Annotated in this window: 50 protein-coding genes (1 of these 50 cut by a window edge); 19 read left to right on the top strand and 31 right to left on the bottom strand. The window is 57.0% G+C overall.

Features of this window, described 5'->3' with window-relative positions; translation table 11 throughout:
- On the top strand, positions 1-129 hold a 129-nt coding region (locus B5F39_RS10420), incomplete at its 5' end, for a citrate lyase subunit alpha (protein ID WP_087367049.1).
- Between the two features lie 74 nt (positions 130-203).
- Here B5F39_RS10420 and B5F39_RS10415 read toward each other — a convergent pair.
- Together B5F39_RS10415 and B5F39_RS10410 are read right to left on the bottom strand one after the other, a co-directional pair.
- On the bottom strand, positions 204-530 hold the full coding sequence (locus B5F39_RS10415) for a branched-chain amino acid transporter permease (protein ID WP_087367046.1): 327 nt from the start codon (positions 528-530) through the stop codon (positions 204-206).
- Positions 527-1,243: an AzlC family ABC transporter permease gene (locus B5F39_RS10410; RefSeq protein ID WP_087367043.1), complete on the bottom strand. Its 717-nt coding sequence runs from the start codon at positions 1,241-1,243 to the stop codon at positions 527-529. Before B5F39_RS10410 ends, B5F39_RS10415 begins: the two co-directional genes overlap by 4 nt.
- A 162-nt stretch (positions 1,244-1,405) precedes the next feature.
- Between B5F39_RS10410 and B5F39_RS10405 the strand changes: the two genes are divergently transcribed.
- The 3 genes from B5F39_RS10405 to pruA all read left to right on the top strand — a co-directional run bounded on the left by B5F39_RS10405 (position 1,406) and on the right by pruA (position 6,372).
- Positions 1,406-3,025, top strand: a complete 1,620-nt coding sequence (locus B5F39_RS10405) for a gamma-glutamyltransferase family protein (protein ID WP_343217580.1) — start codon at positions 1,406-1,408, stop codon at positions 3,023-3,025.
- 361 nt (positions 3,026-3,386) lie between these two features.
- The gene (locus B5F39_RS10400) at positions 3,387-4,307 is read left to right on the top strand and encodes a hypothetical protein (protein WP_087367040.1); all 921 of its coding nucleotides are present in this window, start codon (positions 3,387-3,389) and stop codon (positions 4,305-4,307) included.
- A 433-nt stretch (positions 4,308-4,740) separates the two neighbouring features.
- Positions 4,741-6,372 carry an L-glutamate gamma-semialdehyde dehydrogenase gene (gene pruA, locus B5F39_RS10395; RefSeq protein WP_087367037.1) on the top strand — a complete coding sequence of 544 codons (1,632 nt, stop codon included), beginning with the start codon at positions 4,741-4,743 and terminating at the stop codon, positions 6,370-6,372.
- Between the two features lie 326 nt (positions 6,373-6,698).
- Here pruA and B5F39_RS10390 read toward each other — a convergent pair whose 3' ends face one another.
- From B5F39_RS10390 to B5F39_RS10375, 4 genes are all read right to left on the bottom strand, one after another.
- Positions 6,699-7,292 carry a M23 family metallopeptidase gene (locus tag B5F39_RS10390; RefSeq protein WP_087367034.1) on the bottom strand — a complete coding sequence of 198 codons (594 nt, stop codon included), beginning with the start codon at positions 7,290-7,292 and terminating at the stop codon, positions 6,699-6,701.
- Positions 7,289-8,056 (bottom strand): alpha/beta fold hydrolase, encoded by a 768-nt coding sequence (locus B5F39_RS10385; protein WP_087367031.1) that lies wholly within the window; start codon positions 8,054-8,056, stop codon positions 7,289-7,291. The genes B5F39_RS10390 and B5F39_RS10385 overlap by 4 nt, the downstream gene beginning before the upstream one ends.
- Positions 8,057-8,105: 49 nt before the next feature.
- Positions 8,106-9,026: a phosphate butyryltransferase gene (ptb, locus tag B5F39_RS10380; protein WP_087367028.1), complete on the bottom strand. Its 921-nt coding sequence runs from the start codon at positions 9,024-9,026 to the stop codon at positions 8,106-8,108.
- A 112-nt stretch (positions 9,027-9,138) separates the two neighbouring features.
- Positions 9,139-9,744 (bottom strand): DUF502 domain-containing protein, encoded by a 606-nt coding sequence (locus B5F39_RS10375; RefSeq protein WP_087367025.1) that lies wholly within the window; start codon positions 9,742-9,744, stop codon positions 9,139-9,141.
- Positions 9,745-9,821: 77 nt separating this feature from the next.
- Between B5F39_RS10375 and B5F39_RS10370 the strand changes: the two genes are divergently transcribed.
- The 8 genes from B5F39_RS10370 (at position 9,822) to B5F39_RS10335 (ending at position 18,180) form a co-directional block, all read left to right on the top strand.
- On the top strand, positions 9,822-10,496 hold the full coding sequence (locus B5F39_RS10370) for a lysophospholipid acyltransferase family protein (RefSeq protein ID WP_087367022.1): 675 nt from the start codon (positions 9,822-9,824) through the stop codon (positions 10,494-10,496).
- Between the two features lie 144 nt (positions 10,497-10,640).
- Entirely contained in the window at positions 10,641-10,889 is a 249-nt protein-coding gene (locus B5F39_RS10365) for a TM1266 family iron-only hydrogenase system putative regulator (protein WP_087367020.1), read from the top strand.
- Positions 10,890-10,904: 15 nt separating this feature from the next.
- Positions 10,905-12,122 carry a [FeFe] hydrogenase H-cluster maturation GTPase HydF gene (gene hydF, locus B5F39_RS10360; protein WP_087367017.1) on the top strand — a complete coding sequence of 406 codons (1,218 nt, stop codon included), beginning with the start codon at positions 10,905-10,907 and terminating at the stop codon, positions 12,120-12,122.
- A 57-nt stretch (positions 12,123-12,179) separates the two neighbouring features.
- A complete protein-coding gene (locus tag B5F39_RS10355; RefSeq protein WP_087367014.1) occupies positions 12,180-13,409 on the top strand; it encodes a PLP-dependent aminotransferase family protein in 1,230 nt (409 codons plus the stop codon).
- A gap of 154 nt (positions 13,410-13,563) precedes the next feature.
- Entirely contained in the window at positions 13,564-14,280 is a 717-nt protein-coding gene (locus B5F39_RS10350) for a GntR family transcriptional regulator (RefSeq protein WP_087367011.1), read from the top strand.
- Positions 14,281-14,564: 284 nt separating this feature from the next.
- Positions 14,565-15,662, top strand: a complete 1,098-nt coding sequence (locus B5F39_RS10345; RefSeq protein ID WP_087367008.1) for an NAD/NADP-dependent octopine/nopaline dehydrogenase family protein — start codon at positions 14,565-14,567, stop codon at positions 15,660-15,662.
- Positions 15,663-15,684: 22 nt separating this feature from the next.
- On the top strand, positions 15,685-17,076 hold the full coding sequence (locus tag B5F39_RS10340) for an AbgT family transporter (protein WP_143330718.1): 1,392 nt from the start codon (positions 15,685-15,687) through the stop codon (positions 17,074-17,076).
- An 84-nt stretch (positions 17,077-17,160) separates the two neighbouring features.
- Complete coding sequence (locus tag B5F39_RS10335; protein WP_087367003.1) at positions 17,161-18,180, top strand: ornithine cyclodeaminase family protein; 1,020 nt, start codon at positions 17,161-17,163, stop codon at positions 18,178-18,180.
- 565 nt (positions 18,181-18,745) lie between these two features.
- Here B5F39_RS10335 and B5F39_RS10330 read toward each other — a convergent pair.
- The 11 genes from B5F39_RS10330 to B5F39_RS10280 all read right to left on the bottom strand — a co-directional run bounded on the left by B5F39_RS10330 (position 18,746) and on the right by B5F39_RS10280 (position 30,543).
- Positions 18,746-19,321 (bottom strand): hypothetical protein, encoded by a 576-nt coding sequence (locus tag B5F39_RS10330; RefSeq protein WP_087367001.1) that lies wholly within the window; start codon positions 19,319-19,321, stop codon positions 18,746-18,748.
- A gap of 188 nt (positions 19,322-19,509) precedes the next feature.
- On the bottom strand, positions 19,510-20,697 hold the full coding sequence (locus B5F39_RS10325) for a dicarboxylate/amino acid:cation symporter (RefSeq protein ID WP_087366998.1): 1,188 nt from the start codon (positions 20,695-20,697) through the stop codon (positions 19,510-19,512).
- Positions 20,697-22,040: an MmgE/PrpD family protein gene (locus tag B5F39_RS10320; protein WP_087366995.1), complete on the bottom strand. Its 1,344-nt coding sequence runs from the start codon at positions 22,038-22,040 to the stop codon at positions 20,697-20,699. The genes B5F39_RS10325 and B5F39_RS10320 overlap by 1 nt, the downstream gene beginning before the upstream one ends.
- A 70-nt stretch (positions 22,041-22,110) precedes the next feature.
- On the bottom strand, positions 22,111-23,100 hold the full coding sequence (locus B5F39_RS10315; protein ID WP_087366991.1) for a histidinol-phosphatase: 990 nt from the start codon (positions 23,098-23,100) through the stop codon (positions 22,111-22,113).
- A 4-nt stretch (positions 23,101-23,104) separates the two neighbouring features.
- Positions 23,105-24,115 carry an ABC transporter ATP-binding protein gene (locus tag B5F39_RS10310; protein WP_087366988.1) on the bottom strand — a complete coding sequence of 337 codons (1,011 nt, stop codon included), beginning with the start codon at positions 24,113-24,115 and terminating at the stop codon, positions 23,105-23,107.
- The gene (locus tag B5F39_RS10305) at positions 24,115-24,915 is read right to left on the bottom strand and encodes an ABC transporter permease subunit (protein WP_087366985.1); all 801 of its coding nucleotides are present in this window, start codon (positions 24,913-24,915) and stop codon (positions 24,115-24,117) included. Before B5F39_RS10305 ends, B5F39_RS10310 begins: the two co-directional genes overlap by 1 nt.
- Before the next feature lie 10 nt (positions 24,916-24,925).
- Positions 24,926-25,768 carry an ABC transporter permease subunit gene (locus B5F39_RS10300; protein WP_087366982.1) on the bottom strand — a complete coding sequence of 281 codons (843 nt, stop codon included), beginning with the start codon at positions 25,766-25,768 and terminating at the stop codon, positions 24,926-24,928.
- A 70-nt stretch (positions 25,769-25,838) separates the two neighbouring features.
- Positions 25,839-26,960: an extracellular solute-binding protein gene (locus tag B5F39_RS10295; protein WP_239391217.1), complete on the bottom strand. Its 1,122-nt coding sequence runs from the start codon at positions 26,958-26,960 to the stop codon at positions 25,839-25,841.
- 204 nt (positions 26,961-27,164) lie between these two features.
- Positions 27,165-27,827: a CatB-related O-acetyltransferase gene (locus tag B5F39_RS10290; protein WP_087366979.1), complete on the bottom strand. Its 663-nt coding sequence runs from the start codon at positions 27,825-27,827 to the stop codon at positions 27,165-27,167.
- 237 nt (positions 27,828-28,064) lie between these two features.
- Entirely contained in the window at positions 28,065-29,630 is a 1,566-nt protein-coding gene (locus B5F39_RS10285) for an L-serine ammonia-lyase, iron-sulfur-dependent, subunit alpha (RefSeq protein WP_087366976.1), read from the bottom strand.
- A complete protein-coding gene (locus B5F39_RS10280; protein WP_087366973.1) occupies positions 29,617-30,543 on the bottom strand; it encodes a LysR family transcriptional regulator in 927 nt (308 codons plus the stop codon). The genes B5F39_RS10285 and B5F39_RS10280 overlap by 14 nt, the downstream gene beginning before the upstream one ends.
- 235 nt (positions 30,544-30,778) lie before the next feature.
- On the opposite strand from B5F39_RS10280, the gene B5F39_RS10275 reads away from it, so the two are divergent.
- The 3 genes from B5F39_RS10275 to B5F39_RS10265 all read left to right on the top strand — a co-directional run bounded on the left by B5F39_RS10275 (position 30,779) and on the right by B5F39_RS10265 (position 33,413).
- Positions 30,779-31,840, top strand: a complete 1,062-nt coding sequence (locus tag B5F39_RS10275; protein ID WP_087366970.1) for an alpha/beta hydrolase — start codon at positions 30,779-30,781, stop codon at positions 31,838-31,840.
- 182 nt (positions 31,841-32,022) lie between these two features.
- Positions 32,023-32,259 (top strand): hypothetical protein, encoded by a 237-nt coding sequence (locus tag B5F39_RS10270; protein ID WP_087366967.1) that lies wholly within the window; start codon positions 32,023-32,025, stop codon positions 32,257-32,259.
- 92 nt (positions 32,260-32,351) lie between these two features.
- Positions 32,352-33,413 carry an alpha/beta hydrolase gene (locus B5F39_RS10265; protein WP_087366964.1) on the top strand — a complete coding sequence of 354 codons (1,062 nt, stop codon included), beginning with the start codon at positions 32,352-32,354 and terminating at the stop codon, positions 33,411-33,413.
- Between the two features lie 126 nt (positions 33,414-33,539).
- Here the strand turns inward: B5F39_RS10265 and B5F39_RS10260 are convergent, their stop codons facing one another.
- The 6 genes from B5F39_RS10260 to B5F39_RS10235 form a co-directional block, all read right to left on the bottom strand.
- Positions 33,540-33,917: an XRE family transcriptional regulator gene (locus tag B5F39_RS10260; RefSeq protein ID WP_087366961.1), complete on the bottom strand. Its 378-nt coding sequence runs from the start codon at positions 33,915-33,917 to the stop codon at positions 33,540-33,542.
- A 209-nt stretch (positions 33,918-34,126) separates the two neighbouring features.
- Positions 34,127-35,194 carry an alanine/ornithine racemase family PLP-dependent enzyme gene (locus B5F39_RS10255; RefSeq protein WP_087366959.1) on the bottom strand — a complete coding sequence of 356 codons (1,068 nt, stop codon included), beginning with the start codon at positions 35,192-35,194 and terminating at the stop codon, positions 34,127-34,129.
- A 31-nt stretch (positions 35,195-35,225) separates the two neighbouring features.
- Positions 35,226-36,365: an iron-containing alcohol dehydrogenase gene (locus B5F39_RS10250; protein ID WP_087366956.1), complete on the bottom strand. Its 1,140-nt coding sequence runs from the start codon at positions 36,363-36,365 to the stop codon at positions 35,226-35,228.
- Positions 36,366-36,408: 43 nt separating this feature from the next.
- Entirely contained in the window at positions 36,409-37,899 is a 1,491-nt protein-coding gene (locus B5F39_RS10245) for a M81 family metallopeptidase (RefSeq protein ID WP_158096024.1), read from the bottom strand.
- 28 nt (positions 37,900-37,927) lie between these two features.
- Positions 37,928-38,611: a hypothetical protein gene (locus B5F39_RS10240; protein WP_087366950.1), complete on the bottom strand. Its 684-nt coding sequence runs from the start codon at positions 38,609-38,611 to the stop codon at positions 37,928-37,930.
- Between the two features lie 19 nt (positions 38,612-38,630).
- Entirely contained in the window at positions 38,631-39,344 is a 714-nt protein-coding gene (locus tag B5F39_RS10235; protein ID WP_087366947.1) for a DUF5058 family protein, read from the bottom strand.
- 274 nt (positions 39,345-39,618) lie between these two features.
- Here B5F39_RS10235 and B5F39_RS10230 point away from each other — a divergent pair, with 274 nt between their 5' ends.
- Positions 39,619-40,005: a helix-turn-helix transcriptional regulator gene (locus B5F39_RS10230; protein ID WP_087366944.1), complete on the top strand. Its 387-nt coding sequence runs from the start codon at positions 39,619-39,621 to the stop codon at positions 40,003-40,005.
- Positions 40,006-40,085: 80 nt separating this feature from the next.
- Here the strand turns inward: B5F39_RS10230 and ftsH are convergent, their stop codons facing one another.
- The 4 genes from ftsH to B5F39_RS10210 form a co-directional block, all read right to left on the bottom strand.
- Positions 40,086-41,894, bottom strand: coding sequence for an ATP-dependent zinc metalloprotease FtsH (ftsH, locus tag B5F39_RS10225; RefSeq protein ID WP_087366941.1), 1,809 nt, complete (start codon positions 41,892-41,894; stop codon positions 40,086-40,088).
- Between the two features lie 157 nt (positions 41,895-42,051).
- Positions 42,052-42,672: a flavodoxin family protein gene (locus B5F39_RS10220; RefSeq protein ID WP_087366938.1), complete on the bottom strand. Its 621-nt coding sequence runs from the start codon at positions 42,670-42,672 to the stop codon at positions 42,052-42,054.
- Between the two features lie 85 nt (positions 42,673-42,757).
- Complete coding sequence (locus B5F39_RS10215) at positions 42,758-43,306, bottom strand: flavodoxin family protein (protein ID WP_087366935.1); 549 nt, start codon at positions 43,304-43,306, stop codon at positions 42,758-42,760.
- Between the two features lie 32 nt (positions 43,307-43,338).
- Entirely contained in the window at positions 43,339-43,884 is a 546-nt protein-coding gene (locus tag B5F39_RS10210) for a flavodoxin family protein (RefSeq protein WP_087366932.1), read from the bottom strand.
- A gap of 149 nt (positions 43,885-44,033) precedes the next feature.
- Between B5F39_RS10210 and B5F39_RS10205 the strand changes: the two genes are divergently transcribed.
- Positions 44,034-44,369 carry a helix-turn-helix domain-containing protein gene (locus tag B5F39_RS10205; RefSeq protein WP_087366930.1) on the top strand — a complete coding sequence of 112 codons (336 nt, stop codon included), beginning with the start codon at positions 44,034-44,036 and terminating at the stop codon, positions 44,367-44,369.
- Positions 44,370-44,895: 526 nt separating this feature from the next.
- Here the strand turns inward: B5F39_RS10205 and B5F39_RS10200 are convergent.
- A complete protein-coding gene (locus B5F39_RS10200) occupies positions 44,896-45,324 on the bottom strand; it encodes a flavodoxin (protein WP_087366927.1) in 429 nt (142 codons plus the stop codon).
- Positions 45,325-45,382: 58 nt separating this feature from the next.
- On the bottom strand, positions 45,383-45,973 hold the full coding sequence (locus B5F39_RS10195; RefSeq protein ID WP_087366924.1) for a DUF3793 family protein: 591 nt from the start codon (positions 45,971-45,973) through the stop codon (positions 45,383-45,385).
- Positions 45,974-46,235: 262 nt separating this feature from the next.
- Here B5F39_RS10195 and B5F39_RS10190 point away from each other — a divergent pair, with 262 nt between their 5' ends.
- Entirely contained in the window at positions 46,236-46,832 is a 597-nt protein-coding gene (locus B5F39_RS10190; RefSeq protein ID WP_087367085.1) for an NYN domain-containing protein, read from the top strand.
- 71 nt (positions 46,833-46,903) lie between these two features.
- Here B5F39_RS10190 and B5F39_RS10185 read toward each other — a convergent pair whose 3' ends face one another.
- Entirely contained in the window at positions 46,904-48,976 is a 2,073-nt protein-coding gene (locus B5F39_RS10185) for a heavy metal translocating P-type ATPase (protein WP_087366920.1), read from the bottom strand.
- Positions 48,977-49,040: 64 nt separating this feature from the next.
- Complete coding sequence (locus B5F39_RS10180) at positions 49,041-49,271, bottom strand: DUF1490 family protein (RefSeq protein WP_087366917.1); 231 nt, start codon at positions 49,269-49,271, stop codon at positions 49,041-49,043.
- A gap of 414 nt (positions 49,272-49,685) precedes the next feature.
- On the opposite strand from B5F39_RS10180, the gene hydG reads away from it, so the two are divergent.
- Positions 49,686-50,343 carry the start of a [FeFe] hydrogenase H-cluster radical SAM maturase HydG gene (gene hydG, locus B5F39_RS10175; protein ID WP_087366914.1) on the top strand. It continues 770 nt past the right edge of the window, so the window shows 658 of its 1,428 coding nt (coding positions 1-658); the start codon lies at positions 49,686-49,688; its stop codon lies beyond the right edge, outside the window.

Below are 50,343 nucleotides of genomic sequence, written 5' to 3'. Positions count from 1 at the left end.
GAGCTTGCCGCGCGCGCGAGGAAAATGTCCGGCCCGACAGACCCCGTAGCGACGACCGACAGAATAATCGGCGTCGTCGAATGGCGCGACGGCACCGTCATCGATGTCGTGAGACAGCTTAAAAAATAAGAAAACCCGAAAAATCGAAACAAACGCAGCGCGCCCGCGTCCTCTTATGGACGCGGGCGCGTTTTATACCGCGGCTAAAAGACGAACTGCACGAGCGCCATGTAGCAGGCCGTGCCGCAGAATATGGATAGCATCATGCTGCGCCTCCACAGGTGCAGCAGCACGGTGACGGCGATGGCGATAAACTCGGGCAGGCCGTGCGGGGGCGCGGCGAAGCGCACGTCTTTGAGGCAGTAGACGACGAGCATAGCGAATATCGCGGAGGGCAGAGCCTTGCCGAGATAACGCACGTATGCCGGCACGGGACGGCCCTCGCGGAAAATTATGAACGGCAGGAAGCGCGTCGCCATAGTCCCCGCGACGCATATCGCTATCGTCATTATCTCCTGCGCCTGCGTCATTCCGGCCAGCCTCCCGCTTTTTCTATCGGCCCCCGGAACGCCGTTAAACAGAAGAGTATGCAGAGCATGGAAGGGACGAGGAAGGAGTCCGCGCCGAACAGGGCGAGGCAGAGCGCCGAGGCGGCGAGGCCGATGAGCCCCGTCCAGTGCTTTTTCTCCTTGAGCCACTGTTCCAAGAATATGACGACGAACATTCCCGTCATTACGAAGCCTATGCCGTCGGTGTCGAAGGTCAGCACGGAACCGAGAAGCCCGCCTACCGTCGCGCCGGAGACCCAGTAGAGCTGATTGAGCAGAGTGACGAAGAGCATAAACCAGCCGCGGTCCACTCCCTCCGGGATGTTCGCCGTGTAGTTTATCGAAAAAGTTTCGTCGCACATGCCGAAGATGAGATAGGGGCGCATCCAGCCGAGCCCTTTGAATTTTTCGAGCATCGAAACGCCGTAGAAAAGGTGGCGAGCCTGTATCATCAGCGCCGCCATCAGCGTCTGGAGCGGGGCGAACGGCGAGAGCAGCATGGAGACCGCTACGAACTCAAGCGACCCGCCGAAGATCACGGCGCTCATGACCATCGGGTAGACGAAGCTGAAGCCCGAGACGTTCATGTAAATGCCGTAGGCGAGGCCGATGAACCAGAAGCCGGCGAATATTGGCAGAGTATATGGAAAAGCCGCCTTGAACGCCCTGAGCCTTACGTGTCTTCCTCCGTCCAAATTTCACTCCTCCGCCTCCGTACGCAGTTTCCGGCGCTTAACGCGCCGCCGCCATTATACTATACGGCGGCGCGCCGCGGGCGTGGGAGACGCTGGGCGTTGATTCGCGCGGATATTTTTATTACACTATCCGCGTGCTTTCTTAAAATTTTATGAAGCGTGGTGTTTTCTTTGAATTTCGATCCTTTCAGCTACAGATACCCGTCGCGCCGCACTCTCGTCTGCGGAGCGCGCGGCATGGTCGCGACTACGCAGCCCCTCGCGGCGCAGGCCGGGCTCGACATTATAAAGAAGGGCGGAAACGCCGTGGACGCGGCGGTCGCGACGGCGGCCTGTCTGACGGTCGTCGAGCCGACGAGCAACGGCATAGGCGGCGACTCATTCGCCCTCGTATGGAACGGAGGAAAGCTGCACGGACTGAACTCGAGCGGCTGCGCCCCGGCGCTCGCCGACGCAGAAGCGCTGCGCGCGCGCGGCTGCTCAAGCGTGCCGCTCTACGGCTGGGAGGCCGTGACTGTGCCCGGCGCGCCGGCGGCGTGGGCGGAGCTCAACCGCCGCTTCGGCCGTCTGCCGCTCGAAGATGTCCTCGCACCCGCAGCGTGGTACGCGGAGAACGGTTTTCCCGTGTCGCCGACCGTGAGTTCGCTGTGGAAGCGCGCTTTCGCGGCTTTCGAGAAAAATCTCAGCGGAGACCGGTTCTCTCACATTTTTGCGGCTTTCACGCTATCGGGCCGCGCGCCCGAGCCCGGCGAAATATGGCGCAATCCCGCGCAGGCCGCGACGCTGCGCAAGATAGCCGCAACCGGCGCGCGCGCCTTCTATGAGGGCGAGACAGCCGAGGCGATAGACGCTTTTTCGAAATCATGCGGCGGCTGGCTCCGCCTGGAAGACCTGGCGGCCTTCCGCCCCGAATGGGTAGAGCCGATATCCGTGAACTACAAGGGATACGACGTCTGGGAGATACCGCCGAACGGACAGGGCATAACCGCGCTGATGGCGCTCAACATCCTGAATAATTTCGAAATGGCGGAGCGCGAGTGCGCGCGCAGCTACCATATCCAGATAGAGGCGATGAAGCTCGCATTCGCGGAGTCGCTCGCCGAGGTCGCCGACCCGCGCTATATGCGGCGCACTGTCGAGGAGCTGCTGTCGGACGAATTTGCGAAACGCCGCGCCGCGCTGATAGACCCGGAGCGCGCCGGACTGCCTACCTCCGAGCGGCAGAGCTCGGGCGGCACCGTCTATCTCGCGGCGGCGGACGGCGAGGGCGGCATGATCTCTATGATACAGAGCAACTATCACGGCTTCGGCTCCGGCCTATGCGTGCCGGGAACGGGCGTGACTCTCCACAACCGCGGCAACAATTTCTCGCTCGACCCCGAGTCGCCGAACTGCCTCGCACCGGGCAAAAAGCCGTACCATACGATAATCCCGGGCTTCATCACGCGCGGCGGCGAGCCTGTCGGCCCGTTCGGCGTGATGGGGGCCTTCATGCAGCCGCAGGGCCACGTGCAGACGGCGGTCAACATGATAGACTTCGCGCTCAACCCGCAGGAAGCCCTCGACGCGCCGCGCTGGCAGTGGTTCCGCGACCGCTCCGTCGGTCTTGAGCAGGGCGTGCCGAACCATATAGCGGCGAAGCTCGCCGAGATGGGCCACGAGATACGCATGGACTTCGACCGTATCGATTACGGACGCGGGCAGATAATACAGCGTCTTGAAAGCGGCGCTCTGATTGGCGCGACGGAGCCGCGCGCCGACGGTTACGTCGCGGCGTGGTGACGCTCAGACGATGACGTTGAGAACGCCCCCGCGCACAAGCGGAGACGTTCCCATGCCGCGCATTTCTTGCGGACTTGCGCGGACGGCGCGCATTTGACCGGCGGGGCGAAAACGAGGGACTCAGCCCCCCGCGCGCCCCGGCGCGGCGTAATATTCCCGTCTGAGCGGGCGGGGGACGACGATACGCGTTGGCGCGCCCGGCGCGGCGCGCGGAAAATTTTCGTGACGCTCCGGCGCATGCGGCGCGGCCGTTAAGCGCCGGCGTTCGCGCCGAAGGCCGCGATGGTATATAATATTTCACCGGCGCGGAGAATGCGCGCCGCGCGGGTAAATATTTGCTGCTGCGGAAGGAGATGGCGGAATGGGAACTCCGCTTGAACGGGCCGCCGCGTCCGTTTTTATAATACTTATGGGCTACGCGATGAAGCGTGCGGGATTTTTCTCGAAGAGCGACGCGGACGCCGTGGCGAAGATATGTCTGAACATCACTCTGCCCGCCGCCATCATCACGGGCTTCGGCAGCTACACGCGGGATTTTTCGCTTTTCGCCGTTATCGCGCTCGGAGCCGTCTGCAACGCCGTCGTGCTCGCCGTCTCGTGGTTCCTCTCCGTACGCTCGCCGCGCAACGAGAAGATCTTCCACATGCTCGCTATGCCGGGCTATCAGATAGGGACCTTCACCCTGCCGTACATCGGCAGCGCGCTCGGGCCGTACGGCATTCTCGTCACCTGTATGTTCGATATGGGAAACTCGCTCTTCGCCTGCGGCGGGACCTACGCGATAGTCTCGTCGCTGCCCTCGATCGGCAGCGCGGGGCGTCCGTCGGCGCGAGAGCTTCTGCGGCGCGTGTTTTCAACGGTGCCGTTCGTCGTCTACCTCGTCTCGATAATCTGGGTGACGGTCATAGGCGCGGTGCCGGGCTGGATAGTGACGCTCGCGACGCCGATCGGAGCCGCGAACTCCTTCGCCGCGATGTTCATGATTGGCCTGATGATCGAGATAAAAACTGACGGCGGCGAGCTGCGCACGGTTTTTTCGACGCTCGCGCTGCGCTACGCGGTATCCGCCGCGCTCGCGCTGCTGTTCTACTTCTACACGCCGTTCCCGCTCGTAACACGCCAGGTGCTAGCGGTCGTCGCCTTCTCCCCCGTTTCGGCGCTGTGCCCGATTTTCACCGAAAAGTGCGGCGGCGACACGGGAATGTCCGGCTTCGCCGGCTCCGTCTCCATCGTGCTGAGCATCATAGCGATGACCGCCTGCATGGCGGCGCTGGGGATTTAGCGCGCCGCGGCGGAAGCCACGGCTCTCTGGCCACGCGATAAAAACATCAAATTCCGACGCCCGTCAGCCGCAAGTCGGCTGAGTCTCACGTCCGAGCGCCGGCATTATAAAACACGTCTTAAAACGCGCGGCAGGGAAAATTTTTCCATATAAACGCCATCCTCTCTTTCCCGTTGAGATAAAACAAACATATTCAACCGGCACATTGATGATACGGTACGGAGTTCGCCCACGCAGCGGTCAAATCGACGCCGCGCAAGAAAACGGCGGCTGCGCACCCGTTGAACGAAACGCGGCTGTTTTGTTTATTTTTCCCCAGATAACTTCACTATGAACTTTTTATGCTTATTTTCATTCTCTTGCCCGGCCTCGCCGTATAATGATAATATCGCTTTTGCAATATTGTTGCATATATTTACAGGGAGGCGCAATAATGAACAACGCGATTTTCAGATTCAAAAGACCGGAGAACGAACCCTCTATGACCTACGCGCCGGGAAGCCCGGAGCGCGCGCTTCTGCGCGAGGCGATAAAGCAGGTAGAGTCCGAGACGGCGGAAATTCCGCTCATCATAGGCGGCGAACCGGTTTATACAGGCGATACGGGGAAGGCGGTCATGCCGCACGACCACGCGCACACGCTCGCCGTCTACCACAAGGCGGGCGCCAAGGATATGGAGCGCGCGATAGAGGCCGCGACGGCGGCGCACGGCGCGTGGGGAAACACGCCTTGGACGGAGCGCGCGGCGCTTTCGCTGAAGATAGCCGAGCTCATCGACAAGAAGTACCGCTATCTGCTGAACGCCGCGACGATGCTCGGTCAGAGCAAGACCGTCTGGCAGGCGGAGATCGAGGCGGCGAGCGAGACGATAGACTATTTCCGTTTCACTCCGTACGCGATGGACGAGCTTTACGGCGAGCAGCCAGGCATCGAGGAAGGCGTGCTGAATTCCGTCGAGTATAGGCCGCTCGAGGGCTTCGTCTACGCGATAACGCCGTTCAACTTCACGGCGATCGCCGCGAATCTCCCGATGGCTCCCGTCATCATGGGCAACACCGTCGTCTGGAAGCCCGCGACCGCGTCGCTGCTTTCAAGCTGGTATCTGATGAAGATATTCATGGAGGCGGGAGTGCCCGCCGGAGTGCTGAATTTCATGCCGGGGCCGGGCTCCGCCGGCAGCCGCGTAGTGCTCGCCCACAAGGATCTCGCGGGGATACATTTCACCGGCTCGACGAACGTTTTCAACAGCCTCTGGCGCGGCGTGGCGGAGAACCTCGACAGGTACAGGTCGTATCCGCGCCTCGTCGGCGAGACGGGCGGCAAGGACTTCCTCTTCATGCATAAGTCCGCCGGCGCGAAGGAGGTCGCCGCGGCTCTGATGCGCGGGGCATTCGAATATCAGGGGCAGAAGTGCTCCGCGACCTCGCGCGCCTATATCCCCGCGAGCCGCTGGGAGGAGCTGAACATCGAACTCGGCGCGATGCTCGCCGAGGCGCGCACCGGAGACCCGCGCGATTTCCGCAATTTCGTCTGCGCGGTCATCGACGAAGCTTCGTTCGACAACTGCATGGATTATATAAATTACGCAAAGGCTTCGCCTGACGCTGAGATTCTTTACGGAGGCGAGGGCGACAAGAGCGCCGGCTATTTCATCCAGCCGACGGTGATAAAGACGGCCGATCCGCGCTTCCGCTCGATGGAAGAGGAGATTTTCGGCCCGATACTCACCGTATACGTCTACGACGACGACAAGTATATCGAGACGCTGCGCCTCTGCGACGAGACGTCGCCCTACGCGCTGACCGGCTCGATATTCGCCGCTGACCTCGCCGCCGCGGCCGCGGCGCGCGACATTCTGCGCTACGCGGCCGGCAATTTCTACATCAACGACAAGACGACCGCCGCGACGGTCGGGCTACAGCCGTTCGGCGGCTCGCGCGCGTCCGGGACTAACGACAAGGCGGGCACGAAGCTCAATCTTTCGCGCTGGGTCACGCCGCGCACGATCAAGGAAAATCTGCTGCCGCCGCGCGACTTCAAATATCCGTACATGATGGAGGATTAAGGGAGCAAATCAGATCGGCATGACGGAAGATCCGTATAGTGAATTAACCAAGACGGCAAACATTTATGTCATTCCGGCAATCTTACGGCCGGAATCTTCGTCCATGACACTGAGGCTGAATGAAGCGGTACTGCCGCGACGGACGCCGGCGGGTATGGGCCGGGAGCCGTCGGGGCCGGCTGTATCTGTGTGAAAAGTTAATCTGGCACACCCCGTATCAACTCTTCCAACGCTGCGCGCCGCGAGCGGGTGCCGCGGCGCGCGAGAAAAGCCGGCGCTGTACGCGCCGGCTTTTCTTTGTACTTTTCGTATCTTTTACGCCTGCGTCAGCGTTTCGGCAGGCGGCCTTCTTTCGGAAGATATTTCATCGGGTCGAGCGGCGTTCCATTTTCATTGCGCAGCTCGAAGTGCAGGTGATTGCCCGTCGCGCGTCCGGTGCGTCCCACCGCGGCTATTTTGTCGCCCTGTTTGACGCGCTGTCCTACTTTGACGTAGTTCGCGGAGTTGTGCGAGTAGAGCGACCAGAGTTTGCCGCCGTGGTTGATGACGATGACGCGCCCGTAGCCGCGGAAGCCGGGGCCGTTGTTGGAAACGACCTCGACGACGCCGTCGAGCACCGCGTATATCGGAGTGCCTTTCGGCGCGCTCATATCCACGCCCGTGTGCCTGCGGCCCGTTCGCTTGAGGCCTCGGCCGAGGTAGCCGGTGCGCAGCGGCCATATCACCTGCTGCACGATGTCGGGCGCGCCGCCGGAGAGCATTTCCTCCATATCCCACGCGGCGCCGTCCGGCGAGGCGAGCTTGCGTATCGCCGTTTCGAGCGGGTCTTCCTGGAATTCCTGATAGTCTATGTCCGCCGCGCAGGCGGAGGTCGCGAGCGCCGCGGCCGACAGCAGCGCGGCGATGATTTTCAGCTTCATATCCCGTCCATCAGAGAGAGCATCTCGTCCATTATGCCGGGGTCGGCTTTCCCGCCTCGGGTTTTCAGCGAATGGTCGGCTCCCTCTATCGGGAAGAATTTTTTACGCTCCTCCGGCATCCTCAGCGAGCCGAGCAGATCCCGGCAGGCCTCCTCCGAAAAGACGGCGTCCTCGGTGCCGCGGAAGGCGAACGCCTCGCCGGCGCGCACGTCGTCAACCATGCCGGCCTCGACCGTGGAGCGCAGCGTCGAGAGCACGGGCATAGGCATCATTATCTTTTCCACCTCCGGCATGGAGACGAGCCCCGTTCCCGCAAGTATCAGACGGTTCACGCGGACTTCGTCGAGCCGGGCGAGCAGCAGGGCTATGATGCCGCCGAGCGAGAAGCCCCATATCCAGAGCTTTTCGGGCTTTTCGCCGAGTACTAGGCGCAGCGCCGCAAGGCAGTCGTCGTGCTCCTCGGCGAATGTTTTGCCTCCGAAGGACTCTTCTATCCACGCGAGCGGCTCGTCGCCGCATTCCTCGCGGCTGACGGAGACGCGGCTCGTCTCGCAGAGCCACGGAGTCACGCCGCGCGCGGCGAGGATTTCCGCAAGGTGACGGAACTTGTTTCGATGGCCGAGGTTGGCGCTGCTGTGAACGCCGTGCAGCAGCAGCGCGTGCGTGCCGTCCGGTTCTACCGGAAAGAGCCGGCTGACGCGCACGCCGGTGTCCCCGAAGGGCGACGGCAGTACTGTTACTTCACTTCTGAATCCGCAGTCCATAATAAAAAGAAAGAAGGGGGAATCCCCCCTTCTTCATAAGGCTGACTTACTATTTGCCCTGGTGAGCGGCGAGGGCGCAGGCGGTCGCTATCGAGAGAAGCTTCGTCTCGGGCGAGTCGGCGCGGCTCGTGAGGATGACGGGAGCCTTGGCTCCGAGCACGATGGCGGCCGTCTTGTTCTCCGCGAAGTAGACTATCGACTTCGCGAGGATGTTGCCGGCCTCGATGTTCGGCACGTGGAGGATGTCGGCGTAGCCGGCGACCTCGGACTTGATGCCCTTGTGCTCGGCCGAGTGCGGCGAGACGGCGTTGTCGAGAGCGAGAGGCCCGTCGATTATGCAGCCTTTGATCTGTCCGCGGCGGTTCATCTGAGTGAGCAGCGCGGCGTCGATGGTCGGCGGCATGTCGGGGTTGACGACCTCGACGGCGGCGAGGGCGGCGACCTTCGGGCAGGCGACGCCGAAAGCGTGCGCGAGCTCGACGACGTTCTTGACGATGTCTACCTTGACCTTGATGTCGGGATACATGTTGAAGGCCGGGTCGGATACGAAGAAGATGCGGTCGTAGCCCTTGACTTCGTGGATGTAGACGTGCGAAAGCGTCTTTCCGCTGCGGAGGCCCTTTTCCTTGTTGAGCACGCCGCGCAGGAAGTTCGCGGTCGCGACCATTCCCTTCATGACTATCTGCGCCTGCCCGGTCGATACGAGCTCGACGGCCTTGAGAGCCGCGGCGGCCTCTCCGCCCTTCTCGTCGACTATCTCGTAATTGGCGAGGTCGATTCCGAGCGAAGCTGCGACTTCCTTTATCTTGTCTTCGTCGCCTACGAGGACGGCGTTGGCGATCCCGGCCTTGCGGGCGCTTTCGACCGCCTCCATTACTTCGGCGTCTTCGGCACGCGCTACGCTGATCTTCTTGGGGCCTACCGCCTTCGCGTGCTCAAGAAGCTGATCAAGATTGCGAATCTGTTCCATATAAAAGTAACCTCCCTGTTGTTTATGGCCCGGTCCGAGCCTTAGTTGATCCGAAGTCCCGTCTCATTATACACGGAATTTTCAAGTTGTCGTTTCTTTTTACGCAATTTCCTCACGATTTTACGCCGAGCGAAATTATCATCGTAAACGCCTTCTCGGGCGGTATGTCGAGATATTCGATGTCGCGCTCGTCAAAGAAGAGCACGAAGCCCGTCGTAGGGTTAGGCGAAGTCGGGACGAAGACAGTGACGCCCACGGAGCCGTCGGGGCGCTCCTCGCGCTTCGACACGAAGGCGATTATGTAGCCCGGGCCGACGGGAATCTTCACCGTGCCGAGATAGCTCGAGCCTCCGCTCGCCGTGAAGGTCTGCAATATATCGCGGAAGGTCGCGTACCAGCCGCCGACTACCGGGATCTTCGTAATGACAAGCTGCTCGAGCAGGCTCAGCAGCGAGCGTTCGCGGCGGCGAAGCTTGCGCCCGATGTATATCAGCAGACAGACGAGGAAGACTATTATCAGGGCCGTGGAGCGGCGCGACTGCGTGAAGCCGAAGATGAGCGAACCGAACATCTCGCAGAGATAGACGAGATAATAGAATACGAATACGAGCAGCGCCAGCGGCAGCAGCGCGACGCAGCCGAGAAAGAAATCTCGCCCGAGCGTGCGCCAGAAGCCAGCGCTCCCCTTCTTTTCGGAATTTTTCGCGTCGTCCCTCATGCGTCGCCTCCGGCGCTTGTCAACCGCCCCCGCTCGCGTTATCCTATCCTGGAGTAACGCTTTAGGAGGAAGCAGAAATGAAATCACAGCGAAACTGGGTCTACTTCGTGACCCGCGTCGTCGTCACGATATATTTTACACTCTATCACCGCCTCTCGGTATACGGCAAAGAAAAGATACCGAAGGACCGCCCCGTGATAATCGCCTCGAACCACGCGAGCTATCTCGACCCGCCGGTCGTCGGCTACGCCTTTTTTCCGGGCTATCTGAAATTCATCGCGTGGGACAAATTGTTCTCGTTCCGCCCGTTCGGCGCGTACCTGCGCGCGATGGGCGCGGTTCCTGTTTCACAGGAAGACAAGAACAGCTCCGCGGGACTTCTGCGTCTCGTAATGGGCTTCATAAAAGAAGGCTACAACGTATTCATCTGCCCGGAGGGGCACCGCACGGAAGACGGGACGCTTCAGCCGCTCGAAGGCGGCGTCGCGATAATGTCGCTCAAGACCGGCGCGCCCGTCATCCCGACCTACGCGGCCGGCACATGGCGCGCGCTCGCGCCGCACATGCGCTTTCCGCGCCCGCGCAAGCTCACCGTGACCTTCGGCGACCCGATAGACCCCGCGAAGCTCCCGCCTGAGCTGAGCGAGAAAGAAAAGCGCCGCTACATCCTCGCGAAAATCGAGGAATTCTACAAAGAACAGGACGCGGTCGACAAAGCGAAATACCCGCTGCCGGCGAAGAAAGCCGCGTAAAACTTCCGCCGCCGGGGTATAATTAAACAAACGGCGTTCCGTTCCCGGGGAGCTTTCCGCGGGCGGGGAAAAGCCCGGCGAATGACATCGAAGGGGACTTTTCTCACGAAAAGGCCCCTTTTTCCATATTTTGGGGGGACGAGCATGGAGGCAAACAGAATAGGCGTGGCGGCGATAATCGTCGAAAATCCGGACAGCGTACAGGAAGTCAACGAAACTCTGCACAAATTCAGCGGCCTTATAGTCGGCCGCCTCGGCATACCGTACCGCGAGCGCGGCGTCGCGGTCATCTCCGTAGTGCTCGACGGCACGACGGACGACATCAGCGCGCTCACGGGGCGGCTCGGCAAAATAGGCGGCGTCACGGTAAAAGCCGCCGTCTCTAAAAAATAAAGGAGGCGTACGAAAATGGCGCTCACAGACACACCGCGCTCGAACCGGCTGCACATAGCCTTCTACGGGCGGCGCAACGCCGGAAAGTCGAGCCTCATAAACCTCGTCACTGGACAGCAGACGGCGCTCGTCTCCGAGCACGCCGGCACCACCACCGACCCTGTCATAAAAAGCATGGAGCTGCTGCCGCTCGGCCCGATAGCCGTCATCGACACGGCTGGGCTCGACGACGAGGGCGACCTCGGAGCTCTGCGCATCGGGCGCTCCAAGGATATGATGGACAGAACGGACCTCGCCGTCCTCGTCGTCGCGGCGGAGAACGCGGACGACCCGTCGCTCGAGCGCGGCTGGCTCGCCGAGCTGCGCGCGAGAAACACCGCCGCGATAGGCGCGCTCAACAAGACCGACACGCTCACGCCGGACGAAGCGGAGCGCCTGCGCGCGAAGCTCGAGGCGGAACTCGGCGTCCCCTTCGCCGCGGTCTCGGCGAACGATAAAAGCTGCCGCGCCGCTCTGCTCTCCGCGATAGTGAAGCACGCGCCGTCGGACTTCGAGGCCCCGGCTCTGACCGGCGACCTATACGAGCCGGGCGCGAAAATCGTCCTCGTCGCGCCACAGGACATACAGGCCCCGAAGGGCCGTCTGATACTGCCGCAGGTGCAGGTCGTCCGCGACATACTCGACAACGGCGGCAGCGCCTTCGTCTGCACCGCGGACAGGTTCGAGGAGACGCTCGCGTCGCTCAAAGAGCCGCCGGCGCTCGTAATAACCGACTCCCAGGTCTTCGCGCGCGTAAACGCGTCGCTCCCGCGCGAAGTGCCGCTCACCTCGTTCTCCATAATAATGGCGCGCGCCAAAGGCGAATTGTCCGTTTTCATCGAAGGCGCGAAAGCGATAGAAAAACTCGGCCCGCACGACAAAGTGCTCATAGCCGAGGCATGCACCCACGCGCCGCTGAACGAAGACATAGGCCGCGAAAAGCTGCCGCGCTGGCTGCGCCAAAAGGCCGGAGAGGCACTCGCCGTAGACATCAGCGCCGGGCAGGATTTCCCGAAAAACCTTAAAGAATACGCGCTCATACTCCACTGCGGCGGCTGCATGTTCACGCGCAAGCAGCTCATGTCCCGCATAATAGAGGCGCGCGAAGCCGGAATCCCGATAACGAACTACGGCATCGCTATCGCACAGCTCAACGGCATACTCGACAGAGTAACGGAGATATTCAGAAAATAGCGTGCGGCGGCGCGGTATAATAGCGCCTGGAACATAACAAAAAGCGGAGGCGTGACGATGGACGGAAAATTCGACTTCAGATACCAGCTCAGCACGATGGCGAAGGAACGGCTCGACCCGACCGAAATAGGGATAATGATAAAGCTCGCGATAAAGCACAACGCGATATCGCTGACCGCCGGCGAGCCGTCGGCGGACCTTTACCCGACGGAAGAGCTGAAAGAGGCGTTCAAAACAATATTCGACGACCTGTCGCTGCTCGGCTACGCCAAAGAGGACTTCGGCCTGCGCGAGCTGCGCGACTGGATAACCGACAGAATGCGCGCCGACGGCATGATCCCCGACTGGGTGACGAGCGACAACATACTGCTCACCAACGGCGCCGGCGAAGCGATAGAACTAGTCGCCGAGACTCTCATCGACCCGGGCTGCACCGTCCTCGTCGAAGCGCCAACCTTCACCGAGACGCTGCTCACCTTCCGCAAACAGGGCGCGAACTGCGTCGGCGTACCTTCCGACGACGACGGCATAATACCGGAGGAATTTGAAAAAATCCTCAAAAAACGCAGCGTGCGCTTCCTCTACACCATACCGAACTTCCAGAACCCGAGCGGACGCACATCGCCGCTCGAGCGCCGCGCCGCGATACTCGAAATAGCGCGCCGCTACGACGTGCCGGTATTCGAAGACGACCCGTACCATTACCTCAGCTACGACGGCGAGCCGACGGCGACCTACCTGAAGCTGGCGGGAGACGACAGGCGCGTGCTCCACTCCAACAGCTTCTCCAAACTCGTAGCGCCCGGAATGCGCTGCGGCTGGCTCGTAGTGCCCGACGCGATAATCCCGCACCTCAACGCATTCCGCGTCAGCGCCGGCCTCACGCGCCCCGCTATTCTTCAGAAAGGGCTCCACGCCTACCTCTCCGGCATAGATTTCGGCAAACGCGTGGAATTCCTGCGCGCGGCCTACCGCGAGCGCCGCGACGGAATGCTGCGCGCTATAGACGAGCACCTCGCGCCGCTCGGCGTCCGCACCAACCGCCCGAAAGGCGGCTTCTTCATCTGGGGAGAAGCCGACGGAGTGGACGACATGACCGCGCTCGCACGATTCGCCGTAGAAAAAAAGAAAGTGGGCATAATCCCCGGCAGCGCCTTCTACACGATGGACGAAGCAAAAAACGGCCGCCGTTCATTCCGCCTCTCCTTCGCCAAAGTAGCCCCCGAAACCGCCGGCGAGGGGCTGAGAAGACTAGCCGAGGCGTTCGCGGAATACGGCGCGAGATAAGCGGCGCTATAATACGGCAGCTGACTAAAACTATAGCTCATGGGACGGTGCCGTCTCCTGAGCTATTTATTTAAAGAGAATTGTCTGTTTCGCATTAAAAGCGTATAATATCACAAAGTATGATATTTAACCGAATAGGAGCAGGCGTTCAACTATGGCGATAAAAACCTCGGCGCAGGATGCGGCGATAGAGCATATACTGACGGCGATTCAGCATAAAGAGATTTTTCCTGGCGCGAAGCTTTTTGAAACCGATCTTGAAAAATCCTTAGGCGTAAGCAGAACCCCTATCCGCGCTGCGCTGGATCAGCTGGTGCTTGACGGCATCCTTGAGAAACGGCGGAACCAGAGGGGATACGTGTTTCCCAAGCTTTCTAGGACCGACCTATTCGAGGTCTATATATTCAGAGAAAGGCTCGAAACGACGTCGGTCGTGCTCGCTTGCGCCAAGTGGGACAGCCATGCCAAGAAAAAAGTAGAAGCCGCGATAGAGGCGGAGATCCAGATAAGCGAGACACAGATTTCAGATACATACAAGGATCTCAGCGACGGATTTCATATTACCCTAGCTTCTATATCCGGCAACGATTATTTAGTAAGCTCGCTAAAGCGCGTATATCTGCGCATATGTATGTACGAGCTGTTCTACGAGGCAGGGTTGTACAGAGTGAGCAGAGACCTCAATCAGTACAAGGACCTGAACAACAAAATGATAGGCCAGCACAAGGAAATAGTAGCCAGCATAGAGCGAAGAGATCACATAGACGCAGTGAGAAAAGTGCTGGACCATCTCAGAGAAACCGTCATAGCCACTAGATATATCAAGACGCACCCTAAATGGGAAGAATATAAAGATTTATTCCTTATATAAACGCTTCTACAAAAATCAACCCCACACTATGCCGTGCGAGGACAACCGCACCGGTATAAACGGTCTACAAAGTTATTTATATAGGCTTAATCGCCTCATTTAATAAACTCTTTTTCTATTTTCATTTCATAAAATAGCAAAATATATTTTATGCGCGCAATGTCCGCGTAATTCCTTGACACGTCCCCAAAAAGCAATATAATGAGTACATATAACGTATACGTTAAATGTATCCTTAATTTTTGAAATACGAGGCAACGACAACACTTGAGGAGTGACGGTCTATGGATATCGCTATCTTCGGCGCAGGCAACGGTGCAAGCGCATTGGCTTGTGATTTAACGTTACGCGGTCATAATATAAGATTATGGGAAAATCCGGCATTTAAGGCCAATATAGAACACCTGAGGGCAAACGGCGGCGAACTGGAGGCGACAGGCGCGGTCACCGGCAAGGTGCGTCTTTCGTGCGTCACCACCGACGCGGAAGAGGCCATGAAGGGCGCGGAGATCATATTCGTCGTCATGCCCTCCTTCGGACAGGAATCGGCGTTCGACTATATGGTCCCGCACATCAAAGAAGGACAGTCCGTCTTCATTATGCCGGGCAACTTCGGCTCAATTTCGCTGTATTCCAGGCTTAAAGCCAACGGCAACGAACACGACGTGCTGATAGGCGAAGCAGATACCATCCCATACGCTGCTAGGCTGAACTCAGACAGAAGCTGCAACGTTTTCGGCGTCAAGGGAAGCATGTCGATGTCGGCGATCCCGGCGGGAGATATTGAAAAGCTCAGGGAGAAGCTGCAGGCCGTCCTCCCGCTGCGTCTAACTGCGCACCCTAGCGTCATGGCCGTCGCGCTGGCGAATACCAACATGATAATACACTGTCCAACTATGATCATGAACGCTGGCCGTATAGAGTGCGGCGAACGCTTCCGATTTTATAACGACGGCATGACGGCCTCCGTGTGCAAGGTCATGGAAAAGATGGACGAAGAACGGCTCGCCGTCGCGGGGGTCTTCGGCTATAAGCTCGTAACGGAATTCGAGGACGCTCTTTCGAACTACGACCTCGACGGCTCGAACTATTCATGCCTGCACGACATCTTCAGCACTCACCCTGTATACAGCAAGATGGGAAAGGATTCGCCGCAGACGCTTACGCACAGATATCTCACAGAGGACGTGCCGTATCTGCTGGTCCCCCTCGCCGAGCTAGGCGACATCGCAGGCATGGAGACCCCGACGGTAGACGCGATAATCAACCTGGCCGGCATCGTGAACGATACGGATTTCAGGCGCACGGGACGAGGGCTCAAAGCTATGGGCTTCGCGGCGCCGTCCATCGACGGCATAAAGAAAACTCTTAACGGAGAATAACCATATATTGGGGGCGATACAGATGTCATGGCTTAAAGTCCAAAAAATACCGCATACATATGTTTTGATCGCAGCTTTGATCCTGCTGGCTGCGATTGGAACTTACGTCATACCGGCAGGCGAATACAACCGCGTCACGGACGAGCAGACCGGACGCACGCTGGTTATTCCCGGCACCTTCCACAAGGTCGGCCAGACACCGGTAAACCTGTTTGACACTTTTATGGCCCTTCCTAAGGGGCTGAACGCCGCCAGCGAAATTATCTTCTTTGTGTTGCTGATAGGCTCGGTTTTTCATATCATCAACGCTACCGGGACGATAAACAGGGTGATAAACCGCGCCATAATCAAGCTGAAAGGACGTGAACATCTGCTCGTACCAGCGACGATGCTGGTAATATCCTTATGCAGCGCGACATTCGGCGCGGCGGAAGAGACGCTTATCTTTATACCAATAGCCGTCGCCATCGCGAAGGGCGTTGGCTATGACGCCGTAGTCGGCGCCGCGATGGTTTATCTCGGCGCTTATACCGGATACACAGCCGGTCCGATGAACCCGTTTAATACCGGAATAGCGCAGGGGATCGCCGAGCTTCCGCTTTTCTCCGGCATGGAATTCAGATTCCTTTCCATGTTCTTGTTTTATATTTTGGTATGGTGGTGGATTATGCGCTACGCCAAAAAAGTGAAACAGGACCCGACAAAAAGCGTGATATACGGGATCAAGGCGGATAATCTGGATATCGCCTTCGACAACTCCCCTCTCACTCAGAGGGACAAAGCTATACTGGGCGTGATAATAGCCGGATTCGCGTATCTCGTGTGGGGAGTTCTCGCAAAGGGTTATTACCTCCAGGAAATCATAACGATCTTTCTCATTATGGGCGTCATATGCGGAATTATAGGAAAGCTGAACGCGGAGGAAATAGCGGAGAATTTCTTAATCGGCGCGAAGGAGATGTGCTTCACCGCCATCTGCATAGGCCTTGCTAGAGCCATCGTCGTCGTCTTGGACGAAGGACATATTATGGATTCCGTAATAAACGCCCTCGCCGCTATAGTGGGATGGCTTCCTGCAAGTATATCCGCTGTAGGCATGCTTATCGTCCAGACGGCGCTCAACTTCATATTCGCCTCAGGCTCCGGACAGGCAGCGACGACGATGCCGATACTCGCCCCGCTCGGAGATATATTGGGCGTCACGAGACAGGTCTCCGTCCTCGCCTTCCAGTTTGGCGACGGCATCACGAACTCGATATCGCCGATACAGCCGACGCTCATGGCTGCGATAGGGCTCGCCGGAGTGCCTTACGAAAAATGGGTGAAGTTTGTGTGGCCTATAATGGTCATGTGGACTCTGCTCGCGGCCGGGCTGCTGATAGTGGCGACAATAATCAAACTGGGCCCGTTTTAAACGCGGCAATAGCTCTGCTGCGGCAAAGCGCAGCTAAGTTATTGATATAAATCGAAATCAAAAATCTGAACGGAGGAAAATTCAATGCCTTGCAAACTTATCAACGCCGATGTCGTACATGAAATGCTTACGATGAAGGATACTGTTGAAGCCTGTGAAATAGCTTTTCGCGACTGGGGGAACGGCGAGGTCGTGTGTCCTACGAAGGTGACGCTCGAGCTCGGAGAAGACGCTGAATGGCCGCCTTATAAAAACGGTCTCAACGGGATGCCGGCATACATCCACAGCATGAAAAGCGCCGGTATCAAGTGCGTCACCGGCTCTTTGAACAATCCGTCTTGGGGGCTCCCGTACATCATCGCCCTTATTTCACTTTTCGACCCGGAGACCGGCGTCTTCCGCTGCGTAATGGACGGCGAGCAGATAACGAATTACCGCACCGGCGCACAGGCCGCAGTCGCCGCGAAATATATGCTCGACAAGAAAAAGATCAAGCTCGGAATAAGCGGGGCCGGAGCGCAGGGACGCACTCAGCTTTTGGCCTTCGCGGAAGTATTCGAAATAGAAGAGGTCAAGGTATACGACATAAGCGACGAAGCGCTTAAGAAATACGTTGCCGAGATGGCGCCGCTGACGAAGCTGAACATCACGCCCGTGACCTCTCCTGAGGCGATATTCGACGGCACCGACGTAATAGTCTCCGTCACTCACGCGAAGAACAAATTTATCAGGAACGAATGGTTTAAGCCAGGGCAGATAATTTTCCCGATGGGCTCGTTCACCGAATGTGAAGACGAGCTTCTCCTGTCTGCCGACAGAGTGTTCGTCGATTCGATAGGGCAGACGATGCACAGAGGAGCGCTGAAGAGCGTCGTCGATCAGGGTAAATTTAAGGAAGAGATGCTCGCCGGGACGATAGGCGAGCTGGTCGCAGGGAAAAAGGACGGGCACATCAAGGCCGACGAGCGCATCGTCTGCATACCGATAGGAACGGGGGCCATGGACGTGGCGGTCGCTACGAAGGTTTATGAGAAAGCCAACGCCATGGGCCTCGGAGATTCATACGTTTTCAATAAAAAAACCGAAGTCGAGCCCAAGAGGTAATTGATCCAACCCACGTTACGTGACGTATGTTCGCTACCAATCATACGCGTAAGCAACAACGCGGCGCATTTAATGCGCCGCGTTGTTGTATTGTGGAAACGATATTGCCGAGGGACGCTTCCGTCCGCGCTCTCGGAGGCGGCGTAGGCAGTATGAGGAGCGCATTACCGCCGTCAGGCTTCTTCTATTCCTGAGCGCGCGCCCGTTCGTCGTTTCGTTTGGAGACTTTGCCGGCGCGGCGCGGCTTTCTTCGACGCGGCCCGTTTCGCGCTGAGTCCTTATCTTCAGGAACGCTACGCAGTCTCAGGCCGGCATCATGGATATAGTCAATTAACTTTTCATCAAAAAAATCATGCCGCCCCGCAAATCTCCTGTGCCCGGTGAAACGTGGCAGGCTCTGCTGGGCCTCCGTACCATATCACGCAGCAGCTTTTGCAGCTATAGCGCTTCGTTCAGCCCCGGTGTTTAGGACGGAGGTTCCGCACAAAACATTTGCGGAACGACGGTGTTGTTGTTATGTAAAAGTTAAGGCACCTATATTGTGTTTTCGCGGCGCGCGGCGTTTTCACGCGCTCGGCCAGCTCAGCGCCGCCGCGTCCCCGAGGCAGTGCGCGCGCACCAGCGCGTCGAAGCGCTCGGCGTTTTCCATGTCGCTCGTGCGGATCGTTATCAGCTTCGTGCCGCCGCGGTAGTATGTGTATTGGCGGACGCCGCCGTCGGGAGCTTCCAGCGCGGAAAACAGCGCTTTACCGAAAGCGTATCCCGCGATCCCTCCAGCCGCCCCTGCGGCAGAGGCCTGCGCCTCCGCGCCGAAACGCAGCTCGCGCACTTCGCGGCGCGTTATCTCCGCGAGCGCCGCGCGCCTGGAACGGCGGAACATCGGGTAAAAGACCGCGGCGTTTCCGCCCTTCACTACGATGCGCGGACGGGCCGCGATGTACAGGCCGCAGAGGAAAAGCAGCGCGAACAGCGCGATGAGCCCGACGAATAGCGGATAGGCGGCCTTTTCCCGTTCAAAGTACCCCGCCATAAAATCCAGATTGACGAACCACGTCAGCGCGCCCGCCATGAACGCGGAGGCGGCTTCGACAAAAAGAGCCTTTTTCCTTCTGTGCGCGTTCGCCCTCACTTCAAATTCCATACTCGCTTCCTCCGAACTGCCCGTTTTTTGCGCGGCTTCTAATTTATCATCGGAGGCGGAGTATGTGAAGATTCAGCCGCGCGCGGGCGGCATGGAGAGCGCCGGTCCGGCCGCCGTGCGTATAAGCATAAACGCGGCGCACGTACCGCGCCGCGTTTATGTATCGAGGAGATGATATGGGGTGAAGGCTATCTGCGTCTGTCCACGAGGAGCGCCGCGGCCATGTCTCCGCCTACGTTGTTCGCCGTGCTGCCCATGCCTATTATCGCAATGAGGCCGGCGACCAGCGAGACGCCCTCCATCGGCACGCCGGCCGCGGCGAGCACCATGCCGAGCGTGACCATGCCGCCCTGCGGTATGCCCGCGGTGCCCATCGCGGAGACCGTCGCGGCGATCATGACTGAGATGAAGAGCGAGGGGCTTATCTCTATGCCGTAGTAGTTAGCGAGGAATACGGTGAATACGCACTGATACAGCGCCGTGCCGTTTTTGTGCATCGCGTTGCCGAGCGGTATGACGAAGCTTTTGACCGTTTCGGATATCTTGAGTTTGTCTAGCGCCTCATTCTCAAACGGAATGGCGGCGGCGGAAGTCTGAGATGTGAAGGCGAAGACCTGCGCCCCGAACGTCGCTTTATAGAAATTTCCCACGCCGGTCCCCGATATCGCTGCGCAGCCGCCGTAGACTATCAGGTTGTTGAGCAGGAAGCCGAGGTAGACGGCGAGTATCAGCCCCGCCATCGAGAGCAGCATGTCGATGCCGTTGACCGCCATCGTCTCCGTGACTATCGCGAATATGCCGATGGGCGCGAGCTTCATTATGAACGACGTTATGTTCGATATGGCGGCTTTGCCCGCGGCGAGGACGTCGTAGAGCGGACGCGCCGCCTCCTTGCTGCATATCATGCCTATGCCGAGGAAGACGCCGAAGACGACTATCGCCACCATGTCGCCTGAGCTGAGCGCCTTATAGATGTTCGACGGGACAAAGTTTATTATCGTCTTTATGACGCTGACAGCGGGGGGTACGGTCACGCCGCCGGCCGCCTCGTAGGAGACGCCTTTGCCTACGCCGAAGAGTTCGCCGACGCCGAGTCCGATGGCCGTCGATATGAGCGTCATCACAAAGAACGCGACGAGCGTCTTTGCCCCGATGCTTCCGTATTTTTTGATGTCGTTTATCTCGTAGACTCCTGTGACTAGAGTGCAGAAGATGAGCGGGATTATTATCATCTGCATGAGGTTGAGAAAGAGCGTCCCTACAGGCGCGATGAACGTGCGGGCGACGTCAGCCGAGCCGGCAGTCTGGAGGATCAGTCCCGCCGCGGCTCCAAGCACGGTAGCGGCGAGCATTTGCGCTGAAAGATTCATTTTCATTACTGTATTTCTCCTTTGAAGATGTTGAAGCGTATCTCGGGCGCGCAGGCGACTGCGTGCATTTTGTCGAACGTCTCTTCTGGCGAGGCGAAACGTCCCTTCGTACACATGACGAATTTTTTGAGAAGCTGCTCGCGGCTGAGCGGCGAGTCGAGCGTGCGTCCGAGGCCGAACGGTATCTCCTTTTCGTACGTTCCGCCCTCCGTCTCTATTTTCAGGACGCAGGGCTCAGCTTCGACGAAGTCGGGATATCTGTCCGTAACTGTCATTTCGACCCTGTCCATGTAGTCGCGAAGCACGGGGCTATCCATGTTCTCGGGTGCGAAGGCCCCGAAGTCGTAGTCGAAGTTCTTCATCACGTTCGCCACTGCGAAGTTCATCGAGAATTTTGCCTCGGTCCCGCTGCGCGGGCGGCTGTAGATGAGGTTGTTGGTCGTGTACCTGGGAACGTAGACTTTTACGGATTTTATGTCGCGCGGGTCGGTCCCGGTCTCTTTCAAAAAATTCTGCATTCCGCATATCGCCGAGTGCGAAGCGCTGCAGCATGGATATGCCTTGATAAGGAAACTTTCCTTCAGCATGTTCCACGGCTCGCCGAGGCTGAGAGTTTCAGCCGATACGGGCTGATAGTAGGCCTGAAAGAATCCGCTTTTGCCCTCGAGCACGTCCGGCTTGCCCGTAACGCCCGCGCGCGCCATGAGGACGGCGCGCACCGCGCCCGCTGCCGCGATGCCGCAGTGGCAGAACTTCATCATTGAGCCGAACTGCGCCATGAGGCCTGAGCACTGCGATACCGCTATCGAGAGCGCGTTGACGAACCGCGCTTCATCGAGCCGCAGCAGCCACGCGCATGCCGCGGCGGCGCCGATGACGCCGAAGACAGGCGTAATGTGGAAGCCGCGGAAGTTCATGCCCGGTATCATGAACGAGGCTATCTTGAAGCTGACCTCGGTACCGAGCAGATACGCGCGGATAAAATCTCTCCCCGATACCTTCGTAACGTCCGAAAGCGACAGGAGCGCAGGAAAGAGCACAGCCGAATTATGTCCTATTATGTTTGAAGAGTTGTCGAAGTCGAAGCTGTGCGATATGAATCCGTAGAACAGCGCCTTTTCCTCGGCGTCGAGACGTTCCGCCAGGCGTTCCGGGTCTGATATGTCCAGCCCTTTTTTCGCGTTGAGATATGCAATCAAAGACCGGGCTGAGCTTTCGTAAAGCCCGGCCTTCATACACCCCATGCTGTCGGCGAAGAGGTCCGCCGCGATGTCTTCCATTTTCTGCGGAAGTTCTTTTCCCATGTAATTTTTACCAAATTCGTAGATTTGCTCTGTAAAATAACTCATTGTGTTTCTTTGTGGTTCCTTTCGACGCCGCAGGCGCGGCGCATCTGTACGAGAATTTCAGTATCTTGCGCTACTTTTTCAGAAATATCGGGTTCGTCCACGCTTTTCTTCCATATTTGTCTACGCATTCGGCGCGAACGTAGGTTTCACGGCCTTTCAGTTTGTATTCTCCGCACGAGAGCGAATCTTCGAGGGCTTCGCCCATGACGGTCGTCCCGTCGCCGACTTCGCCGCCAGCGATGAAGTTTATCCTGTTGACTTTGGAGCACTCGACGAAGGCGCGTCCGCCGCGCACGCCCCAGTCGTATATCTCAGGCCCAGCCGAGGAGTAGAAATTCCCCGCGAGCAGGTTTTCTATTATCGCGTCGTGCGTCAGCTCCGGCGCGCGCACCGTGACCCAGCCGCCGCAGGAGTCGTCGAACAGCCCTTCGTTGTGGTTGTCGTCGGTAGCCGTTCCCCAGACGCGCCGCCCCGCGCGCAGCATCGTGTCCCAGTGGACTGTGTCGAAGCCGGTGCCGCTTTCGTTCTCCGTGTCGTAGTTGAATATCTCGAGCGCGAATATGCCTTCTTCGCCCGCGAACTCGTATTCGGAGACGCGCGACCATATCGGGTGGTTGTACATCGCGATGAAGCCCATGCCGCGCATCCGCTCCACCATGTCGCGCAGCACCGCCGCGCCGTTCCACTCCTTGAAGCAGACGCGCTGCGGCAGGAACTCGAGATGTTCCGGCAGCGGCTCGCGCGCCTCGCGCACCATGCGCGACGTGCCGAGTATCGCGTTGACATGGTGGACCCTGAGCCGCTTTTTGAGGCCGAAATCTTTGTAGAGCACCGCGGATGCCTCGTAGCCGGGCAGTATTATGAAATCGTCGCCGTCGAAGTCCGCGCGGTAGTCGCTGTAGCGGTCGTGGTCGGTTATCGCGAGGAAGCTGTAGCCGTGCTCGCGGAACATCCTGACGGATTCGGACGGCGTGAGGCGCCCGTCCGAGTTCGTCGTGTGGCTGTGCAGGTTGCCTTTGTACCAGTTCCCCTTTTCGGAGAAGCCGCGTATGTCTTCCATGGCGTTACAGCCTTATGCAGTTTCTGTCCATTATCGTGATGTGGACCGTGTCGCCGTTCGCGAAGAGCGCCTTGCTTCGGAAGAGCGTGTCGGAGAGTATCTCATGGCCGTTCGCGAGTATGCGGTAGCGAAGCACGTTGCCGCGCGGCGTCTGATCGACTATCTTGCCGTCGAACTGGTAGGCCCCGTCGACCGGCGCGAAGTCCTGCGAGAGCTCGACGGTCTCGGGACGCACGGCGACTTCGTTGGAGTCGGAGTAGCTGACGCCGGTCAGCTCTGAGAAGGCGCGGTTCGACAGGATATTGTAGTTCCCGATGAAGCTCGCGGCGAAGGTGCTCGCAGGCTTCGTGTACATCTGTATCGGCGTGCCGGACTGCTCGATGCGCCCCGCGTTGAAGAGGTGTATCACGTCGGACATGACCATCGCCTCGTCCTGGTCGTGCGTGACGAAGACGGTCGTTATGCCCATGTCGCGCTGTATGCGGCGGATTTCTTTCTGAAGCGACTTGCGCAGCTTCGCGTCTATCGCGGAAAGAGGCTCGTCGAGCAGCAGCACCTTCGGCTCGGTGACTATCGAGCGCGCGAGCGCGACGCGCTGCTGCTGCCCGCCGGAGAGCTCGGAGGGCATCGCGTTCTCGCGTCCTTCGAGCGCGACCATCTCGACGGCACGCCTGACCTTCGCGGCTATCTCGTCCTGCGGCGTCTTCTTCATGCGCAGGCCGAAGGCGATGTTGTCGAAGACGTTCATGTTCGGGAAGAGGCTGTACTGCTGGAAGACCATCCCTATTTCTCGCTTGCTCGGCTCCGTGTATGTGATGTCCCTGCCGTCGAGGAAGATGCGCCCGCCGCTGACGTCCTCGAGGCCCGACAGGCAGCGCAGCAGAGTGCTCTTGCCGCAGCCCGAGGGGCCCAAGAGCGTCACGAAGTCGCCGCGCTCTATCTCGAGGTCTATGCCCTTCAAGACCATGTTGTCCCCGAATTTTTTGACCACGTTCTCAAACTTTATGTAACTCATTACTTTTTGACCTCCCCGGCGGAAGTTTCCGCCTTCGATTTGAAGCAGAATACCGCCGCAGAAATAAGCAGCGTTACGACGAAGAGCACCATTATCACGGCGCTCGTGAGCTGGCCCGAAATGAACATCTTCTTCAGAAGATACATCTGCGCCGTCGAGTAGTAACTTCCGCCTATCGTGTTGACGATAACGAAGTCCCCGAAGATGAGCGCTATCGAGAGCATGGAGGCTATGACGACGCCCGAGAGCATACAGGGGACGATTATCCTGAAAAACGCATAGAACTTGTCCGCGCCGAGCATCTCCGCGGCCTCGACGAGACGCAGCGCGTCCACGCTGACGAGACTGTTCTTTATCCCCTGGTACATATAGGGGAGGATGACGACGCAGTACGTGAGCACGAGCATCACTATGCGGTTCGAGAAGGGCCACGGCGCGCCCGCGTAGAGCGAGAGCACGCTTACCGGAAGTATTATGCCCTGTATCGCGTAGGGGATCGTGCATATTATCTGGAGATATTTGTCGAGCGCCGGCATATAGAGCGCGACCGCGTACATCGCGAGAAGCAGCACCGCCGCCGTTATGACCACGGGGATGAAAGAAATCACGACCGTGCGCGCGAGCGAGGCCCAGAATATCCGGTCGCCGAAAATCTCCGCGTAGTAGCGCAGCGTGAAGCCCTCGGGCAGAACGTCCATCCACTCGGTGAAGAGCGAATAGACGAGCGTCAGGAAAAGCGGCAGCAGAAGATAGGCTGTTATGACGATTATCGCGAATTTCCCGCCTGTTTTCGATTTCATCTCTCGCGCCTCACTTCGCCTTTTTCGTCCTCATCTTGAGGATTTTGTCGTTTATCCATATCGTCGCCGTCATGAGCAGCATCAGCACGACGGCGAGCGCCGAGCCGAACTCGCGCCGCTGCACGACGTCGCCGATGAACTGTTCAGAAATTTTTATCGGCAGCAGCGCGAAGTTGTTCTGCATCAGAGCGTAGGCCGTCGCGTAGGCCGCGACCGCGTTCGCGAAGAGCACGCTGAACGTCCCGAGTATGCTCGGCAGCAGGTTCGGCAGGCCGACCTTGAACCAGTAGACGGCTTCGCCGCCGCCGAGGAGCGCGACGGCCTCGCGCCACTCTTTCTTAAGGCCGTCGAAGGCCGGGATGAGCAGCAGAGTCGCGAGCGGTATCTGGAAGTACACGTAGCAGAGCAACAGCCCCCAGATGCTGTAGATGTTGAACGACGCGAGCGCGTCTATGCCGTGGTTCTTGCCGAACATCACCATCACGCCGACGTTGCCGAAGAGTATGATGTACGAGAAGGCGAGCGGGATGCCCGAGAAGTTCGAGGTCATGTTGAGCACGCTCAGGAAAAGATTGCGCAGCTTGGAGCCCGCCGATTTGTAGGCCTTCGCGCCCCAGAAGGCGACGAAGAGGCCGATGAGCGACGAGAGTATCGAGACCCAGAGGCTGTTGACGAGCGCGGTGCGGTAGAGCCGTTTGCCGAATACCGCGGCGTAGTGCCCGAGCGTGAGCCCGCCGCCCTCGGCGGTGAAGCTGCGGACGACCGTCGCCGCGACGGGCAGCAGCTCGAAGAGCAGCGCGATGAGCGCGAACGGCACGAGCGCCGCGAGGTATAGTTTCTTACTGTCTTTCAAAAGGATGTCTCCAATCGTAACGAGGAAAACGGAGCCCGCGAAGTAACAGCGGGCTCCGAGGGACGCGGCCCTACTGCGCGTAGGCCATTACCTCTTCCTGCCATTTCGTGCCGATGGTCTTCACGGCCTCTTCCCAGGCGGCGAAGTCCTGTATCGGGCGGGCCTTTGCGTACTGCTCTTTCGGCAGCATCTTCGCCTTCACGTCGTCGGGGAGCGCCACGCTGCTGCGTATCGGCGTCGCGTAGCCGCGCGCGAGGTTTATCTGCCCTTCGTCGCTGAGTATGTACTCGCGCGTGAAGGCCGCCGCGTGCGGGCGTTTCGAGTAGGCGTTGATTATCGTCGCGTATCCGCTCTGAACCGAGCCGTCGGCGGGGATGCAGACGTCATACTCGGCGTCGGGGTTGTTGGCCTTGAACTGGTCGCGGTAGCCGAGCGCGTTATAGTCCCAGATGAAGTAGCAGGCTATCTCGCCCTTCTCGAGGCGCGCGACGTTCGGCTCGCCCTTGTCTATGCGTCCCTGCTCCGCGAGCTTGCGGAAGAAGTCGAAGCCCGGCTGGAGGTTCGTCTCGGAGCCGCCGTTCGCTATCGCCGCGGCGAGCAGCGCGTTCTGCGCCTGCGTCGCCTGCGCGACGTTGCCCGGCGTCACAAGGTAGTCGCCCTCGAGCACGTCGGCGAAGGACTTCGGCGGATTCGGCACGAGCTTTCTGTTCGTGATTATCGCTATCGTGCCGTAGTAGCCGACTATCCAGTCGCCGTTATCGTCCTTGGCCCAGGCCGGGATCTCGTCCCAGTAGCTGGTCTTGTAGGGGAGCGTCAGCCCTTTGCTCTCGGCAAGCGGCCCGAAGGACTGTCCGACGTCGCCGATGTCCTTAGTCGCGTTGTCCTTTTCGGCCTCGAATATCGCGAGCTCCTCCGCCGAGGACATATCCTCGTCGGTGTGTTCTATCCCGTATTTATCCTTGAGGTCGGCCCACGTCTGCACCCAGTTCGCCCAGGAGTCCGGCATTCCAACCGAATCGACGCGCCCCTCTTCTTTCGCCTTCACGAGTATCTGCTCGGCCGTCATCGAGTTGAGGTCGGCCTTCTGCGCGGCGTCGCCGCCGCTCTTGTTTTCTCCGCCGCCCATCGTCATAAAGGCGGCCGCCGCCGCTATTATCACTACCGCGGCGATTCCCAAAACTTTCTTGTTCAAACCAAATCTCCTCCAATGTCTTATTCTTCGCTCCTTCAAAGCAAATTTATTATAAAAATTTAAAGTTAAGGGAATTTCTGCCTAACGTAACAAGAAAGCAACGCCAGAGCAACATACCTAAACGTTTTCACAAACGCGGCGCGTGCATGAAAAAACGGCGGAAGCGCAAAAAAGCGCCTCCGCCGTCTGAGCCTGAGCTTTTGCCTAAATCTGCGCGCCGAGTTCCCCTTTCAGCGCGGCGCGCGCCTTTTCCAGATCCGCATCGCAGAGCAGCGGCAGGAAGCGCGCGAGCTTCTCCGGCCCGAAGTCCCACCATTTGACGGCGAGCAGAAGCTCTATCAGCTCGTCGTCGAAGCGCTTTTTTATCACCTTCGCGGGGTTGCCGCCCGCGAGGCAGTATGGCGGCACGTCCTTCACGACGACGGAGCAGGCCGCGATTATCGCGCCGTCGCCTATCTTCACGCCCGGCATTATCACGCTGTCGCGCCCTATCCACACGTCGTTTCCTATCACAGTGTCGCCCTTGCGCGGTATCTGCGCGAGGTGCGGCGGCAGGACGCCGGCCCACGCGCCGCCGAAGACCGCGAACGGGTATGCAGAGACGCTGTTCAGCCTGTGGTTCGCCGCGCCCATGATGAATTTCGTGCCCGACGCGATGCCGCAGAATTTCCCTATTATCAGTTTGTCGCCGAACTCAGGATAGTTGAACAGGACGTTGTTCTTCTCAAATTCCGCGGGCGCTTTCGCGTCATCGTAGTATGTGTAGTCGCCGACGATGATGTTCGGCGCTTTTATCACGTTCTTGATGAAGCAGGTCGTCCCGTAGTCGTTCGGGAAAACTTCGTCCGGACTCGGTATTTTGTTCATTTTATGTATCTCTCCTTCGATTCTGGGTTTTTATCTGAACGTGCGACTTTACCGCCGCTTCATGGCGCGACGGCGTGTTTTCTGCGAAGCTTCCTCAATTCGCCGTCTTCCTCGCATTTTATATCCGCGCGATGTTTTTACCATATTTTCCGCGCGCCGGCAAAACGACGCGGCGCATGAAAAAAGGCCGCCGTTTACGGCGGCCAGGTGATTTCGCGCAGGACGCCGCGTCTTGCGTCAGCGAACGCCGCGCGCGAGGCGTTCCGCTATCTTGCGCGACGACGGCGTTTTGCCGAGGCCGCCGTACGTGCAGCGCAGCTCTATTGGGAGCTTCATTCCCACGTCGTACATCGCCGCTATCGTCTCGTCGAGCGGGATCACTTTGTCGTAGCCCGCGAGCGCCATATTCGCGCAGGATATGGCGTTCGCGCCGCCCATGACGTTTTTGCCGAGGCACGGCACCTCGACGCGGTTCGCCACAGGGTCGCAGGCAAGCCCAGTAATATTCTGAAGCGCCATCGAGGCCGCCGCGGCGCACTGTTCCGCGCTTCCGCCCATGAGCTGCACGAGGCCCGCCGCCGCCATGCCCGATCCCGAGCCGCACTCCACCTGGCAGCCGCCGACCTCGGCGGCGAATGTCGCGCCCTCGGCGATGAATATGCCTACGAGCCCGGCCGCGAGTATCGCGCGCGTGATTTCGGCGCGTCCCATACCCATGGCGCGCGCAGCGCCTATCACCGTCCCAGGCAGGCAGCCGCAGGAACCGGCGGTCGGAGCGGCGACTATCACGCCCATGGAGCTCTTCGTCTCCATTATCGCCGTTATTGACTTTATTACGGAATTCAGCACGTCGCCCGGTATCAGCGCGCCGCGCCCGCGCGCCTCGTCTATCATATACGCCTGCGGGCCGAGTATCCTGTCGGCGTAGTCCGTGCCCGCGAGGCCGCCGTCGAGCGCGCGCTCCATGATTTCGACTAGCGCCGACATTTTGCCGAAAACGTCATCGCGCGAGGTGCCGCCGCGCGCGGCCTCGTACTCCGCCGCAAGCTCCCACATCTCGAGATTTTTGTCTTCGTTCCACGCAAGCATCGCTTCGGCCGTCGAGAAGGGCACGGCGCAGCCCCTGCGCGAAAGAGTCGGAAGCACTGGGTCTATGAAAATCACGCTCTCCGCGCCGGCCTTATCAAGCGCGGCTCGAAGGACAGCCTCGTCGGGCTTTTCATGGAATTTCGCAGAAAGCAGCGTTTCCCCGGCGCGTTCTGCGATATCCATAAAATCAGGCTCTGGGATAAATCCGACGGAAGAGGCGCCGCCGTCGCCGAAGAGCGCGAGAACCTCATAAAAATCCCCGCAGATCGAAACGGGAAAATCCTCGAATCGCCTCATCTCCATCATGCCGCCGCCGGTCGATACGCCTTCCCAGCGGCGCACGCTCCCGTCGCGGCCCTCGGCCTCTATGCGGTATGTGTTCGGATGTTCCGCTCCGTAGTCCAGCTCGCGGACGATCATCTCCAGCCCGCCGGCTTCCGCGTTTTCGCGCCAGCGGTCCACGCCCTCCGCCGTCAGCGGCATCCCGAGAAATCCGCAGACCAGCCCCATGTCCGTCCCCTGCCCCTCGTGTACCGCCGCGAGCGAGCCGTTCACGTCGAAATCCACCGTGACGCGCCGCGGTGTCCCGCCGAGAGACATCCGCACGATCTCCGCGATGCGCGCCGAAGCCGCCGTGTGCGAACTCGACGGCCCGCGCATCACGGGCCCTATGACGTCGTTGAAAATACTTGCCGGCATTTTAATCCCGTCCATTGTCCTCAGCTCCTCCGTGCTCCGCCGCGCGCTCCTCTTCCGCCGCTTTCTGCACATATTCCAAAAATTTCTCCGCGGCGCGCGAGAAAACCTGATACTTCTTCCACGCGAAGACGAGTCCCGCCGTCACCCTCGGCTCGAGCGGGCGGAAGCAGAGGCTGTCGCCGGTGTGCGTGCCGCAGAGCCCCTCTATCGTGAGTACCGCGCCCATGCCTTCCTCCACCATCAGCGCGGCGTTGAACACGAGATTGTACGTCGCCGCGATGTTCAGCTCGCGGAAGTCGCGCCCGAGCCAGCCCGACATCTCGTTGTTGTCGATCATCTGGCGCGAGCATATCAGCGGCACGCCCGGAAGATCCTCCGGCCTCACTCTCTCCTTCGCGGCGAGCGGATGGTCGCGCCTCATCACGAGCCCCCATACGTCCTCCCGCGGCAGCGTCAGATAATTGTATTTTTCGAGGCTCACCTGCCCGATGAAGAGGGCGAAGTCGACGAGCCCCTTGTCGAGCCGCTCCGCTACGATTTCTTCATTTCCGCTGAAAAGGTGGAAATTCACGTCTGGGTAGTCGTCCCGCATACGTTTCGCCGCGCGTATCAGGAAGCGCATCTGCTCCGTCTCGGCGCATCCAATGAAAACGTCGCCGCTCACCGCGTCGCCGGCCGATATTATCTCGCTCTCCGTCTTGTCGAGAAGAGCCGTTATCTCTTCCGCGCGCTTGCGCAGCAGCATGCCTTCCTCGGTCAGAGTTATCTTGCGGCTCCCGCGCACGAAGAGCCGCCGCCCGAGCTCTTCCTCGAGCTCGCGTATCTGCCGCGAGAGCGTCGGCTGCGTTATGTGAAGAAACTCCGCCGCCTTCGTTATGCTCTCCTCGCGCGCGATGGCGAGAAAATACTGCAATACCCTCAGCTCCATAAAACCACCTCCGAGGATATTATATACTTTAAAAGCATGGATCGGTTTTCATTTAAAGTATTTGATATAACATACAGCGCTTTCTATAATGCGGCCTTGTAAAGAAGCGTAACAAATTTCTGCAAAAACTTTATGAGGGGGGCGTATCGCGGGGAAAACCAAGTAATGTTGCAAACGCGGGCCGCGCGCGGCAGACGCAGCGAAATTATCAAAAAATCAGGAGGACGAAACGAACATGAGAACAGGAATCAAAGCGAAACTCACGGCGGCGGCGCTTTTCTGCGCGGCGCTGCTTTCGGCAGGGACGGCGCAGGCGGCGGAGGTCAAAATTCCTGCGGACGCGGACAATTTTTACAAGAGCGACAAGGTCGAGATGCGCGCTGTGGAATTTCCGAACCTTTATAAGATGAAGGTCGCGGGCAGCCTCTTCACGCCGAAGGACGCGAAGGAAGGGGCGAAGCTCCCCGCGATAATCGTCGGACACCCGATGGGCGCGGTCAAAGAGCAGAGCGCGAACCTCTACGCGACGAAGATGGCGGAATACGGCTACGCTGCGCTTGCGATAGACCTCTCCTTCTGGGGCGGCAGCGAAGGACAGCCGCGCAACGCCGTTCTGCCCGACATGTACGCCGAGGACTTCAGCGCGGCGGTCGACTATCTCGGCTCGCTGCCCTTCGTCGACAGGAACCGTATCGGCGCGATAGGCATCTGCGGCAGCGGCAGCTTCGCGATAAGCGCTGCAAAGATAGACCCGCGCATCAAGGCCGTCGCAACCGTCAGTATGTACAATATGGGCAACGCGAACCGTCACGGGCTTAAAAACGCGCTGACGCTCGAACAGCGCAAGCAGATAATAGAAGAGGCCGCGCTCCAGCGCTGGGCCGAGTACGAGGGCGGCGCGACGCGCTACACGAGCGGCACCGTCCACGAGCTCAACGAGAACTCGACGCCGATAGAGCGCGAATTCTACGAATACTATCGCACGCCGCGCGGAGAGTTCACGCCCGAAGGCGTCGACCCCATGACGACGACTCACCCGACGCTCTCGAGCAACACGAAATTCATGAACTTCTATCCCTTCGAGGACATCGAGACGATTTCGCCGCGCGCACTGCTCTTCATCACAGGAGACACGGCCCACTCGCGCGAGTTCAGCGAGGATGCCTACAAGCGCGCAGCGGAGCCGAAGGAACTTGTCGTAGTCAAGGGTGCAGGCCACGTCGACCTCTACGACAGAGTCGGACTGATACCCTTCGGCAAGCTGAACGAGTTCTTCGGGAAATATCTCGGAAAATAAACGCTGACGCCGGCGTGTGCAGGAAGAAGCGGCACGGCATAGGCGGGGCTTCGCGCATGCGCGGCCCCGTCGTTTTGTTATGCCAGTCAAAAACATGCCTGACAAGCATGATTCCCCTTTTGATATAAGCATTTGAAGCGTCCTCGCGCATTTCATATAATTCGGCTAAAGGATGTGAGGGCATGAATGATCCTGAAAAAGAGGGCGAGGCGGCGACGGAGCGCAATCTTGCAGACGCGGGGTGCAGCGGCGAGTTCGTGCGCCGGTTCATCGAGCTCGGCAGAGAGGGCAAAGAGAAAGAGCAGAGCCGGATGCTTTCGCGCCACCGCGCCGAGCTGCTCGAACGGCTGCACGAAGACCAGCGCCGGATAGACTGCCTCGATTTCATACTTTACGAGAGGCGCAGGCGCGGGGCCTGAAAACAGGAAAAAACGCAGGATTTCGCGGCGCGTCGGCAACGCGGCGCAAAGCTAAAAATTTATATTTCACGACACAGGAGGACGAACGGACTATGAAAAAGACATTCACGGCTAAGGCAAAGGCGGCGGCGCTTTTCTGCGCGGCTCTGCTCACGGCGGGAACTGCTTACGCGGCCGAGAACGCGGACGAATGGGACAAGACATTCCCCAAGAGCGACAAGGTAGAGCACAGCAAGGTGACCTTCCACAACCGTTACGGCATCACGCTCACGGCGGACCTTTACAAGCCGAAGGACGCGGAGGGCAGACTCGCGGCGATAGCGGTGTGCGGGCCGTTCGGCGCGGTGAAGGAGCAGGCTTCCGGACTCTACGCGCAGACGATGGCGGAGCGTGGATTCCTGACGATAGCCTTCGACCCGTCGTTCACGGGAGAGAGCGGCGGCGAGCCGAGATACATGGCCTCGCCCGACATCAACACAGAAGATTTCATGGCAGCGGTGGACTATCTCTCCACTCGCTCCGACGTCGCCCCTGACAAGATAGGCATCATCGGCATATGCGGCTGGGGCGGCATGGCGCTCAACGCCGCGGCTCTAGACACGCGCGTGAAGGCGACGGTCGCCTCGACGATGTACGACATGACGCGCGTGAACGCTAACGGCTACTTCGACGCGGAGGACAACGCCGACGCGCGCTACGCGAAGAAGCAGGCGATGAACGCGCAGCGCATCGAGGACTACAAGAACGGTACGTATAAGCGCGCCGGAGGCGTGCCCGACAAACTCCCCGCCGACGCGCCCTTCTTCGTAAAAGACTACTACGACTACTATAAAACGCCGCGCGGCTATCATCCGCGCTCGCTGAACTCCAACGAGGGATGGAACGTCACCGGCTGCGAGTCGTTCATGAACCAGCCGATACTCCGCTACAGCAACGAGATACGCAGCGCCGTGCTCGTCGTCCACGGCGAAAAGGCTCACTCCGTATACTTCAGCCGCGACGCATACGCGAACATGGTGAAAGACAATCCCTACGCGGACAACAAAGAACTCATGATCATCCCCGGCGCGGTCCACACGGACCTTTACGACAGGACGGACATAATCCCGTTCGACAAGATTACCGAGTTCTTTACGAAGTATCTAGGGAAGTAAGCTGGCACCAAAATATGAAACGGGAGCGTCGGCACATCAAGCTCCCGTTTTTATTGCAACTCTTTAAAACTGCATGGATAGTTATTTTGTTTAGAAGTTTACTCGAGCGCGCAATACTTCAGCCTATTAAGGCCTTTTATAGTGATTGGCGACTATAATCTGTTCCCTTATATAATCAAGAACTTTGTACTTGCGTTTGATGTCGAGAGACTCAAACATTTCTGAAACCATCCGCCCCATTATAGAATCTTCCCCAGAATCGTCAGCTACAACTTCACCGTGTAAGGATACGCTCGGTTTCTCTATATCAAGTTCTTCATAGGCAAGATCTAGTGTAGAACAGCTCAATGCACGAGAAATCTCACGCAACACATGAAATGAAACTTCGCTTTTTCCAGTCTCATATTGTGACATCGTATTCGGCTTAACATTCACCATTTTTGCTAAGTCTCGTTGTGTGATGCCTCTCAGCATTCGTATTCTTCGTATTTCCTCTCCAAGCATCTCGGCCTCTTGTCTATGCTATTAAGATTTATTTCTTTAGATAGCATAGCCAAAGCACCCAATACACAGAACCATACAATCTTAAATTAAGAACAATTTATTCTGATATTAAGAATTAAGAGGTGCTCGGTGTTATTAGAAACATAGACGCATTCTAAACGGTAATTTACATAACGGATTATCCTTCCTTACGCATATCATCATTAAAATTACACATACTCTCTATGCACATACTTTGAAGTTGTAAGCATCAGCATAGCGCTGTAATTCATCAAGAATCTTAATTTCTGTCCATATACAGGCGCAGTGGTGCAGCCTTCAACATCAAGAACCATGTGATCGCTCGTCGTTCCGAGTATTTCAACGCCTTCATCCATCGGAGTCAGCCCATCAGGATTAACGTCCTGCCTTCCCAATGCGATAATGGCGCGCAGTCTCCTGCCTTTATCTTCAAAATGTGGAGCTTGCCCGAAAGCGTTCATACCTATCCGTCCAAACGGCTTACTCGGTTTAACGTAAACTTCAACAACTTCAGCTTCTAAAATGAACGCATCTCGATGCAATCCTTCTATAATACGAGAGTACCCCATCAAGTTAGTGCCGAGCAAAATCCCTTCTCCTATTCTCAGATTATTAACTTCAGATGGCATGATATGTTGAGATATCAAATCAAGAGAAGATGTAGCCCCACCTGAAACCACGTCGATTTGATACCCGAGTGAATCCTCCAAGGCCGCTTTGCAAGTGACCAGTGTGCTCAAATTCTGCGCGCTAGGCAAGATGCCTCCGAAACAACCGACGTTCGTTCCTATACCGATACAGTGCACGTATCTGCATGCGGCAAGGCTTGTGCCTACGCGGAGAATATCTTCTGGATTTATTCCTTCTCTTAGGTCTCCGACGTCTACCATGACGATTACATTCATCGATTTTTGCCTTGCCCTACAGATGGTTTCAAGCGGCGCGATGCTCTCTTCCGCGCTGACGACGGTACCATCCGCTATATCTAACAACGCGCTTAGTTCTGACAACATCGGAATACGTAGCAAAAATAACGGAACATTTATGCCGCCTTTTCGCAAAGAATATAGATTTTGTATCCGACTATCCATAAGACAGGAACATCCGCCGTTTATCAATCTACGCGCGACGTTAATATCTGCGGAGCACCCTTTTGTCACTCCATATATCTCTATACCGCACTTTTTTGTTCTACCGTAAAGTATTTCCGTATTTTCTTGTATTTTTTCTAAATTTATAATTAATTTAGGATACATATACCTATCTCCTTAAAATCCGGCCATACTATCAGAACAAAGAACGCAAAAATTGCACGTAATCTTCTTTTTTCATCGGTCGTGGGTTGCTTAAGTTGCTGCCGTTAATGGCAGCTTGTCCGGCGATAGCGTCAATATCTTTTTCCGAGATTCCGATAGATGTAAAAGGCGGCAGGCCAACGTTTTTTGCCAGTTTCTCAACATAGTTGACGGCTTGACGCGCTCCATCAATGTCAGACGTATAGACGCAGCCTAACGCCGCTGCTATGTCAGCATACCGTCTTTCGCAGTATGAAATGTTATATTTCATTATAGGAGCCAACAAAACTGCGTTGCACAAACCATGTGGTAAATCATACAAGCCGCCCATCGCCTCCGCTAAACAATGTACCGATGCGACATCGGAGTGCGAAAATGCAATCGCTGCCAGAACGCTGCCTATCAACATTGCGCTCCTCGCTTCTATATCACCGCCATCTTCAACAGCTCTTGTTATATTGTTTGAAATCATTCGTATCGCATGCAGCGCGCAAGCGTCCGCGATCGGCTCATGCACAAGTGATACATATCCCTCTATTGCGTGTGTCAGCGCGTCCATGCCTGTAAATGCCGTCAACCGCTCCGGCAGAGACTTAGTAAGATTAGGATCGCAGAGTGCGACTTTCGGGGCTAAACTAACGTGCCGTATGCTGAATTTGCGTTTGTCTTTTGTATCTGTGATAACAGTGCCGAACGTTACCTCACTTCCGGTTCCGGCAGTCGTCGGTATGGCGATGATGGGCGGCATCGTGGTCTTTACTGTGTTGTACCCCTCATAGTCGCGTATTTTCCCGCCATGCGATGCAACAATATCGATAGCCTTGGCACAATCAATCGGGCTGCCGCCTCCTATCGCAATTAAACTATCAGCTTTGAAAGCAACAGCCATTTGCGCCCCATTCATCACATTTACATCTTTTGGGTTTGCGTCAACATCACTGTATATTGCATAACGAACGTCGTGCTTTCGCAATACGGCTTCGATAACATCGCAGATTCCGGCGTTAATAATCCCCTTATCTGTTATTATTAAAGGAGATATACAGCCAAGTTTTTTTAACTCATCAGCGATACTGAAACATGCATCTGATCCAAAAACAATTTTTGTCGGCAGTGTGAAACTGAACTGCATGGATCATTTTACCTCCTCTATCCTATTTTTATGCATATGAAATTTAGCGGTCTAATGGAAATATCGGCCTCTGGAGATGTTTATATGTGAAATTTTTAAAATTAGACGATAATAATCCAGGGCAATCAATGTTTATAATAGATTTTGCAATTGCTCCGAATGAAGCTCTGAAATGCATCGACGACTTGACTACCAACAACTTCTTTTCGGATGGCTCTATCCCCATTCGCCTATAGACTTCAAGATCCCACGGCTGCAAACGTTTTTCCGTTACTATGACTTCTATGCCGTCTATATCCAAGACGACAGATCGCCCTAGATCGTTTATGACGCCTTTAGCCATTTTGCCTTTATTGACATAAATCCCATCTGCTATGGTTTTTACAGCAGCTCTTACATGTACCGGATAGCCGTTTATATAGGGATCTTCCGCCTTCCCGCCGAGGTCGACCTCCACGATATTTCCAACTCCGGCATCTATTGCTTTATTGACCGACGCGGGGTCTACTATAATGGCAAACGCTGCATTCCTGACACGATTATCAATCAACGCTTTCAATATATGAGTGCTATCAGCAGGGCCCCCGCCGCCGGGATTGTCAGATAAATCAGCAAATACGATAGGGCCATCTGACACCGCTTCGATAAATTTGATAGCTTCATTAATAGAATATAGCTCCTTTATCTCAAATTCTTCTTTCCGGCTCAATATTTGCCATTTTATGTGATCCAATGTTTGCTGCGCCAGAGGCTCATTATTGTTTGTAACAACGACAACGGCGCATCCCGTATCAGGCGTATCGGCCCAACTGAACCCATGAAGCAGAGATGCCACAATCAGATCGTTGTTATCAGATTTTAACTTTGCAATGTCGGCCTGCATGCTCAGCAAAGGTTCTTTCGCAGTTTCAAGCACACTTGTCATTATCGGGATATGACATGCTCTCATTAAAGGTGACAATTCTCCGCGAAGGCGTTCTGCCATTCTTTTTCCAGCTTCATAAGCTTTTGCGTATTGATCCGTATGCGGGTACGTTTCATATGGGAAAAGCGCATCTGCGTTGTCCAACATTCTTTGAGACAGGTTCGCATGCAGGTCAAGGGTCGCAAAAACCGGGATTTCAGTACCTACGATTTTTTTCAGCGACGATAACAGTTCTCCGTCTCCATCAAGATCCTTTTCCGTCACCATCGCGCCATGCATTGAAAACAATACTGCGTCGAAACGTCCTATATTATTTTGTAAGGTTGTAAATATATAGTCTGAAATTTCGTCGAAAGCTTTTTGACTAACGATGCCGCCCGGCGTGGCATTTGCGGCGATCACCGGAAGGATGTCGAACCCTGCTTCTTGGCACGCATCAATAAAACCAGCCATTTCAGTTTTAGTGCCGCCGAGTACATTCAATATTTCATCTCCGTAAAGAAGGTATCTCGACCTGAAATCTTCTATGGTCGTTTTGTAAGAACAAAACGTATGTGTTTCGTGTTTGAACTCTACTATGGCTACTGTATGTTTTCCAGCTTTCATCATACACATCACACTATCCCCTTCTTACTCACTACGCGATTTTGCCTTTTGATTCATATTTGTAAAAAACGTAGCCTAAAAACATGCCGCCGACCACAGTCAACAAAGTCCTCAACAACGAATCCAGTTTCAGCATCGGGCCGATATAAGCGACAACAACGCAAAACGCAATGACGACAAGGCCGAACTTTTTATGTTTTTGTGTTAAGTCGACGTAGACCCCGGCAAAAACAGTCGGCAGTATAAATTTGAAAGAATCCTTCACAAATTCAGGAAAGTGCGGAATGATTGACGCGCCAACAAATGTAAAGAAGGTAATGATCGAAACGGAGACAAATACTGAAGTGGCTATACCCAACGTAGAAATCATATCGCCTTCTATAGTTCCCGCTTCGACATCGGCAGACTTCTGAGCCATGATGCTGGCGGGAGTGCGTATATCTGCGACGTTCCCGGCAAGCCATGCTATATAAGTTCCGCTCGTACCAAGTATCGGGAAAAACGACAGAGGCTGTACAAACCAGCCAACTCCCATAGACGCAGCCAACAGTATCCACATTTGACCAATTGTACTGATAGACGGGCCAACTCCATAACGAAGATACACATATACAGCAGGTGTGAAATTTGCTATGATTCCCGCTATAATCGTAATTGTTCCTATACGTACCAATCTTGCATTAAACTGTTCAAATTCATTCTGATATTCCGACATGATGATCTGCCCCCTTTTGTCATAACGAATAAACAAATGCCGTCGCGGCGAACATACCAACCAACATCGCTATTCCTAAAGCTGGTTCTCTGACGCTTGGAATTTTTGGTGCAAGGAATTTAATGATTACGAACATCGTAATAGCGGCAAAAGCCGCCGCCAATACATTGCCGCTCGGCTGTGACACAACCTGCCCGCTCAGCAGCGTACCGAACAGACCGAGCGCCGCACCGTCCATAACCAATTTGGTAAGCTTCGGATCATACCTAGAGTTAACTTTAGTGAGGATACGGCTCATTTTCCCGGCAAAAAGCAGGGTAACGAACATCCACATAAAATTATTGACGGCCATTCCCCACAAAGCATAAGAGAACGCCGTTTCATTCCATCCTTCTCCGCCCGGCACGGCACCGACGAACTCAGCAACGATAGTTGATACCGCAAGTTCTGTGCGAGACGCACCGATATCATTCATTCGCATCCATGCGGTCGGCACACCTAAAACCGCTATAAGTGCAATTAAAATGATCACTGGCGACAATGACGGGCCGATTGCCGTAATTGCGGCAGCGCGTATGGACTTGAGCATTTTTCCCTTTGGGAAACCTATCTTCTTTCCTTCCTGCCACGCAGACTGCAAAAACAAAAATGCTTGCAGTAAGACAACGATTACCATTAAGCTTGATACGAACCAAAGTCCCGGAGAATTCATTAACGATGTTAGATTATCCATGTTTCCACCCCTTCAACACTAGAAATTGAAAAACAGACATATTTACCTAAGACCCGAACAAAGCAAGACATGATGCATCCGCCGGCAAAAACGCGCATGTATATGTTGTTCACGTCAAAAGCACATAATTGAAAAAACTCTTTGTTACATTTGAGACATCTACATATGATTCTAATTATAAGAACATTATATTCATATTTTTAGAACTGTCAATTCTTGTTATTCGAATTTGTGTTATTACATTGGACATAAATGATTAACATAAGAGGACTATATGGTCGGGGACGAAATTAAGAGAACCAGAAAATTAAGAGGTATTACGCAGCGAGACTTGGCTAAGATGATAAATGTCAAGCCCAACACGATGTCCCAGTACGAAAATGGGAAAAGCGAGGTCTCTTTCCATGTGCTGAGAGAGATTTCACGCGCTTTGGGGTGCTCTTCGTTAGATTTGGCTTATGAAGAACTTGGCATAGAAAAACCGTGCGTAGGATCCTGTGAAGCGAAAAACGGGGCCGGTTCAGATGAAGAGCTCGCGATGGAACAAATGATTTCTGAAATGTTCAAATCTATAGATATAAAATGCAAATACAAAGTGCTGGAATATGTCAGAGAGCAAGTAATCGTCTCTAATCACTACAAAAAATTAAGACACAGCTAACAAAACAAGAACGGCAGATTGAATCACCGTCTGCCGTTCTTGTTTTGGCATATTTCGATTTCAACAGAAGGAGCGCGCTCTTACCCCTCCAGCATCTTCATAAACTCTTCGCCGGTTATCGTCTCTTTTTCGTAGAGATACTTCGCGAGCTCGTCGAGCTTTTCACGGCGGCCGGCGAGGATCTTGAGCGCTTTTTCATGCTGGGCCTTGACTATCGCGGAGACTTGGCGGTCTATCTGCGTCTGCGTCTCGGGCGAGCACTGCGCGTAGGTTTCGCCGCCGAGGTAGCGCGAGCCTTCGGCCTCGAGCTGCACCATGCCGAATTCGTCGCTCATGCCGTAACGCGTCACCATCGCGCGCGCGAGCTTCGTCGCCTGTTCGATGTCGTTCGCGGCTCCAGTGGACATCGTGCCGAAGACGGTCTCTTCGGCGGCGCGGCCGCCGGTCAGAGTCGCTATCTTGTTTTCAAGCTCTTCGCGCGTGATTATGTAGCGGTCGTTTTCTTCTACCTGCATCGTGTAGCCGAGCGCGCCCGAGGTGCGCGGGATGATCGTTATCTTTTCGACGGGGGCTGAGCCGCTCTGATCCGCCGCGACTATCGCGTGGCCTATCTCGTGGTACGCGACCGTGCGGCGCTCCTGCTCGGTCAGTATCGCGTTCTTCTTCTGGTAGCCGGCTATGACTACCTCGATGCTCTCTTCCATGTCGGCTTCGGTCGCGGCGGAACGTCCCGCGCGCACCGCGCGCAGCGCGGCTTCGTTGACGATGTTCGCGAGCTCAGCGCCGGACGCGCCGGAGGACATTCTCGCTATCTTGTTGAAGTCTACGCTCCCGTCGGTTTTAACGCGCTTCGCGTGGACCTGCAAAATAGCCTCGCGGCCTTTGAGGTCCGGCAGCTCGACCGGCACGCGGCGGTCGAAGCGCCCGGGGCGCGTCAGCGCGGGGTCGAGCGATTCGGGCCTGTTGGTCGCGGCGAGGATTATGACGCCGGTGTTGCCCTCGAAGCCGTCCATTTCTGTCAGGAGCTGGTTGAGCGTCTGCTCGCGCTCGTCGTTGCCGGCGACGCGCGAGTCGCGGCGCTGGCCTATCGCGTCTATTTCGTCTATGAAGACGATGCACGGCGCTTTTTCCTTCGCCTGCTTGAAGAGGTCGCGCACCTTCGCGGCCCCCATTCCGACGAACATCTCTACGAACTCGGAGCCTGAGATGGAAAAGAACGGCACGTTGGACTCTCCGGCGACGGCTTTGGCGAGCATCGTCTTTCCCGTGCCCGGAGGGCCGACGAGCAGGACGCCTTTGGGCATCGACGCGCCTATCTCTTTATATTTGTCGGGCTTGTGCAGGTAGTCCACTATTTCCTTGAGGTTGTCCTTCGCTTCGTCCTCTCCGGCGACGTCGCTGAACTTTATGCCCTCCGACGATTTTACGTATATCTTCGCGTCGGACTTGCCCATGCCGAACGACATGAAGTTCCCGCCGCCCCTGTTCATCATCTTTTTAGACATGTACTGCCCTATGAGGAAGAATATCCCTATGGGGATGACCCAGCTCAGCAGTATGTTGAGCAGCGGCGACATCTGCTGGATTATCTGTCCCTCGAACTTGGCCCCGGCGTCGTGGAGACGGACGACGAGCCCCGGATCGTTGAGCGGCCCGGTCTTGTAGACGTTTTTCTCAGCCTTGTCGGTGAATATTATCTGGTTGCTCTGTATCTCGACGCGGCCTATGTCCTTGTTGTCGGTCATGGTCATGAAGGTGCCGTAGTCGATATTCTTCACCTGTTTCTGCGCGATGTAAGGCATCGCGAGCAGATTGAAGCACATGAGCATGAGCAGCGCCACGCCGTAGTAATAATATAGCGGTTTCTTAGGTTTCTGTACTTCGTGCAATTTTCCGTGCTCCTTTCGTTTCACGTCCTGATACAGCGCAATTTTATCATGCCGCGATAAAAAATAAAATAATACGGGGCAAAACATTACAATACGCTGATATTTGTATGAAAAAAGCGGCCCGAAGGCCGCTTTTACAATTCCGCGCCGTTTTGCTTTACCTTATGAAATTCGTCGCTATCTTAGGCTCGCGCTCCGGCTCGGGCACTCCGGCTTTGCGTCCGGCTTCGATGCACCGGAGCAGCCACGCTATGTTTTCGCCGAGCTGGCGCATCGTCTGGAGCCCTTCGGCGTCCCTGCGCGCCTCGTCCGGGGTGTTGCCGTGTATCTGGTTCCAGTAGTTCGACGATACTACCGGCATGGAGTTTATCGTGAAATACTTGTTGAGCCTGTCGAAGGCCGCCGACGCGCCGCCGCGCCGGCACGACACGACGGAGGCTCCGAGCTTTCCGGCCAGCTTTCCGCCCGCTGAGAAGAAGAGGCGGTCGAGGAAGGCGCATATCTGCCCGCTCGGCCCCGCGTAGTAGACGGGCGAACCGGCGACAATCGCGTCGAACTCGCCGAGCCGCGCCGCCGTTTCGTTCACTATGTCGTTTTTAACGCATCTGCCAAGTCTGCCGCACGCGCCGCAGGACATGCAGCCCGGTATCTCGCCCTTGCCGAGCCACAGTATTTCAGTTTCGACGCCGCGTTTTTCCAGAGCGTCCGCCGTCTCGCGCAGCGCGGTGTAGGTGCAGCCGTGTTCGTTCGGGCTGCCGTTGATGAGAAGAACTTTCATAGCCAGGTCAACTCCTTCGCATACGATAAGCGCCGCGCCCCTTTCGTCCCCGGCACGGCGCTCTCCTTACGGAGTATATTTTACTCTATTTTATAGAGGCTCCGAGCTTCTTCGCCTCTTCGAGCTCCGGCTTGCCCTCGATGTCGCCGACCGCCATGACGCCGCCGCAGAGGACCTTGCCCCAGTCCTTCCAGCCGATGTGTCCCATGAGGCGGTCGTACCAATAGACGGTCTCCTCGAAGCCGTTGCCCTCGGCGGCCATCAGCAGCGCGCTCTCCTTATGCGGGTTCGCGTAGTTCGGGTCGCATTCTGCGACGGCGAAGAGCCTGTCGAATGCGCACTTGAGCTGCCCGCTTATCGTCCAGTAGTAGAGCGGCGAGGCGAGTACGACGACGTCGGCCTCTTTGTAGGCCGGGTAGATCTTCTCCATGTCGTCCTTCTGCACGCAGGGGCTTTCGGGATTCTTGCCGCCCGCGCAGCATCCGCGGCAGCCGTTTATCTTCATGCCGCCGAGCCAGAACTCCGTCACGGTGTGTCCCGCGCTCTCCGCGCCTTCGCGGAACGCTTTCACGAGCGCGGACGTGTTGCCGTTCTTACGCGGGCTGCCGTTGAGAACTACTATCTTCTTTCCCATTTTCGTCTTCCTCCCGATAGAGCTGTGTTATCCTAGAAAAGTTCAGCGAGAGCCGCAGCCTTCGCGCAGCCGTCGGTCTTGTCTATGTCGCCCTCGGCGTTCACGCCGGGGACGAGCACTTCGCCGACGTTCTTCCACTCGATGAGCGCCGTGCTGCGTTCATAAGGCATACGTACGCCGTCGAGCACGGTCGGGTCGCTCTCCTCGCAGCACGAGATCAGCGCGCACTCCTTGCCCGCGATCTTGCGCCCCGCGACGCAGAACGAATAGAACTTGTCGATAACGGCCTTGATCTGCGCCGGCATCGTGTACCAGTAGACCGGCGTCGCGAAGACGACGGCGTCCGCCTCTTCGACCGCTGGCGCGATCTTGTTGAAATCGTCGTCGAAGGCGCAGGCCTTGCCCGTCTTATAGCAGCCGCAGCAGGCTCGGCAGCCCTTGACGTCCATCATCGCCGCGTCAAAACGCGTCACGCTGTGCCCTTTTTCCTCCGCCGCCTTGATAAAGGCCGCCGCCATTGCCGCACTGTTGCCCTTCGCGCGCGGGCTTCCTGTAATCACGACTATCTTCTTTCCCACACTTACCACTTCTTTCGTAAAATTTGCGCCGCCTTTTCCTCCGGCGTTGACTTGTACCTGTTTATACGCTACAACTATATAATAAATACAGACGGGCGCAAGTACTGACATCAACGTAATGTACTTACGCAAAGGAGAGTATAGGAGCAATGGACATAAAACGCTGCATATCCGCCGAGTCTCTATGCGAGACGGGATTCAGCTACACGCTCTCGCTGATAAGCGGGAAATATAAAATGACGATACTGTACACGCTGATGGAATTCGGCGTCGTGCGCTTCAACGAAATGAAAAAATATATCGGAGGCATATCCTACAAAACCCTCAGCGCGACGCTGAAAGAACTGGAGGCCGACAAGCTCGTCCACCGTGAGGAATATCCGCAGATACCGCCGAAGGTCGAATACAGCCTCACCGAGCGCGGCAAATCGCTGATACCGATACTCGACGGCATGTGCGAGTGGGGAGACAAGAACAGGCTGTAAGGATCCGCGCCCGCGCCGCGCGAGCTTACGCCGCAGGCGGCGGCACTGAAAAAACTCCGTCCCAGCCGCCCGGCTAAGCAGCGTGGAAAGGGCCGCGCCGCTGGGCGAAAGGCGCCGCCGCGTCATTGTCCGGCGCGGCGGCGCAAAACCCCGGCGCCCACGGCAATATACGCTTCATCGGCCTTACATTAACGCTTCGTTATACCCGATTAACTTTTCATACAAATATATATGCCGCCATGCAAATCTTCTTTGCCGGATGAACCGTGGCAGTCTATACGGAAATTTGCCCGAGCGCCATAAATGTTTCCGCCGTCTGAAACGGCCGCCCAGCTTCACCGGGCGCAGAGGCTTTCCCGGACGGCGCGGCCTTTTCTTAAAAAGCCGCCCGGCCGTAAAAAGATCCGGCCCGCGGGAGGAAGGCCGCGGGCCGGGATGTGTGGGGTGTGGAGTTGAACTCTATCGGAGGAGTTTTAAGCCTTCGCTCCGCCGCGCGTCCGCGGCGGGCGTAATCTGCAAATTTGAATTAGAATTTAGCGAAGCGTTTTCCGAACTCTTCGCACTGCTTTCTGCCGTCGTCGTCAGGCGTGAGGTTGATGATAAGCCCCTGCTCGAAAAGCGCGCAGCCGTCTTTCTTCATACGGTCTTCCCAGTTGCGCATCCATTCGCCGTCGCCCCAGCCGAACGAGCCGAAGAGGGCCACTTTCTTACCGGCGAGCTCGGGCTCTATCGAGCAGAGGAACGGCTCGAACTCGCATTCCTCAAGCACCTCAGCCCCCATCGAAGGGCAGCCGAGCGCGAGCTTCGCGTATTCGGCGGTGCTGCGCGATCCGAACTCGGAGACCGAGAAAAGGTCGGCGTGCGCTCCTTCGGCGCGGATTCCCTCGGTTATCGCGTTCGCCATAGTTTCCGTGTTGCCCGTCGCGCTCCAGTATATGACAGCTATCTTATCCATCTGTATTTCCGCCTTTCTAAATTTTATCCCCGCGCCTGCGGGAGCAGTTCTTTCACGTTTACGCCGGGAAGGCGCGCTCGGCGAGCTGAGCTATGCGCGCGCCCCTTTCTATCATCGCGCAGAAATATTCCGTGCATCTGCGATAGCTCTCGAAAAGCCCCGCCGCGCGTTCGCCGTCGCCGTAGACCTTCCACGTGCCGCAGGCTTTGAAATTCCTGCCTTCGTTCGAGATGAAGCCGCGCACGTCCTCTACCGGATAGCCGAGAAAAATACCTATCTCGTGCGGAAATTCGCCGCACTTCACCAGGCGGGACTTCAGCCTCGCTATCCTGCCTTCCAGAGTCAGATCTTTCGCGTAGCCGTACTCCGAGAGAAAATCCGCGCCTTCCTCGCCTATCGACTCAGCGAGCAGATCTTCGCGATAGACGAAGACGAGCGCATAACGTTCGCACTCGCAGAGGATTTCAGTTTTCACTCCGCACGCGTTCAGGCTTTCCGCCGCCTCGCACAGCTCCCGCTCCTCGCGCCGCCCCTCCGAAAAGTGGAGGGTGAAGAGATTCGACGGCTTGATGCCGGCGAGGGCGGGCGCGCAGTGAAGCGCAAACAATTTTTCAACTGAATTTCCTGTCAGCGTCGTCTTATCTGCCATCGTTTTTCATCCTTGCGTTAGCTCTCGCTAACCACGCCAATATAATAAGTTAGCTTTGTCTAACTGTCAAGAGGCGAATTTGAAAACTTCCGAAGAAATCCGCGCGCGGCGCAAAAACAGGGCCGGAGCGGATTTTTCCGCTCCAGCTTCTACTATACCGCCGGTTGACGGAGGTATTGAGCATCCGTATAATACAAATATCTTCTCCCTCTTGGAGATGACGGAAGACCCGTCGCACCATCTCCCTGAGGGTTATTTTTTTATGAGGTGCGAAGTGCCATATTCCGAGCCGGCGATAAAGCGCGTTTATACTTTTTTCGACCTACAGAACCTTTACCTGTCGGTAAAAGCAGCGTGGAGCATGAAATATCCGAATTTTGACCCTATAGCTCTCTCCGAATGCGTAACGTCGAAATTTAAGGACTGGGCGCTGACCGGCATAAGGCTTTACACCGGCGTACACACCGCCGAGAAGAATCTTTTCTGGCATAATTTCTGGAACAGAAAGCTGACTTTTCATAAAAACGCGGATAGGCGCGTCGACGTTTTCACAACGCCGCTGCACTACAACAACGGCGTACCAAGCGAGAAGGGCGTGGACGTGCGCATCGCGCTCGACCTCGTCCGCGCGGCGCGTCTCAACCGATGCGACGTAGTCGTGCTCTTCAGCCGCGACACGGATTTCGCCGAAGCCGCAAAAGAAATACGCGCCATCGCCTACGAGAAACAGCGCTGGATAAAGATAGCCTCCGTCATGCCGGACCATCCCGCGTTGAAAAGGGGCATAGACGGCACGGACTGGATCCGGCTCTCTAAATCGGAATACGAAGGCTGTATTGATTCCAACGATTACAGATAGGCATCTCAAAATACAAAAAGAGGCGCTTTCGCGCCTCTTTCGCTTTTTTCGAATTTTTCGCCGCGGCGGGCTTATCCGCGTTTTTTCAGCACGGGGGAGAGGCCGTAGCCGCATGCAAGCAGCGTCGTGAGGTTGTGCAGTATCGCGGAGGTGCGCGGCGTCACGCGGCCCGCGAGGCCGAGCAGTATGAGCATGGTGTTCACTCCGACTATGGCGGCGTAGTTCGTCTTTATCTTGCGCATGGTGCGCGAGCTTATGCGGCGCGCGTCGGCGATTCCTTCAAGGCGGTCGTCGAGCAGCACGACGTTCGCGACTTCCTGCGCGATGTCCGCGCCGTGCTTCATCGTGATGCCGACGGAGGCCTCGGAGAGCGCGGGCGAGTCGTTGATGCCGTCGCCTATCATCATGACACGGCGTCCGTCCTCGCGCATTTTTTTGATGTAGCCGGCTTTGTCCTGCGGCAGCATCTCGGCGCATATTTCTGTGATTCCCGCTTCGGCGGCCGTCTTCTGCGCGGCGCGCCGCCCGTCGCCGGTGAGCATGACGATGTTTTTGAGCCCCTCGGACTTGAGGCCGGCTATGACGGCGGGGGCTTCGCGCTTGAGCGGGTCTTCGATGCAGATTATCCCCGCGAGCCCGCCGCCTATAGCGAGGTAGAGCAGCGAGTAGCGCTCGGCTTCAGCGGCTGCCGCGGCCTTCTGTTCTTCCGTCCACGCCGTGCCTTCGTCGTCGAATACGAAGTGGCGGCTGCCTATTATCGTCTTTTCCCCGCGCAGGCTCGACGCTATGCCGTGGGCTACGGTGTATTTCACCTCGGCGTGCTCTTCTTCGTGGCGCAGGCCTTCCTCCGCGGCCTTGCGCACCACGGCGCGCGCTATCGGGTGCGGGAAGTGCTCTTCGAGGCATGCTGCGAGGCGCAGCACTTCCTCGCGGCTGCGTCCGCCGAAAGGCACGACCTTCGCGACGCGCGGCTCGGCGGCAGTCAGAGTGCCGGTCTTGTCGAAGACCGCCGTGTCGGCCTCAGCCATCGCCTCGATGAATTTTCCGCCTTTTATCAGCACGCCGTTTTTGACGCCTTCGCGCATCGCGGCGAGTATAGAAAGCGGCGTCGCTATTTTTATGGCGCACGAGTAGTCCACCATTATCGCGGAGGCGGCGCGCTCAGGGTCGCGCGTGAAGAGGTAGACGAGCGCGGCGAGCGCGAAGTTGAAGGGGACTATCGAGTCCGCGAGCTTTTCGGCCTGGCTCTGTACGCTGGCCTTGCGTCCTTCGGATTCCTCTATTACGCGGATTATCTTGTCTATGCGCGTGCCTCCGGCGGCGGCGGTGACTTCTATCGTTATCCCGCCCTCTTCGACGGCGGTCCCAGCGTAGACGCTCGCCCCGGCGCGGCGTACTATGCCGAGCGGCTCGCCTGTCATCGAGGACTGGTTGACGACGGCCTCGCCCTCGACGACCCTGCCGTCGGCCGGGATGATCGAGCCGGCGCGTATGACGAGCAGGTCGCCCGTCCGCAGCTCGGAAAACGGTATCTCGACTTCCGCGCCGCCTTTTTTTATCCAGACTTTGTCCACGCGCAGCGCGAGACTCTGCGCGAGGTCTTCCTTAGAGCGGTGCTGCGTCCATTCCTCCATTTCCTCGGCGAGCGACATGAGCGTCATTATGACGCCGGCCGTGGTGAAGTCGTCGCGCAGCATGGCGCTCGATATGGCCGCCGCGTCAAGCACGGAGACGTTGAGCCTGCGCGCGATAAAAAAAGCCTTGAGCCCCTTCGCGATGTACGGGGCGGCGCGCCATAGGCAGACGGCCTGACGCACGCGCGCAGGCAGGACGAGCATACGGAAAGCCATGCCCGCGACGGTGCGCAGCAGAGTCGAGGCGAGCGGCACGCCGCGGCCCGGCATCTCTATGCCCTCGTAGTATTCGCGCGTCATGACCGAGGCCGCCGTCAGTATCTCGCCGCGGCGCGGCGGTTCGAAATATATGAGTATGCTGCCCGTCCTGTGCGACGCCTTGACCCGCGTCACGCCGTCAAGCGTTTCAAAGACGGCGCAGACGGCCGGAGCCTCTTCCTTCGTGAAGGTCCCGGCGGGAGTCCTCAGGCGGATGCGCCCGGGCAGCTCGTGAACGATCTTAAATTCCATAAAATCTTCCCCGCAATCCTATGAGTCCGCATTTACGAACGAAACGCGGACTCGTCCCACTATCCTAGCAGCACTTCTCCTCGTCCGCGGCGACCCTCGCCTCGGCTACGGTGTCGGCGACTGCTTCCTTCGTCTTCTCCGCGACGCACGCGACCTTCTCCTGAAGTTCCATGCCCTTCGCGAGCACCTTGACGGCGGCCTTCTTCGCGCTGCCGTTCTTGACGAGCGCGTAAGCGCCTATGCCGAGAAAGACTCCGGCGGCCACGAGCAGGCAGCCCTTGCACTCAGACCTCATCAAAAGCACCTCCTCCTTTATATGGTTAGCGCAGGCTAAGTTAGCCTGCCCGAACGATTATATCAGTTTCGGGGCGATATGATAAGCCGCCGCTTACTTTTGTGAAGTTTCGCCGCTTCGGAATTTCACGGCGCGAGCGCAAGATGCGCCTTGCGGCATACTGTAAAGCTTGCTAGAATAACTATGTGATAAATACAACAAGCCGCCTGCGACTTCCGCGTGCTTGGATGCTCTCCGGGACGCGCGGCATTTGGCTGCGAGGAAGAACCATCTGTCTGACCGGGTGTTCCGTTCGGAGAGAAGGAGCCGCGACATAATGCACAGCTATGGCCCTTCGTCCGTCGGACGCGGGGCCTTTTTTATAAGGAAGGGTACTGGGAGGCGCGGCGGCATAAAAACAGGAGGGTGCGGAAAATGTACGACAAGAATCAGTTTCAGGACGCTTCGTTCATAGACGACGCCGAGATACTCGGAACTCTGGAACAGGCGAAGAAGCTCGCCGCCGACAAAGGCGCCGTGCGCGAGCTAATATCGAAGGCGCGCGAATGTCACGGCCTCGACCACCGCGACGCGGCGGTGTTCCTCGAGATAACGGACCCGGAGCTCGAAGACGAGCTCTATTCGCTCGCGAAGGAGATAAAGGAGCGCATCTACGGGCGGCGCATCGTGCTCTTCGCTCCGCTCTACGTATCGAACTACTGCGTGAACGGCTGCACCTACTGCGGGTTCCACGCGGGGAACTGCAACATGTTCCGCAAGAAGCTCTCGATGGAGGAGATAGACCAGGAGACCGACGCGATACTCGCGCTCGGACACAAGCGCATAGCGATGGAGTCCGGCGAAGACCCGGTCAACTCGCCGCTCGACTACATCATCCAGTGCATGGAGCGCGTCTACGCCTATAAGAACTCGCGCGGCGACTCGATACGCAGGATAAACGTCAACATCGCGGCGACGACCGTCGAGGAGTTCAAACGCCTCAAGGCGGCGCAGATAGGTACGTACATACTCTTCCAGGAGACCTTCCACCGACCGACCTACGCGAAGCTCCACCCGACAGGGCCGAAGAGCA

This window comes from Cloacibacillus sp. An23 (genome assembly GCF_002159945.1).
Lineage (GTDB): Bacteria > Synergistota > Synergistia > Synergistales > Synergistaceae > Caccocola.
Note: the sequence above shows the minus strand (reverse complement) of the source record. Positions and strands in the feature narration are given on the sequence as shown.

Coding starts and splice junctions, on each gene's coding strand:
- B5F39_RS10305 (WP_087366985.1), bottom strand. CDS start 24,915: ATGAAATCGAAAACAGGCGGGAAATTCGCGATAATCGTCATAACAGCC.
- B5F39_RS10215 (WP_087366935.1), bottom strand. CDS start 43,306: ATGGGAAAGAAGATAGTAGTTCTCAACGGCAGCCCGCGTAAGAACGGC.
- B5F39_RS10280 (WP_087366973.1), bottom strand. CDS start 30,543: ATGGAGCTGAGGGTATTGCAGTATTTTCTCGCCATCGCGCGCGAGGAG.
- B5F39_RS10195 (WP_087366924.1), bottom strand. CDS start 45,973: ATGGCAGATAAGACGACGCTGACAGGAAATTCAGTTGAAAAATTGTTT.
- B5F39_RS10365 (WP_087367020.1), top strand. CDS start 10,641: ATGGAGGCAAACAGAATAGGCGTGGCGGCGATAATCGTCGAAAATCCG.
- B5F39_RS10325 (WP_087366998.1), bottom strand. CDS start 20,697: ATGAAAATGAATCTTTCAGCGCAAATGCTCGCCGCTACCGTGCTTGGA.
- B5F39_RS10265 (WP_087366964.1), top strand. CDS start 32,352: ATGAAAAAGACATTCACGGCTAAGGCAAAGGCGGCGGCGCTTTTCTGC.
- B5F39_RS10350 (WP_087367011.1), top strand. CDS start 13,564: ATGGCGATAAAAACCTCGGCGCAGGATGCGGCGATAGAGCATATACTG.
- B5F39_RS10220 (WP_087366938.1), bottom strand. CDS start 42,672: ATGAAAGTTCTTCTCATCAACGGCAGCCCGAACGAACACGGCTGCACC.
- B5F39_RS10345 (WP_087367008.1), top strand. CDS start 14,565: ATGGATATCGCTATCTTCGGCGCAGGCAACGGTGCAAGCGCATTGGCT.
- B5F39_RS10235 (WP_087366947.1), bottom strand. CDS start 39,344: ATGGATAATCTAACATCGTTAATGAATTCTCCGGGACTTTGGTTCGTA.
- B5F39_RS10315 (WP_087366991.1), bottom strand. CDS start 23,100: ATGGAAGACATACGCGGCTTCTCCGAAAAGGGGAACTGGTACAAAGGC.
- B5F39_RS10230 (WP_087366944.1), top strand. CDS start 39,619: ATGGTCGGGGACGAAATTAAGAGAACCAGAAAATTAAGAGGTATTACG.
- B5F39_RS10270 (WP_087366967.1), top strand. CDS start 32,023: ATGAATGATCCTGAAAAAGAGGGCGAGGCGGCGACGGAGCGCAATCTT.
- B5F39_RS10260 (WP_087366961.1), bottom strand. CDS start 33,917: ATGCTTGGAGAGGAAATACGAAGAATACGAATGCTGAGAGGCATCACA.
- B5F39_RS10335 (WP_087367003.1), top strand. CDS start 17,161: ATGCCTTGCAAACTTATCAACGCCGATGTCGTACATGAAATGCTTACG.
- B5F39_RS10190 (WP_087367085.1), top strand. CDS start 46,236: ATGAGGTGCGAAGTGCCATATTCCGAGCCGGCGATAAAGCGCGTTTAT.
- B5F39_RS10250 (WP_087366956.1), bottom strand. CDS start 36,365: ATGCAGTTCAGTTTCACACTGCCGACAAAAATTGTTTTTGGATCAGAT.
- B5F39_RS10385 (WP_087367031.1), bottom strand. CDS start 8,056: ATGGACTGCGGATTCAGAAGTGAAGTAACAGTACTGCCGTCGCCCTTC.
- B5F39_RS10245 (WP_158096024.1), bottom strand. CDS start 37,899: ATGATGAAAGCTGGAAAACATACAGTAGCCATAGTAGAGTTCAAACAC.
- ptb (WP_087367028.1), bottom strand. CDS start 9,026: ATGGAACAGATTCGCAATCTTGATCAGCTTCTTGAGCACGCGAAGGCG.
- pruA (WP_087367037.1), top strand. CDS start 4,741: ATGAACAACGCGATTTTCAGATTCAAAAGACCGGAGAACGAACCCTCT.
- B5F39_RS10320 (WP_087366995.1), bottom strand. CDS start 22,040: ATGAGTTATTTTACAGAGCAAATCTACGAATTTGGTAAAAATTACATG.
- B5F39_RS10285 (WP_087366976.1), bottom strand. CDS start 29,630: ATGGACGGGATTAAAATGCCGGCAAGTATTTTCAACGACGTCATAGGG.
- B5F39_RS10330 (WP_087367001.1), bottom strand. CDS start 19,321: ATGGAATTTGAAGTGAGGGCGAACGCGCACAGAAGGAAAAAGGCTCTT.
- hydF (WP_087367017.1), top strand. CDS start 10,905: ATGGCGCTCACAGACACACCGCGCTCGAACCGGCTGCACATAGCCTTC.
- B5F39_RS10255 (WP_087366959.1), bottom strand. CDS start 35,194: ATGTATCCTAAATTAATTATAAATTTAGAAAAAATACAAGAAAATACG.
- B5F39_RS10370 (WP_087367022.1), top strand. CDS start 9,822: ATGAAATCACAGCGAAACTGGGTCTACTTCGTGACCCGCGTCGTCGTC.
- B5F39_RS10275 (WP_087366970.1), top strand. CDS start 30,779: ATGAGAACAGGAATCAAAGCGAAACTCACGGCGGCGGCGCTTTTCTGC.
- B5F39_RS10205 (WP_087366930.1), top strand. CDS start 44,034: ATGGACATAAAACGCTGCATATCCGCCGAGTCTCTATGCGAGACGGGA.
- B5F39_RS10375 (WP_087367025.1), bottom strand. CDS start 9,744: ATGAGGGACGACGCGAAAAATTCCGAAAAGAAGGGGAGCGCTGGCTTC.
- B5F39_RS10200 (WP_087366927.1), bottom strand. CDS start 45,324: ATGGATAAGATAGCTGTCATATACTGGAGCGCGACGGGCAACACGGAA.
- B5F39_RS10290 (WP_087366979.1), bottom strand. CDS start 27,827: ATGAACAAAATACCGAGTCCGGACGAAGTTTTCCCGAACGACTACGGG.
- B5F39_RS10310 (WP_087366988.1), bottom strand. CDS start 24,115: ATGAGTTACATAAAGTTTGAGAACGTGGTCAAAAAATTCGGGGACAAC.
- B5F39_RS10415 (WP_087367046.1), bottom strand. CDS start 530: ATGACGCAGGCGCAGGAGATAATGACGATAGCGATATGCGTCGCGGGG.
- B5F39_RS10340 (WP_143330718.1), top strand. CDS start 15,685: ATGTCATGGCTTAAAGTCCAAAAAATACCGCATACATATGTTTTGATC.
- B5F39_RS10390 (WP_087367034.1), bottom strand. CDS start 7,292: ATGAAGCTGAAAATCATCGCCGCGCTGCTGTCGGCCGCGGCGCTCGCG.
- B5F39_RS10180 (WP_087366917.1), bottom strand. CDS start 49,271: ATGAGGTCTGAGTGCAAGGGCTGCCTGCTCGTGGCCGCCGGAGTCTTT.
- B5F39_RS10185 (WP_087366920.1), bottom strand. CDS start 48,976: ATGGAATTTAAGATCGTTCACGAGCTGCCCGGGCGCATCCGCCTGAGG.
- B5F39_RS10400 (WP_087367040.1), top strand. CDS start 3,387: ATGGGAACTCCGCTTGAACGGGCCGCCGCGTCCGTTTTTATAATACTT.
- B5F39_RS10355 (WP_087367014.1), top strand. CDS start 12,180: ATGGACGGAAAATTCGACTTCAGATACCAGCTCAGCACGATGGCGAAG.
- B5F39_RS10240 (WP_087366950.1), bottom strand. CDS start 38,611: ATGTCGGAATATCAGAATGAATTTGAACAGTTTAATGCAAGATTGGTA.